The organism is Lentzea sp. NPDC051838, assembly GCF_040681245.1.
In the GTDB taxonomy this organism is placed as follows: domain Bacteria; phylum Actinomycetota; class Actinomycetes; order Mycobacteriales; family Pseudonocardiaceae; genus Lentzea.
Genome location: NZ_JBFAYI010000004.1, coordinates 461,374 through 518,857, shown reverse-complemented (window position 1 = coordinate 518,857; position 57,484 = coordinate 461,374). Strand labels below are relative to the sequence as shown.

Below are 57,484 nucleotides of genomic sequence, written 5' to 3'. Positions count from 1 at the left end.
AGGAACGTGGTCAGCGCTCCCGTCGACGCGCCCGTGCCGACTCCGCCGACGACGGAGAGCCGTGAACAGTCCACATGGGACCGGACCAGGTCGGCGATCGGGCGGTAGCCGCGGTAGTGGACGTCGTCGTGGTACTGGCGCATCCAGTGGTGCCGCGGGTGGTCGCGCAGGATCTCTCGCACCCGCGCGACGCGGCGGCTCTGGTCGAGCTTCAGGCTGGCGGACGGCGGCATCGGCTCGACGGTGGCGCCGAGGATCTCCAGCTGTGTGCGCAGGGTTCGATCCACGGTCGTCGAGGCGATGATGTGGCAGTGCAGGCCGTGGCGGTGGCACGCGAGCGCCAACGCGTGGGCGTAGATGCCGCTGGAACTGTCGACCAGCGTGTCGCCGTGAGCGATCGTGCCGCGTTCGAGGAGGTGGCGGACGGCTTCGAGGGCCGAGGCGACCTTCATGGTCTCGAAGCGCAGGCAGAGGGTGCGGGAGTCGAGGCGCACCAGGGCGGGGCGGCTGAGGGCGTCGGTGATGTGCCCATCGAGGTGACTGTCCACGTCTTCTCTCATGTCCGGTAGCAGAACAGGGCTGTGTCGTCGGCGCTGAACTGCGAGAACGGGAACGGCTCCGCGGACAGCGCGGTGACTCCGGCGCCGAGGAAGTGGCGGGCGACGGCGCTCGCGGTCTGCGCGTAGACGATCAGCGGGATGTCACGTTCGCGGCAGGTGCGCAGGATCTCGTCGAACGTGCCGTTGCCGATCGTCATGCCGGTGGCCACGACCGCGTCGGCGACTCCGAGCACGTCCCGCATGTCCGGCGTGACCGGGTCGCCCCACTGGGTGGTGCGCAGGGACAGATCGCACGGCAGGCACTCGGCGCCCCGGTCGCGGATGGCTTTGACGAGCGGGTTCACCACGCCGATCAACGCGACCTTGGCGCCGGGTTCGACGTCGAGCAACCCCGCCACCGCCGCATCACGTGCCGCGGCGCGCTCTTCTGGCGTTCCCGCCGGGAGCACCACGCGTTCCGCGGTCTCATGTGGACGGACGTTGCCCAGGTACGCGTCGAGCGCGGCAACCCGCACCGGCGCCGGTGCCTCGGTGAGCAGGCGTGCGACGGGAGCTCCGGAGTAGTTCGCGCACACCGCCGGATCGGCTTCACCTTCCGCGAACGCGCACGCACCGAAAGCCTTGCCGACGCGGGCCAGCACGTACTGGTTGCGGTAGGTGGTGTCACTTCCGGCCAGCCGCGTGCCGTGATGCACCCAGAACACACTCGTGGCAAGGACTTCCGCCGGATCCGGTCCGTGTTTCCCGGCCAGCACCTCGGTTATCAGGTCGTCCAGCACTGATCTCCCCCTTCTTCAGCGATAGCCGACGGCCAGGTGGCCCAGGCTGTCGCGCCCGATCTCGGCGTCCACTTCGAACACCTCGCGCAGCAGCGGCGCGGTCAACACTTCTTCTGCGGCACCATCGGCGACGACGGTTCCGCCATGCATCAGGACGAGCCGGTCGCAGTAGCGGGCGGCCAGCGCGAGGTCGTGCAACGCCACCACGACGGTCTGCGGCGTGCGGCTCGCCAGGTCCATCAGGTCGAGCTGGTGGCGCACGTCCAGGTGGTTGGTGGGCTCGTCCAGCAGCAGCCCCGACGTCTGTTGCGCCAACGCACGGGCCAGGTGGGCACGTTGCCGTTCGCCACCGGACAGCTGCTTCCACGGCCGGTCCGCCAACTGCACGAGATCGAGCCTCGCGAGTGCTTCCGCGACGATCGCGTGGTCGGCGGTGTCCGGGCCGCGCCAGCGCGACCGGTGCGCGGTCCGGCCGAGCATCACCACGTCGGCGACGCGCAGATCGCTGTCCGTGTCCGCGGTCTGCTCGACGAACGCCAGCTTGCGTGCGCGGTCTTCAGCAGACCAGGACGCGATGTCCACGCCGTCGTAACGAACGGCTCCCGCGGTGAGCGTGCGCAGGCCCGCGATGCACCTGAGCAGCGACGACTTGCCGGAACCGTTCGGCCCGATGAGCCCGACCGTCTCGCCCGCGTCGACCTTGAGCGACACGTCCCTGACGATCGTCTTGCCCGGCACGCCCCAGCTCAGATGTTCGACAGCGATCCTCACAGCTCTCCCCTCCTGCGCAGCACCAGCAGGAAGAGCGGCACGCCGAGCAGCGCGGTGAACACGCCGACCGGCACCTCCAGCGGAGCGAACACGACGCGGGTCAGCGCGTCTGTCCAGACCAGGAACACCGCGCCGACCACCGCCGAGAGCGGCAACAGCCTGCGGTGCAACGGTCCGACGAGGAACCGGACGCCGTGCGGCACGATCAGCCCGACGAACCCGACGGCACCCACCGCGGCCACCGCGACGGCGGTCAGCACCGACGTGGTCACCAGGAGGACAGCCCTCGTGGCGCGGACGTCGATGCCGAGCGACGACGCGGTGTCGGACCCGAACGCGAACCCGTCGAGTGCGGACGAGCACAACCACACCACGAGCAGGCCGACGGCCAGGACGACCGAGCACACCACCACGGACGCCCAACGGGCCGAGGCGAGCGAGCCCAGCAGCCAGTTGGTGATGGCACGGATGCTGTCGGCGTCACCGGACGACAGCAGGATCAACGACGTGAGCGCCGCGAACAGCTGACCCACGACCACACCGGTCAGCACGATCCGGGACGAGTCGAGCCCGGTGCGCCTGAGCAGCCACATCAACAACCCGAACGACACCAGGGCACCGATCAGCGCGCCACCGGTCACCCCGAGCTGCGACCCCGCGAACCCGAGCACCACGACGACGACCGCGCCTGTCGACGCTCCCGAAGACACTCCGAGCAGGTAGGGGTCGGCGAGCGAGTTCCGCGTGATGCTCTGCAACGCTGCCCCGCACACCGCGAGCGCCGCGCCGACCAGTGCCGCGAGCAGCACCCGCGGCAGGCGCAGGTCCCAGATCAGCGAGTCGAGCAGGCGTGGCAGCGGGGCGACCGGCAACCCGAGGCGGACGCCCAGAGAGCGGCCAATTTCTGGCCAACTCGCGGCCACTCCTGTTCGGACGGCGAGCACGAGCGAGACCATCAGAACCGCGAGACTCAGCAGAGTCAGGAGCACGCCCTTGTCGCGTCGAGCGGGAGCAGCGGGGACGACATCGAGTACGGCCGCCTCAGCCACGGCCGGCGATCTCGTCCAGCCCGGCGCCGAACGCCCGCAGCGCGTCCACAGTGCGCACCGACGGGTCCATCTCGATGCCGGGCAGCTCGATCACCTTGTTGTCCCGCAAGGCCTTCAGCTGCGAGACCGCCGGGTGCTCGCGCATCATCGCGAGCTTCTCGCTCGCCTTGTCGCCGGCAATGCCGCGTTCGGACAGATCACCGATCACGATGACGTCGGGGTCGCGGCGGGCGATCTCCTCCCACGACGTCTCCGGCCACTCCCGACCGAGGTCGTCGAAGACGTTCGTGGCACCGGCGATCCTGCTCACCTCGCTGGGCATGCCGTCGCGGCCCGCCACGTACACGACCCCCTTGAAGACCGAGTAGACCCAGACGACCTTCACCGGATCCCGTTTCACCGCCTGGACTTCGGCCAGCACCTTGCGCTGGTCGTCCACGAGCTTGGCCGCCTTCTCGGTGGTGCCGAAGATCCTGCCGAGGTTCTCGTAGTCGCGGAACAGCCGCTCGAACGCGGGCGTCGTGCCGTCCGGGCAGTTCACCGCGCTCACGAACGTCGGCACACCAAGGGATTCCAGCTCGTCTCGCGTGCCGGCGCGGTCGGGCGTGAACAGCTCCCCGTACGCCGACACGACGACATCCGGGTTCGCGGCGCGGAGCGGTTCGGACGTGAGGAGCTTGGGCGAGAGCACCGGGATCTTCGCGTAGGCGTCGGCGAACTTGGGCGACACCTTGGTCTTCACGTTGGCGGTGCCGGCCATGCGGTCCTGAAGTCCCAGCGCCAGCAGCGTTTCCGTGGAGTTCTGGTCCAGCGCCACCGCCCGTCGCGGCGTTCCGGAGAAGCTGAGCTTCTTGCCGCAGCTGTCCACCACCACTTGCGCTTGTGGTACTTCGGCGCCTCCCGGGGTGGCGCAGCCCGCGGCGAGAACCGCGACCAGTGCCAGGCCGAGCCGGGCGGGGTGAGACATCGGGACCTCCGGTGAACGAGTCGAGCAGACTCGGTTACTGTAACGACAATCATTTTCAAATCAAGCCTCTCGAAAGGTCAAGTGCGTGGTTCACGACACAGCGCGCAGCAGCCCCTCGGTCCTGCGCAGCCCCCAGTTCCTCCGCCTCTGGGCGGCGACCACCGCGTCGGGCATCGCGACCTGGGCCCTGCCGTTCGTGCTGGGTCTGGCGGTGTTGTCGCGCTCGTTGACCGCGGTCGAGCTGGGCATCCTGCTCGCCGCGCGCACCACCGGTTTCCTCGCCGCGGTGCCGATCAGCGGCGTGCTGGCCGACCGGTACGCCCGCCGCCAGGTCGTGCTCTGGTCGGGCCTGACGTCGGCGGTGGCCGCGCCGGTACTCGCGGCCTTCGTGGGCAACTCGCTGGTGATCGCTGCCGTCGCGGCCGCGGTGATGGGTGCGGGTCAGGGCGCGTGCCGTCCGGCGTTCTCGGCGCTCACGGCCGAGGTCGTGGAGACTGATCAGCGGCAGGAGGCCAATGCGGCGATGACCATGTCGATCCGGGTGACGACGCTGGTCGCGCCGGGGCTGACCGCACTGCTCGCGCTTTTCGTGAACACGCAAGGGTTGCTGTTGGGGATCGGCGCGCTGTGGCTGGTGGCGGCGCTGGTGCCGCCGGCCGGTTCGGGAACGGTGTCGGCGGCCCCGAGCGGGACGGGATTCGTCACCGAGTTCCTCGACGGCGTGCGCGAGGCCCGCAGGCATCCGTGGTTCCTGGCGGGCCTGGGCGCCCTGTCCGCAGTCATCGCGACCGGCTACTCGGCGACCGGCGTGATCCTGCCCCTGGTCAGCCGCGACCGCTACGGCACGGAAGCCGTGCTCGCGGGCGCCCTGACCGCCTACACGCTCGGCGCACTGGCCGGAGCCGTCCTGATGGCCCGCTGGCGCCCGCGCGCCGCCGGCTGGACCGGACTCTTCGGCCTGGCGCTCTACGGGTTCGCCCCGCTGGCCTTGCTGCTGCCGGTCCACCCGTTCGTCGTGATCGCCGTCTACGCGGTGGCGGGCCTCGGCATCGACCTGTTCAACGTGCCGTGGTTCACCGCGACCCAGCGCGAGGTCGAACCGTCGAAGCTGGCCCGCGTGTCCTCTTTGGACTTCCTGCTGTCGTACGGCCTGGCGCCCGTAGGCCTGGCGCTCATCGCCCCCGCGATCACGGCGTTCGGCACCGCGCCGGTCCTGATCATCTGCGCACTGGTCTGCTTCGCCGCACCCGCACTCGCCGCACTGGTGCCGTCGTCGCGCAACTTCGGACGTTTTGAGTAGCAGTACTCATGACAGTCCGGGTGTGACCCAGGACTCTCAGGATCATGAGTTCTTCCACGCCCTCGCACACCCCGACCAGCCCTGCCTTCTACCTGCAGGCGGTGCTGTCGTTCGGGCTCTCGCTGACCGCCGTCGGCATCGGAGTCGTGTTCCTGCCCGTCGACGGCTGGGTGCGCGCGTTCCTGGGAATCGCGATGCTCTACTGCGTCACGTCGGCGTTCACGCTGGCCAAGGTGATCAGGGACCGGCAGGAGGACACCTACATCTCCAGCCGGGTCGACAGAGCCCGGCTGGACAAGCTGCTCACCGAGCACGACCCCTTCAAGCTCGACGCGCCCTGACCTACTTGGAGGCGGCCTTGCGCAGCTCGCGCTTGAGCTGCTGCTTGTCCATGGTCGAGGCGTTCGAGAGTCCGAGGTTGCGGGCCTGGGTCAGGAGCTCCTCGCGGGTGGCCTGACCGGGCAGCTCGCCGAGGTGCTCGGCCCGGCTGGCCGCGAACCGTTCGCCCAGCTGGTAGCGACGTTCGGCACTGAGACGCGTGCGCATGCCGGGCAGGACGGTCTTCTCCTCCTCCTCGACGTGGTGGGAGACGGCGTCGACGACCTTCTTCAGCGCCTCGTCGTACTTCGGGGAGTCCCAGTCGCAGTCCAGCAGCTTCGCGAGCAGCTGTTCGGCCTCGGCGTGCTCCTCCTGGCTGTGCTCGACCTCGTCGGTCTCACCGGCCTCCTCGATGGCGACCGGGTAGACCTCGGACTCCTCGGCGCGGCTGTGGGCGACGAGCAGCCCGCACAGGACTGGGGTGAGCAGCGGTCGTTTTTCGGGATGGCTCTTGAGTTCGTCCCACAGCCGCTCCACCTCGCGGTGGTCCTGCATGATCAGGTCGACGACGTCGTACTGCACGGAGTCCTCCTACGGGTTCCTGGGACGGCGAGTGAGTTGTGGGACAGGTCAGCGTCCGAGCGCGTTGGCCAGCTCCTTCTTCGTCATCGTGGAACGGCCCTTGATGTTCTTCTTCTTGGCCTCGTTGTAGAGCTGGTCGTACGTCGGGCCTTTCGCACCGCTGTGCGAGCGCTGCCCACCGCGCTTCTGCGGCGACATGTCCTCAATGGACGATTTGCTCGCCGTCCTGGACTCGCCTGCCTGGGCGCGGTTCTTGTTCACCGTCCGGGCGGCGATCTCCTCGGCCCGCTTGGACGAGGCGCCGCGGCTGCGCGCGGAGTCCTTGATGTGCTCGTACTGGCGTTCACGTTTCGCGTTCGATCCCGCTGGCATCACGACCTCCTGGTTCCTGTACCGCGAATACCCACGGGCAGAACGGTTCACACCTGGGTAGGACGGCCCGATTCCGGGCGATCCGGATTTCTGCTGCCCGATTGCGCAAGTGATTGCGTTGCGTCTAGAGAGAAAGACGCACACGGTGCATATGGTTTGAGGCTTGACCTGCAGGTTCACTTGAGTGGGTGACACCTTTTGGTCTTTTTGGGAAATGATCTCGAATAGAATTGGTGGCATGGAAGCAGTCGAGGCCATCGATGCTCTCACCTATCATCAGAAACAGATTGCCTATCATCAGGCGCAGTGTCTGCACGTCCTCGCCGACCATGCCATTGCGTGTGAGGGCGTTGAGTTCTTCGAGGCGGAGATCGCGGCTGCCATGCACTGGACCACGCGGTGGACGAGCGACCAGATCATCATGGCGCTGGAGATGGTGACGAGGCTGCCGCTGACGGTCGACGCCCTGGAGAAGGGTGAGATCGACTTCTACAAAGCCCGCGTCCTGCACGACAAGACCATGCCCCTGTCCGCAGATCACGCGGCCGAGGTGGAAGCGCGCGTGCTGGTGAAGGCGCCGAACCAGACAGGCGCCCAGATGCGGCAACTCACCAACCGCGTCGTGATGCGCGTCGACCCCGAGGGCCACAAGGACCGGGCGGAGCGCCGCAAGGCGGAGCGTTGCACGGGTATCGACAAGCTGGAAGACGACATGGCCCGCCTGTTCGCCTATCTCCCGGCGGACGTGGCCCACATGTGCTTCGAGCGGGTCGACACGATCGCCCGCGCGGTCCGAAACCCGAAGGACCCGCGCACGCTCGACCAGATCCGCGCGGACGTGGTGGTCGACCTGATCCTCGCGACCCGCGACGGCGCCAGCGCGGTGAAGACCGAGGTCTACGTGACCATCTCCGCCGCCACGCTGATGGGCCTGTCCGAACAGCCCGGCGAACTCGCCGGGTACGGCCCGATCAGCGCCGAGATGGCCCGCGAGCTGGCCGCCGACGCGACCTGGCGCCGCCTGCTCACCGACCCGAAGTCAGGCGAACCCTTGGAGTTCGGCACCAGCACCTACCGCCCACCCGCAGCGCTACGCAGGTTCATCTGGACCCGCGACCGGACCTGCCGCTTCCCGGGCTGCATGCGTCCCTCGCACGAATCGGATCTGGACCACACGATCCCGTTCCCGAAGGGCCCGACCTCCGAAGCGAATCTCGGTGCGTTCTGCCGCTACCACCACCGCGTGAAACACCGCTCAACCTGGGAAGTAGCCCAGAAGAAACCAGGACAGTTCACCTTCCGCAGCCCGGCCGGGAAGACCTACACCCGCGAACCGGAGCCAGTGCTGGGCGACCTGCCGCCGTTCTGAACATCCCCCAACGGAAATCTCGACATCGCAACCCGCCCCTGGCAACCACCTACGCAACCGGTGGACGTCGCACGCAACCGGCCCACGCCCCGCAACCACCCACGCAGGGCGACCACAGAAACTCGGTCCAGCACACGCCCGACGAAGGAGGGCATGTGCTGGTTCGGCGAAGCCGTGCCCTGAAACTCAGGAACCCAGCGACACCCGAAGAACCCCGCCCCGCTGCACAAAACCCTCCGGCAGCCAAGGCGAACCCTGCTCCCGCCCGTTCCACCGAACGCTGTCCACGTAAACGTTCGGCGCACCCGGAGCAAGCACCGTGATGCCGCGCTGAGCAATCCGCGCCCGAGGAAACATCGGACTCGACACATGCAGCTCAGCACTGCTCGGCGTCCGCGGGTACAACCCCAGCGCAGCGAACACGTACCAGGCAGACATCGTCCCGAGATCATCGTTACCGGGCAGACCACCAGGCCCGGTGCGGTAGACCAGCCGAGCCATCGCCCGCACGGTCTCCTGGGTCTGGCGAGGCTTCCCGAGCTCGTTGTAGATCCACGGCGTGTGGATGCCGGGCTCGTTGGTCGGGTCGTACCGGAGCGCGTCACCGCCAGTGGCCCACGATCCGTCCGCCCGGTGGAAGAACGCGTCGAGCCGCGCGGCCGCGATGTCCTTGCCGCCCATGGCTTCCGCGAGGCCTTGGACGTCGTGCGGTACCATCCACGTGTAGGTGGCGCTGCTCCCCTGCGCGAAACCCTGGTCGGACGCCGGGTTGAACGGGGTCACCCACGATCCGTCAGCCTTGCGCGCCTGCTGGTAGCCGGTCGACGGGTTGAACGTGTTGCGCCACCAGCCCGCGCGCTTCCGCAGCTCTTCCGACGGACGGCCCAACCTGCGAGCCAGATCGGCGAGTGCCTGGTCCGCGACGGCGTCTTCGAGGGTTTCGGCGGCGCCGCCCCAGCAGTGGCACGTGTCCTGCGGGGCGTAGTTGAGCCTGAGGTACTCGGCGAGGTTCGGACGCTGGCCCTCGCACTGGCCGGGGCAGCCCTTGTCGGACAGGCCGTCCGGGTGCGGGACGGTCGCCTGGCGCAGCAACGAGTCGTACGCGGCCTTGACGTTGAAGTTCCTGGCGCCCATGGCGTACATGCCCGCGATCGCCGGAGCGGACGGGTCGCCGGTCATCACGTGCGTCGGGCCGTTGACGTGCACCCAGCGGTCCCAGACGCCGCCGTTCTGCAACGCCAGGTTGAGCAACGACTGGGCGTAGTCGCCGGCGACCTGGGGTTCGAGGAAGGCCAGGAGTTGCGTGTGGGCGCGGTACTGGTCCCAGCCGGAGAAGTTGCCGTACTGCACCTTCTGGCCCGCCGCGAGCCTTCGCACCTTGCGGTCGCTGCCGAGGTAGGTGCCGTCGACGTCGCTGGCCACGTTCGGCTGCAGGAACGAGTGGTACAGCGCGGTGTAGAAGATCTTCCGCTCGTCGGCCGTCCCGCCGTCGATCTCGACCGCGCGCAGTTGCTTCGCCCAGGCCTTGCGGGCTTCGTGAGCGACGTCCGCGACGGAAGCACGCTGCGGGATCTCCGCCGCGAGGTTGCGCCGAGCCGCTTCCGCGCTGGTGTAGGAGATGCCGACGCGCGTGGTCACCTTGGTGTCCGCAAAGGACACATAACCGCCGGAACCCTTGCCCGCGCGGTTGTTCCCGGTCAGGTAGCCCTCGCCACCGGACGCGGTGGTCGTGCCCGGACGGAGGTCGCTGTTGACCCACGTCCCGAAAGACGTGATCGGCCGGTCGAAGCTCGCCGTGAAGTACAGGCGGTAGTAGGTCTTCTGGTTGTTCGTGCCACCGTTGGCGCGACGGCCGCAGAACGCGCCGGTCAGCACCGAGCCCGAGACGGTGTTCGTCGAAGGGTCGATCGTGATCTCGGCGTCCTCGCTGCCGTTGAGCGAGTTCGAGGCGCGGAACAGCAGCGAACCCTGTCCGGCCGGAAAGCCGAACTCGCCGATGCCCGCACGGGTGGTCACCGAAAGATCAGCTGTTGCACCGGACTTCAGGCCCACCCGGTAGCGGCCGGGCTCGGCGATCTCGTCCGCGTGCGAGAAGTCGCTGGCGTAGATCTGGTCCTTGGTGTCCGCGGTGGGCGACGACGTGATCGCGCCGACGTGCGGCATGATCGGCACGTCACCCGCCGCACCGGGGTGGCAGCCGGCGCCGTTGACGTGCGTGAGGCTGAAGCCTCGCACCCGCAAAGCGTCGTAGGCGTAGCCGTTGGCAGCGCCCGTGTTCGTCTGGTCGCCCCGCGTGGACGTCGGGCTCCAGGAGATCATCCCGAACGGCCGCACCGCCCCCGGATACGTGTTGCCACCGCCCGCCGAGCCGATCAGCGGGTCGACCGACGAGGTGTCGTCCCGCAGCGCCGCGCTCGCGGGAGTCGCCAGCGCGGCGGTGAGGACAGTGACCACTACGAACGGGAGCGCTCTCACGTCCCGGGACAGTAACCGGTTTCTAGTAAACGCAGGGTGGCCGGTATCCGTCGATCTTGAGTCCGCGGAACTCCAGGTCGTTCTTCGTCTTGCCGACGAACACCAGGCCACGGGCGTCGTCGAGCGCGTCCGCGAGCGGGTAGGACGGCTTGCCCAGCTCCGGCAAAGTTGTCCACTTGTCAGGGTTGAAGCTGAAGAACTTCGTCACCAGCCTGCCCCGAGTGGACGGGATCTTGGTGACCCATTTGTCGCCACCTGACCAGTGCGAGGCCGGCCGCAGCTGGACGTACAGGTCGTTGGTCGCGCTGTAGGTCATCCAGAAACCGTGCGAGCGCGACAGGTTCGCCTCGGCCTCGAACTTGTTGCCCAGCCACACGACCATGACCGCCCAGTCGTCGGCCAGGAACTTGATCTTCGCCGTGTAGTCGTGCCTGCCGCGAGGCGCGAGGATGCTGCCGGTCGCGGGCTCGGTGGCGCCCTCACCACTGGCGATCCACTGCTGCAACCGGTCGATGGACGGGGTCCTGCACTCCGCGCCGTGCGAGGCGTTCGCGGTGGTCGTCGAGCCGAGCGTGAACAGCGCGCACGCGATCACGGCGATGCGGCCGAGCGTCGAATTCAAGCGCATCTCGCGGACCGTACTCGCAATTGGTATGAACCATTTCGTTCACTGTTGACCGAACGGGGTAATCCCCTTGCTCTCCAGGCATCTTGTCGTGCCCGTCGTGCGGTGGTGGGCTGGAAGTCGTGTCCACCACGTTCTGGATGTTCCCCGAAGGTGTGGCGAAGCTGACCGCCCAGCTCGACCGGGCACGGGAAGACGCGGCCCAGGCGAAGGCGCACGTCACCCGGCACTGCGCCCTCTCGCTCGGGCAGGTGGGCCTGCTGCCGGACACGTTCGGGGCCACCGGGGTGCACAAGAAGGCCGTGGCACTGGTCGAGCGAACGCTGGGGAATCTGGCCGCGCGGATCGAGTACGTGGTGGAGGGAGTTCGGGCGAGCGTCGACGACTACCAGACCGCGGACGACGAGAGCAGCCGCGTGTTCGGCGCACTCGAAGCACTTCTGCCGCCCAGCGGGTCGTTGCCACCGAGCTACCTGCGCTACGGACTGACGTTTCCCGGTATCTCGTTCTCCGACCTGGCGGAGCCGACCGCGGTGCTGCGCGATCCCGGGACCGGGGAAAAGGAGCCGTGGAGCTTCGACCCGGTGTCGCTGGACTGGGTCAACCCGACGTCGTACGTGCGGACCTTCATCCAGGAGGTCACGGGCCGCGATCCGTTCCAGCAGGTGACACTCGCACTGTCCGGGGACTGGATGTTGTTCCAGCGCGTCGGGTTCGTCTGGGTGCAGATCGGCACGTTCTGCGAGCAGCTGGGGAAGAACCTGGCGCGCGCGGCGTACGACCTGCGCGACGTGTGGAAGGGGCGCGAGGCGGAGGCCGCCGAGCGATACATCCTCGCGCTGGCCAACGCGACCACGGACTTCGCCCAGTTGTGCCGGCAGCTGGTGGCTCGCTACAGCAACGCGGCGACCGCGGCCGAGGAGTTCAACGAGTTCGCCGCGGGCCTCCTGGCCGACGTCGTCGCCAACGCGCTGCTGGGCATCGCGACGAAGGTGGCCTCGGCGGCCACGCCACCGGCGATGCGCGTGGCGGCGAACACCGCGCTGGCCCTGCTCGCCGCGCGCATCGTGCTGCAGCTCAAGTGGTTGAACGACAAGTACGAGATCTACCAGAACGCGCTCGGCCTGGCCGCCACATGGGTCAACAACACCGAGTTCACCGGTCTCGACCCGCTCATCGCCGAGAGGTCACTGCGATGAGCGATCGGCTCGGCGTGGCGGTGCTGCGGTTCCTCGCGAAGCAACCACCGTCGGACGTGATGGGTGAGATGGCGCGCGAGGTGTTGTCGGGCCGGACGACCCTCCACGAGGTGATGCGCAGCTCCGCCTACTCGGAGGCGCTCACGGAAGCCGCCGCGGAGGCGGTGCGTGCCATCGACGCGATGACACCGGAGGAACGCCGTGCTGCGGAGGAGATGGGCGAACAGGCAGTGGCCGACGTCCTCGATCCCCCGCCACCGGCGCCAGAACCGAGGCGAGCTCCGGTGGACCACGACTGGGACGAGGCATTCACCTCGCCGTGGGATCAGAACGACCACTTCTAGACCTGGACAGCGGATTGTGAGCGTGCCTCGCGACGCTCACAGTGACGGCGTGCGCCCTGCCAGATGGCTTGGATTCATAGCTGCTACAACGATTTTCGCCGCCCAACTGACCACGCCCGCCGCCGCCTCCACCGACTGCCCCGCCACCGTCGACGACAAAGCGTTCCCGTCCGCCGCCAAGCTGCGCGACCTGAACGCCACCGTGGCCGGCTTCGGCGTCCGCGCCACCGGCAGCCCTGCCCACAACCGGCTGATCTCCTGGCTGGAACGCCGCGTCTCCCACCTGCCCGGCATGTCCGTGCGCTCCGAACGCATCCCGATCCAGCGCTGGCAACCAGGCCCCGGCCTGCTGCTCTCGGGCGGCGCCGTGCCGGTGGCCTCCGCGATCCCCTACTCCGCCCTGGGTCTGCGTTCCGGCGAACTGATCGCACTGCCCCTCGGCACCCCGATCACGGCCGCGAACTCACGGGGCAAGGTCGTCCTGCGCTCGTTTCCGCCCGTCGATCGCGGCTACCTCGCCGAGCCGGTGCTCGATCGCGACATGACCGACGCCGGAATCGCCGGTGCCGCGGGTGTCGTCGTGGCTCTTCCGTTCCCCCACGACCAGGTCCGCGGCTATTGGGATCCGCACACCGGCACCCACTACCGCGTGCCGGGTGTGTTCATCGGTTCCGACGCGGCCGCACGGTTGCAGGTCGGCACGCGCACGACCATCGGCGTCCTGGCGGCGCGTCTCCCGGCCGTGACCCGGTCGCTGATCGCCACCCTGCCCGGCCAGAGCTCCGAACGCATCGTCATCGACACCAACACCGACGGCGTGGGCTGGGTCCAGGAGAACGGAACCGTCGGACTCCTCGCTCTGGCCGAACACTTCGCCCGCCTTCCGCTGCGCTGCAGGCCTCGCACGGTGGAGTTCGTCTTCGCGACCGCTCATCTGCACCGCTCGTCGGAAGGCAGCGAGGTCCGCGCTCGCGCACTGGACGCCGACTACGACAAGGGCTCCGTCGCGTTCGCGTTCGTCCTGGAACACCTGGGCACCCGCGAGTTCCTGCCCGTCAACGGTTCTCTGCAGCCCACCGGCGCCGCCGAGCTGTCCGGCTGGTTCGCGGGCAGTCCCGCGCTCGCCCAGGCAGCCGCGGTGGCGCTGGCCGGACGCGCCGTCGACCGCACCTTCGTCTTACCCGGCAGCGACCTCCCGGTGCCGGGCCGCGTGCCACCGCAGTGCTCGTTCGGTGGCATCGGCACGCACTTCCACTCGCACCTGGTGCCGACGATGGCGATGATCTCCGGCCCGTGGACGCTCTGGGCGCCTTCGTTCGGCGCGGAAGCCGTCGACCACGAACGCATGCGCCGCCAGGTCCTGGCAGCGGGCGACGCGATCCTGGCACTCGCACCCGTGCCACGTGACCAGATCGCCGGTCCGTACCTGGACTTCCGCCGAGCCCGCGCGGCAGGCGCGCCCACCTGCTCGCACGACCTGCCGCCCGCGTGGGCTCCTAGAAAGTGATCGACGCCTGCACCGGCAGGTGGTCGGACGGGTACTGGCCATCTCGCCGGTACGTGTTGATCGCCGCGGCTTCCACGGTCGCGCCGCGCGTGAGGATCCAGTCGATCCGCGGACCGTTCGGCACGAGCGGTCCGTAACCGTGGAACGTCCCGAAAGCCGGGGTGGTCTGCCTTCCGCTCAGCCAGGTGTCGGTCATCCCGCCGATCAGGACGTCGTAGGTGGGTGACGCGGCGGCCGGGGCGTTGAAGTCACCTGTCAGCACCACCGGCAGGGACGTTCGGGCGAGCAGGGCCCGCACGAACTCCGCGCTGCGCAGGCGGGAGTTCTCCGACTCGTGGTCGAAGTGGGTGTTGACGGCCACGAACTGCTTGCCGGTGTTGCGATCCGCGAACCGGACCCACGTGACCATGCGGATCACGTTGTTGCCCCAGGACTTCGAGCCCACCACGTTCGGTGTCGCGGACAGCCAGTGGTGGTCGAACTCCAGCGGCTGCAGCCGGAGGGTGTCGAAGAAGATCGTCATGAACTCGTCGTGGCTGCCACCCGCGCGGCCGAGGCCGATCCAGTCGTAGTGGTCCGGCAGGTCGTGCGCGATGTCCAGCAGCTGCGGATAGAGGCCCTCCTGCGTGCCGAGGATCGCGGGCAGCTCGGCACGCAGGAGTTGGGCCATCACGGGACGTCTCGCGGCCCACGAGTTCGGCTCGGCGTCCGAGGCGTAGCGCAGGTTGAACGACATCACGCTCAAGGTCGACACCACTCCGAGCATGGCACAAGCCCGCCCCTCGAAAGGGACGGGCTTGTTCTTTACGCCGCCGCGTACCCGGTCGGCCGGGCGGTGAACGTGCCGCGGCCTTGCGTCCGGCTCCGCAAGCGAGTCACGTAGCCGAACATCTCCGCCAACGGCACCGAAGCCGTCACCACGGTCTCACCCGAACGCGCCTCCGAGCCGAGGATCCGGCCCCGCCGCGCGCCCAGGTCACCGAGCACGCCGCCGAGGTACTCGTCGGGCAAGGTGACCGTGACCTCGGCGATCGGTTCGAGCAACGTCATCGCGCCGGCGCGCAGGGCGTCGCGCAGGCCCATCCGGCCTGCCGTGCGGAACGCCATCTCCGACGAGTCCTTGACGTGCGTGGACCCGTCGGTCAGCGTCACGCGCAGACCCGTCACCGGGTGGCCGAGCGGTCCGTCGGCCAGCGCGTCACGGCAGCCCTGTTCGACCGCGCGGACGAACTCGGCCGGCACGCGCCCGCCGGTGACCGTCGAGCGGAACTCGAAGCCCTCCGCGAGCGGCTCGGTGTCGATCACGATGTGGGCGAACTGGCCCGCACCTCCGTCCTGCTTCACATGCCGGTACACGAATCCCTTCACGCCGGACGCGAGAGTCTCGCGGTAGGCCACCCGCGGGCGGCCCATCGTGATCTCGATGCGGTGGGTCGTACGTGCCTTCTCCACCGCCACCTCCAGGTGCAGCTCACCCAGGCCCGACAACACCGTCTGGCCGGTCTCGGGGTCCGTCGCCACTCGCAGCGACGGGTCCTCCTCGACCAGGTGTGCCAAGGCTTCTGCCAGCCGTCCGTTGTCGGCGGAGGTGCGAGCTTCCACCGACACCGAGACGACCGGATCAGCCGACACCGGTGGTTCCAGCAGCAGCGGAGCCGTTGGCGCGCACAGGGTCGTGCCGGTGCGCGCCGACTTCAGGCCGACGAGAGCGACGATGTCACCCGCGACCGCCGTGTCGACCGGCGTGTGCCGATCGGCCTGCACCCGCAGGATCCGGCCGATGCGCTCGGTCCGGCCGCCCACGAGCACGGACTCTCCCTTGTGGAGGGTGCCCGAGTACACGCGGACGTACGTCAGCCGGCCGGTGGCGGTGGCGTTCACCTTGAACACCAACGCCGCGAACGGCGCGTCCGGATCCGCGTGCCGCTCCTCACCGTCGACGCCCCGCACCGGCGGAACGTCCACAGGGGACGGAAGGTACGCGATCACCGCGTCCAGCAACGGTTCGATGCCGCGGTTCCGGTACGCCGAACCCGCCAGCACGACGGTTCCGGTGCCCTGGCCCGTGATCTCGCGCAGCGCCTTCCGCAACGTCTCCTCGGACAGACCTCTCTCGAAGAACTCCTCCAGCGCGTCGGAGTGCAGCTCCGCCACGGCCTCTTCCAGCAGTCGGCGACGCCGTTGCGCCTCCGCCAGCAGCGTTTCCGGCACAGGACCCTCCACAAGAGATGGATCCCAGGTCAGCGCACGCATGCTCACGAGGTCGACGACGCCGACGAAGCCGTCCTCGGCCCCGATCGGCAGCTGCACCACCAAAGGCACGGTGTGCAGCCGAGTGCGGATGGAGTCCACGGCCCGGTCGAGATCCGCGCCCGCCCGGTCGAGCTTGTTGACGAACGCGATCCGCGGCACACCATGGCGATCAGCGGCACGCCACACCGACTCGCTCTGCGGCTCGACGCCCGCGACGCCGTCGAACACCGCGACAGCCCCGTCCAGCACGCGCAGGGACCGTTCGACCTCGTCGGAGAAGTCGACGTGCCCCGGCGTGTCGATGAGGTTGACCCGATGCCCGTCCCACGTGCAGCTGACGGCAGCGGCGAAGATCGTGATGCCGCGGTCGCGCTCCTGCGGGTCGAAGTCGGTGACGGTCGTGCCGTCGTGCACCTCGCCGCGCTTGTAGGTGGTGCCCGTCGCGAACAGGACGCGTTCGGTCAGGGTCGTCTTGCCCGCATCGACGTGGGCGAGGATGCCGAGGTTGCGGACAGCGTTCAACGTGGTCGTGCGCATGGCTCAGGTGCCTTTTCCAGGTGAGAAAGGAACTACGAGGTCAGCGCGATGAGCCGACGAACCCGCTCAGGGGTACGTCAGACACTCCGGTGCCCGGCGCGCAGCGAGCAGCCGGGGTGCGGAGACACGAGGATCACGTCGAAGCGCGACGAGGGAACGACAACGGCGGTACGCACGGCCGGTCTCCCTTCGCCTCGATGATGTTGATCGTGGAGTGTAGACACCCCGGCGATCACACGACAGCGGTTTTCCGACTCAGGAGCACCTGAATCTTTCCCGCGACAGAGTCAACAACGGGCCACAGCGGATTGTTCCGCCAGTTCGCGACTCCGGCCGTCTCGATGGTGTCCAGGAGCTCGCGCAGGTCGAGGACGGCGTCCACCTCCACCTGATCGCGGAACACCTCGCCGAGCTCCAGCGAGAGCTTCGGGTTCATGACGCCCTGCACGGCCCACTCCTGGAAGACTCGCCCCGGCAGCAGATCCGCGAGGCGGTGGTAGAACTCCACGCGCTTCAGCGGCCGGCGCACCCCCGCGTGAACGGCCGCTTCGAGCGCCCACCACTCGACGACCTTCTCCGCTTCCTCCCGCGACTCCCACTGCCGGAGCTCCTTGCGCTTCATCGCCTTGGTGAGCTGGCGGTGCACAGCGGGCTGGTACACCCCGCGCACGCGGAAGTTCGTCAGGTGCACCCGCGGCACGACCATCTGGGACACCGGCCCCGGGCTGCCGCGGTGCCGGCCGACCACCACGACGTCCTGCCCGCCGTCGCCCCACTGCGGCGGCAGCACCCAGAGCTTCGTCCCCGGCGAGAAGTGCACCAGATCGGTGGCGGCGACGTTCGCGACCACGCACCACCCCAGCAGTTCGTCCACGGTCACAGTCTGACCAGCGACACCACGTCGGCGCTCGCCGATTTCCGCGCGATATTCCAGCCGGAACCGCAAGTAGGGTATTTGCCCCGTTCGGCGCCTGCCGCACCTGACCTCGACACCTAACGTGCTTCTGATGTACCGCAACGAGATCAGCGGCATGGTGACCGGCCTCTCCGTGCAGGTCGGACACATCACGATCTCGTCGTGCCCGCAGATCACGGACGATCCCAAGCCGTTGACCAGAGCACTCAACGACGTCACCGTCGTCTTCAAGTCGGCGACCGGGACCGGACGTGGCGTGCGCGTCGGCAGCAACCTGGTGCTCACGCTGTCGAGGTTCGTGCCGGAGCACAAACTGATACCGGGCCATCCCGAACTGGCCCTCGTCGAGTGCGCGGCGGATGACGGCACGTACGCGTGCATCGGCCCCGACCAGCCGATCGACGCCTTCACCACGGTCCTGGAGAGGGTCCCCGGCTCCCCCGTCCTGAACCAGCTCACCGGCGAGGTGTGCGCCCTCGTCACCGGGCCCGGCACCACGACGCCCGTCCCCTCGCTGCCCCTCGAACCGCACGAGCGCTGGCTCGACCTGCTCAGCGACGCACAGCTCCTCGAGAGCAAGCGCAGACACCTCAAACCGGTGCTGCGGAAGTACCTCACCGCGGTGCGATCACTCGGACAGCAGCACGAGTACGAGCGCGCCGAGAGCCTGGCGCCCGATCTGCAGACGATCTACCTCAAGCGGTGGGCCGAGAACGACTCCGACGACGAGGAAACCGCTCTCCCGCCTGTGATCGACGCCGACCAGCTCCTCACCACCTACCCCAACTCCCAGGTCGTCGCGGAGCCCGGTGTCGGCAAGTCGAGTCTGCTGCGGCACTTCGCCGCCCAGACCGCCGACGCCTGGCTGACCCGCCGCGGCAGCACCGTCGTCCCCGTACCGATCACAGCGGACGCCCTCACCCGCGACAACCGCCTGCCCGAGGCACTCGCCGACGGCGTCGAGGCCGATCTGAACCTGACCCGGCCGCAGCTCGTGGAGCTGTTCGCCGGGGCACCGCTGGCCGGGGTCCGCTGGCTCGTCCTGGTGGACGGCCTCGACGAGGTGATCGACCCCCAGGCGCGCACAAGACTCCTGCGCCGCATCGGCCAGCTGCGCGAGGACGCCCTCTACCAGGTCGTGGTGACCAGCAGGTACCTCAGCACGAAGGACATCACGAGGTTCGAGAAGAACGGCCATCCCACCTACGTCCTGACCCCGTTCAACGACGCGGACCTCGACCAGTTCGTCACGACCTGGCTCGCCGACGCAGGACGTCCCGAAGCGGAAGCCTCCCAACTGGTCGCACGGCTGCGCACCTCCAAGCTCGACACGCTGATCTACGTTCCGCTGATCGCCACGATGGTGTGCGCGCTGCACTGTGCGAGCCCGGAGGACGAGCCGCCCCGCAACCAGACCGAGTTGTACCGGCGCTACGTCGACTGGCAGCTGTCCAAGGTCTCGCAGAACGACCTCGGTGCGCGTCTCGAAGCCTGGCAGGCCAGATCAGGTCGGTCCGCGGAGAAGACCGCCGCGAAGGTGCGCGACGAGCTCGAGCCGTTGCTGAGCGAGATCGCGTACGGGTTGCTGACGGTCACGCCCGAGCCGACGGTGCGGGACTACGCGATGTCGCGCATCAAGAACGCTGACAGGGAAGTGGTCGACGAGGCACTGCCCATGAGCGGGCTGGTGGTGCGACGCGGCCAGGAGATGGTGTTCCGGCACCGCACGATCATGGAATATCTGGCTGCCCGGCACGTCTTCGCCACCCGGCCCAAGCCGCGCTGGCTCCTCGAACCAAGCTGGGGCAACCGGTGGGAGTGGCCAGACCTCGGCATGAAGGTCTTCCTCGCGGCGCTGCTGACCGAGGACGGCGCCGACATCCGGCCCCAGCTGCGGCGGCTCATGTGGCCGACGTTCCGCAAGCAGCACATCGGTTTCCTCGCCGCGCTCGTCCGGCACGGCGTCGAGGTCGACGAGAAGGTGCTCGCCAGAGCCGTGCGCCTGCTCACCAGAACCGTGCGGTCCGCGAAGACCGGCAAGGACTGGCAGCAGCACGTCCAATGGCTGCACGAGATCGACACCGACGCGACCACCGCCGTCCTGCGGGCCATGGTCGAACAGCCGGGCAAGATCACCTCCAACCGGCTCTTCGAGGCCATCCGCTACCTGATCGGCATGAGCACGTTCGACAACATGGAGTTCGTGGTCAGCTACCTCAAGAACCCCGCGGTGGAGAGGATCGCCCGCAACAGCGTCGACCTGCTGCTCAGCGCCGTCGACGTGAAACTGAGCGTGCAGGCCTTCACCGAGCTGGCCACCGACGCGCCGGAACCCCGGCTTCGCTTCCAGGGCGCCGAGTTCGTGCTGCGCCACGACGTCGACCGCGGCCTGCAGCTGCTCGCTCGCCTGGCCCGGCACACCTCGACCTCCGACGACGTGCGGATTCGCGCGATCAAGCTCGCCTCGGAACACGACAAGGCACTCGGCTTCGTCTTGTGGGGCGAGTTCATGACGACCGCGCGGCTGGAGGAGTCCAGAGCGGACGCGATGGAGCTGCTGTACCAGCACGATCCGGCGTCGACTGTCGCCCAGCTCGACCGCGCCAGGAAGAAGCTGAGCCTGCCCGTCGCGCGCCGGCACGAGTTCTCGCTCTTCCTCGTCCGCCGGGCGGGGCACGATCCCCAGATCCTGCTGATCACCGCGGCGAGTCACGAGGTGCCCCAGGACCAACGCGTCCAGGCGGCTCTGCTCAACGCCACCACGAACCGGGAACGCGCGGTCAAGATCCTCGAGGACGTGGTCGACCGAAGCAGCTCGGACGACCGGGAGTTGTTGAAGAACATCCGGCACCTGCGGTCGATGGACGAGGCCAAGGGTGTGCAGGCGCTGGTGAACCTGGCGAACGACCGGCACCAGAAGGACGAACGCCGGATGCAGGCGGCCGAGGAGCTGCCGCGGATCGAGGCGATCGAGGCCTACGACCAGCTCGCCGACGACCCGGCGCTCGAAGACGACAACAAGCTCGTGGCGGCTCGGCGCCTGCTCAAAATCAGTCATGCCAGAGGGGTCGAAGCACTGGTCCGGATCGCGCAGAACCACCTCGTCGCCACTCCTGTGCGGATGAAGGCCGCGCACGACGCGAAGTTCGAACGACTCGAAGCCGGCTACCGCGCCTATTCCAGCATCGCGGAGGACGGGACGGTCATGGACACGCTGCGGGTCAAGGCCGCTCTCGAAGCCAAGAGGTCCAATCGCAGCAAAGGGAACAAACTGTTGAAGAGCCTGGTCAAGGTTCAGCTCAGCGGCGAGGCCCAGCTCGCCCTGGCCGCGGCGCTGGACAGGTCGGACGGAGTGCTGCTGCTTCAGCGCATGGCGGGCTCCACCCTGCCCGCGAGTCACCGGCTCCTGGCCGCCGAACGCCTCATCACCCTCGGTGGCGCCAAAGTTGCCGCCGACGCCTATCAGAAGATCGCGGACTCGACGAAGGGCGTGTCGCACCTCCAGCGGCAGGAAGCGCAACGCGAGGCGACCCGGCTGCGCAAGCGCTGATGGAACACGCCCAGGTCAACCGCCTTTGAACACTGCATGCGTCTGCGTTTGCTCGGTGACTCCATCGCCGCGGGCGTCGGCAGCACACGTCGCGAGGACACCCTCGGCCCGTTGCTCGCCGCCCGCCTGCGCAAGGCCGGCCACGAGGTCGATCTGAGGGTGCTGGCCGTGCCCGGTGCCCGTTCGGCGGATCTCAACGCGCAGGTGAAGGCCGCGATCGCGAGCGGTGTGGACCTCGCCGTGGTGGTGATCGGCGCGAACGACCTGACGAGGTTCGTACCTGCGCATGTCGGCGCACAGCAGCTGTACGACGCCGTCAAAGAACTCCGTGACGTGGGCGCTCACGTCGTCGTCAGCACCGCGCCTGATCTGAGCGTGGTCGCGCACGTTCCTCCCGCGTTGCGCAACGTCGTGTCCGCGGTGAGCCGGGACTACGCCGAGGCACAACTGCGGGCCGTCATCCGTGCGGGCGGAGTGGTGGCCCACGTCGAACGCGCGGTCTCTCCGCGGTTCGCCGCGGATCCGACGCTCTTCGCCGCCGACCGCTTCCACCCGTCCGGTGCCGGTTACCGGGTGATCGCCGAGGCGCTCGCGCCCGCGGTCGAAGCGGTTCTGCACGCCTGAGCGATTGCGATCACGGGCCTGGCGTCGTACTGTCCGCACTAAGTTCAAGCATTGAACGAATGAGGTGGATGATGAGCACGCCCACTCCGGCGGACAAGTTCTCCTTCGGTCTGTGGACCGTGGGCTGGCAGGGTCGCGACCCGTTCGGCGAGGCCACGCGGCCCGAGCTGGACGTCGTCGAGGCGGTGCACCGGCTGGCCGAGCTGGGTGCGTACGGGCTGTCGTTCCACGACGACGACCTGTTCGGGTTCGCGGCGACCGAGCGCGAGAGGCAGATCGGCAGGCTGCAGGGCGCTCTGCAGGAGACCGGGCTCGTCATCCCGATGGTCACGACGAACCTGTTCAGCCACCCCGTGTTCAAGGACGGCGGCTTCACCAGCAACGACCGCGGCGTGCGGCGGTTCGCGCTGCGCAAGGTGCTGCGCAACATCGAGCTGGCGGCCGAGCTGGGCGCGCAGACGTACGTGCTGTGGGGCGGGCGCGAGGGCTCGGAGTACGACACGGCGAAGGACGTGCGGGCCGCGCTCGACCGGTACCGCGAGGCCATGAACCTGCTGACCCAGTTCGTCACCGACCGCGGTTACGACCTGAAGTTCGCGATCGAGCCGAAGCCGAACGAGCCGCGCGGCGACATCCTGCTGCCGACCGTCGGGCACGCGCTGGCGTTCATCACGACCCTGGACAAGCCCGAGCTGGTCGGCCTCAACCCCGAGGTCGGGCACGAGCAGATGGCCGGTCTCAACTTCGTGCACGGCATCGCGCAGGCGTTGTGGCACGGCAAGCTCTTCCACATCGACCTCAACGGTCAGCGCAGCATCAAGTACGACCAGGACCTGGTGTTCGGGCACGGCGACCTGATGAACGCGTTCGCTCTGGTCGACCTGTTGGAGGGCGCCGGTTACGACGGGCCGCGACACTTCGACTACAAGCCGTCGCGCACCGAGGACATCACCGGCGTGTGGGACTCCGCTCGCGCGAACATGCGGACGTACCTGCTGCTGAAGGAGCGCGCTGCCGCGTTCCGCGCCGACCCCGAGGTGCAGGAGGCTCTGGCCACGGCCGGCGTCGCCGAGCTCGGTCAGTCCACTTTGAACGCCGGCGAGTCCTATGAGGACCTGCTGAAGGACGACGGCTTCGACCCCGACGCCGCCGGTGAGCGCGGCTACGGGTTCGTGCGGCTCAACCAGCTCGCGCTCGAGCACCTCGCCGGGGCGCGCTGACATGACGCTCGTCGCGGGCGTCGACTCCTCGACGCAGTCGTGCAAGGTCGTGGTGCGCGAGGCGGAGTCCGGCAGGCTCGTCCGGGAGGGCCGCGCCGGCCACCCGGACGGCACGGAGGTCTCGCCGTCGCACTGGTGGACGGCGCTCCAGGCCGCGATCTCGGACGCCGGCGGGCTCGACGACGTCGCGGCGGTGAGCGTCGCCGGTCAGCAGCACGGCATGGTGTGCCTCGACGAGGACGGCGACGTCGTGCGAGACGCGTTGCTGTGGAACGACACCAGGTCCGCCGGTGCCGCTGCCGCGCTGACCGAGGAGCTGGGCGCGGCGGAGTGGGCGACGCGGATCGGCCTGGTGCCGGTCGCGTCGTTCACGATCACCAAGCTGCGCTGGCTCGCCGAGCACGAACCGGACAACGCCAAGCGCACCGCCGCCGTCTGCCTCCCGCACGACTGGCTGACGTGGCGGCTGCGCGGGTCCCGCGACCTGTCCGATCTGGTCACCGATCGCTCGGACGCGTCGGGCACCGGCTACTTCGACTCCGTCACCAACTCCTACGTCCCCGACCTGCTCTCGCTCGCTCTGGGACGTGCGGATGTCGTGCTGCCGCGCGTGCTCGGCCCGTCCGAGTCGGTCGACGGGTTCGGGCCGGGCGCGGGCGACAACGCGGCGGCGATCCTCGGCGTCGGCGCCGGCTCCGAAGTGCTGGTGTCGCTGGGAACGTCCGGCGTGGTCACGGCGGTCAGCGACGTGCGGGCCGAGGACCCGTCCGGCATCGTCGCGGGGTTCGCCGACGCCACCGGCCGCTACCTGCCGCTGGCGTGCACGCTCAACGCCGCCCGCGTGCTGGACGCGACCGCCCGCATGCTGGGAGTCGACCTCGCAACGTTGAGTTCGCTCGCGTTGAGTGCCAAGCCCGGGGCTGAGGGCATCGTGATGGTGCCGTACCTGGAAGGCGAGCGAACGCCGAACCTCCCGGACGCCACTGGCGCGTTGCACGGTCTGACGCTGGTCAACGCCACGCCCGCCAACATCGCGCGTGCGGCCGTGGAAGGCATGCTGTGCGGACTCGCCGTGGGCCTCGACGCACTCGCCTCGCAAGGTGCGGACGTGGGCGGCGTGCGGCTCGTTGGCGGTGCGGCGGTCTCTCCTGCCGTGCGGGAGATCGCGCCGACGGTGTTCGGTGTGCCCGTGACGGTTCCCGCACCTGGTGAGTACGTGGCCGACGGTGCCGCTCGTCAGGCCGCATGGACACTCACGGGCGGGACGACGCCGCCCTCGTGGACAGGATCGGAGAGTCTCAGGTACGAAGCGGCCGCGGTGCCGTCGATCCGGGCGCGGTACACCGAAGCGGCGCAGCGATACTTGACGCGATGACCACCGTCGACCACCTGCGTCAGGTTCGCCTCGGCAACCTGCGCACGGTGCTGCTCGCCCTCGTCGACCGCCCCGGCTCGCGAGCGGACCTGGCGACCCGCACCGGCCTGACCAAGGCGACGCTCTCGAACCTCACGGAACCGTTGCTGGCCAACGGAATCCTCATCGAGGACGCCGCCACGCTGGCCGGCATGGGCAGGCCGTCGAAGCCGTTGCGCTTCCACCCGGACGGCCCGGTCGCGGTGGGCGCGGAGATCAACGTGAGCCACCTCGCCGTCGAGACCCTGGGCCTCGACGGCGAGACCCTCCGCCGCCATCTCGTGCCCACCGACATCCGCACCCGCTCGGCCGACGACGTTCTCGACCAGGTAGCCGACCTGGTCCGCTCAGTCACCCCGTCCCGCCCGCTGCTCGGAGTCGGCCTGGCGGTGCCGGGCGTGGTGCAGGAGGGGATGCTCGTCCGGGCCCCCAACCTGCCTTCGCTCGTCGGTGTACCACTCGCCCGTGACCTCGGCCGTCGCCTCGGCCTCGACGTCGTGCTCGACAACGAGGCCAACCTCGCCGCCCTCGCCCACCTCTGGCCCCGCCACCTCGCGGGCGAGGACTTCGTGCACGTCAGCGCCGACGTCGGCATCGGCGCGGGCGTGGTCCTGGGCGGCGAGGTCTACCGCGGCGCCAGCGGTTTCGCGGGCGAGCTCGGCCACGTCGTGATCGAACGCAACGGCGTCCGCTGCACGTGCGGCAGCCGAGGATGCGTCGAGCGCTACGCGGGCCTCGACGTCATCCTCAAGGAAGCCGGCCGCCGCCACCTCGACTCCCTCGCTCGAGCGCTCGACGCAGGCGACCCCAAGGCTTTGAGTGCTGTCGCGGCCGCCGGAGAAGCGCTCGGCGTCGGCCTGGCCACGCTCATGAACCTCTTCGACGTCCCGACCGTCGTGCTCGGCGGCAGCTACGCCGTGCTGCACGAACACCTCAGCGCGGCCGTGCAGTCCGAAATGGACACCAGGGTGCTCGCGGGCGGCGAACGGCACACCAGGCTGGTCGCCTCGCCGCTGGGCGAGTTCGCGGTCGTCCGTGGCGCCGCCGGCCTCATCACGCGACGCGCGGTGCAGCAACCCGAGCGGCTCGTCGCCTGACACGCCTCAGGCGTAGTGGTCGAACTCGCTTTCCAGCACCCCTTCCCCGCGGGTCAGCGACGGCAGTCGTCGTTGCAGTTCGTGCACCCGTGCCGCCGGGATCTGTCCTTCCAGGACGGTCGAGGTCGTCGTGAGCGGAACCGCCCCCACCTTGCCCAGCGCGACGAGCACCGCGCTGAGGGCCTCCTCGGGAATCTCCAGCCAGAAGCGGTGCACCGGTTCGCACGTCACGGTTCCCGCCCGGCGCACCGCTTCGCGCAGCACGATCGGTGCCAGGCCTCGGAAGTCGCCCGCCGCACTCACCGGCGAGTAGTACCCGGAGTGCGTCATCGTGACCGTGCAGTCGTGGATCCGGTCGGTGCTCAACGTGTCGCGCACGCTCTCCTCGACGGCCTTGAAGAAGGCGAGCGGCAACGAGCCCAGTTCCACCTCCAGCCGGAACTCCTCGGGCCCCGGTTCGACCCGGAGCCCGATGGTGGCCGGGTACGGGTTCGCGCCGATGAAGCGCACCGCCTCACCCACGCCGCGGAGGCGCCGCACGCGGATCGTCCTCGTCTCGCGGAACGTCACGGCGAGGCCGTGCTCCAGAGCCAGCGTCGCCTCGATGACCTCCCGCTGCACCTCGCCGTACAACGAGACGACGAGGTCGTCACCGTCGAGCCGCAGGTTGATCAACGGATCCTGCTCGGCGAGCTGCTGGAGAGCGGCGTGCAGAGCTGCTCGATCGCGTGATTCCACAACAGTTTCCAGCGTCGGCCGCGCGAAGTGGTGGACCCGGTTCGGACGGGCGGCGCCGATCGTGTCGCCGATGCGGACGTCGAGGCCCCAGAGCTTCGCGATCTGCCCTGCCGTGGCGACGCGGCGGCGCGGTGCGGAGCCGCCCTCGAACACCGCGACCGCGGTGACTTTGCCTTCGCCGTCGCCGATTCTCACCCGATCACGGGTGCGCACGGTCCCGGAGAACAGCCGCACGAGCGCGATCTTCTCCCCCGCCGTGCCGCGTTCTACCTTGAACACCGTGCCGGACAGCGGTCCGTCCGCCGACACGGTCACCGCCAGGGACCTCACGATGGCGGTGACCAGATCGTCGACCCCGTCGCCGGTGATCGCGGAGCCGAAGAAGATCGGTGCGTCGGTCTCCAGCTTCTCGGCCACGTCGCGCGCCACCCGTGGCCCGTCGGCGCCACGGCGGTCCATCTTGTTCACGAACACGACAGTCGGAATCCCCAGACGCCGCAACGTGCGCATGAGCACGCGGGTCTGCGCCTGGACGCCCTCCACCGCGGACACGACGAGCACAGCGCCGTCGAGCACGTCGAGCACCCGTTCCACCTCGGCGATGAAGTCGGGGTGGCCCGGCGTGTCGATCAGGTTGACCGTGACGTCGTCGACGGTGAACGACGCCACGGCGGACTTGATCGTGATGCCGCGCTGCCTCTCGAGCGCGAGCGAGTCGGTCTGCGTGTTCCCGGCGTCCACGCTGCCGAGGGCGTCGATGACGCCCGCGGTGTGCAGCAGCCGCTCGGTGAGGCTGGTCTTACCGGCGTCGACGTGGGCCAGAACGCCGAGGTTCAAGGTGCGAGACAAGCGTCATGTCCTCTAGATAGGCGACGAAAACCTTCTGGGTGAACATGAACGCCTCGCGCATGTGCCTCTCCTCGTCCGGACGACTGGCCGTGCGCAGTGGAGCAGCTTTACGACGTGCGACGCAACCGGGTTTGTCCCTCGTGCGGTGCGGCAGCCCGAGCTCGTCGCACGGCCAGCCCGCCCAGCACCGCGGCTGCCACGCCCATCACCAGCGAGACGTAGCCACCGACGATGCCGTAGCCGGTGCCGGGGCCGCCCTTGGCCATCACGACCACCAGCACGCCGATCACCGCCCCGGCCACCCCGCAGGCCAACGCCACCACGCCCCGGCGCCGGGCGAACACGCCGAACCCGACTCCGGCCAGCCCCACCGCGGCACCCGCCAGAGACCAGGCTCGTCCCGCGGTCAACCCGTACACGACATCTGCGGCCATCACTGAAATAGACATGGCAGCAGGATGTGCGAGCGACCTGGGCCGGGTCGTCGTGCGAGCGCAGACATCGGGTACCGCAGGCGCGGTAGGCGGAACTGGTCCGGGTGACGAAGCAAAGGCAGACCTGGGGTACCGCAGGCGCCGCAGCGCTGACCGCACCAAGCGGCTGTGCGAGCGCACGCACCGACTACCGCACTCGCGGCAGGCAGGATGTGCACTGGGCCGTCGTGCGAGCGCAGGCACCGGCCACCGCGATCCACACCGCGTCACCGCTACCCCACCCACTCGCGCTCTACTGCGGGCGCAGTACTCCCGATCTCCTCCCCGCGCACGATCTACCAGGGCGAACACAGGCCTAAGCTGCACCCGTGAACAAACGCTGGCTGGACTGGGCGATCGCCGCCGGAGTGGCGGCGAGCCTCGTCGTGGCCGGGCACGGAGCACCCCCGCTGGGCTACGTCCTCCTGACGGCGAGCGGTCTGGCGCTGGTGGCCCGCCGACGAGCCCCGATCGCCGTCCTCGCCGCCACCGGCCTCACCGCGCTGGGCTACCAGGCGCTGGGCGTGGACGTGCCGGTGATCGCCTTCCTGTTCGCCGTCTACTCGACGATGAGGGCCGGCCACCGCGTCGTCACGGTCGTCGGCTCCGTGCTGATGCTCGCCGCGCTCCCCCTCGCGGCCCTCATCTCGCCGCGCGACCTGACCACGCCCGAAGCGTTCGCCCAGTCCCGCGACGTCCTCCAGATCGCCTGGCTCATCGCCGCGGCGGCTGCGGGCGAGGCGCTCAGACAGGCCGAACGCCGGGCCGACGAAGCCGAGCGCACTCGCGAGGAGACCGCCAGGAGGCGCGCCAACGAGGAACGCCTCCACATCGCGCGCGAGCTGCACGACTCGCTCACCCACCAGATCTCGGTGATCAAGCTGCAGGCCGAGGTCGCGGTCCACCTGGCCCAGAAGCGCGGCGAAGAGGTCGCGGAGCCGCTCCTAGCCATCCGCGACGCGGGTAGAGAAGCCGCCAGGGAGCTCCGGGCGACACTGGAAGCACTCAGGGACGACGACAAGAACCCGCCGCACGGCATCGACGACGTCCCCGACCTCGTCCAGAAAGCCCGGAGCACCGGCCTCGACGCCCAGCTGACCATCGAGGGCGAGCGCAACACCGTGCCGGCCGCTGTCGAACGGACCGCGTACCGGATCGTGCAGGAGTCGCTCACCAACATCGCCCGTCACGCCGCTGCGGCATCGGCGAAGATCAGCATTGACTACCAGCCCAACGCCCTCGTCATCCGGATCGACGACGACGGCAAGGCGAACCCGGACACGAAAGCGAACCCAGGCGTCGGGTTGCTCGGCATGCGCGAACGCGTCACGGCCCTCGGCGGCACGCTCGACGCCGCGCCACGAAGAGAAGGCGGCTTCACCGTGCAGGCCGAACTTCCGGTGGCGCGGCCGTGATCCGCGTCCTGCTGGTCGACGACCAGCCGCTCATCCGCAGCGGTTTCAGGGCGCTGCTGGAAGCCGAGGACGACATCGAGGTCGTCGCCGAGGCAGCGGACGGCCTGCAAGGGCTCACCGAAGCGCGAACACACCGGCCGGACATCGCGCTGATGGACATCCAGATGCCCGTCCTGGACGGCATCGAGGCGACCCGCCAGATAGCCGTGGACGAGAACCTCGCCGACACCCACGTCGTGATCCTGACCAACTACGGCCTCGACGAGTACGTGTTCCACGCGCTCAAAGCGGGTGCGGCGGGGTTCCTGGTCAAGGACATCCAGCCGGAGGACTTCCTGCACGCGGTCAGGGTCGCCGCGAGAGGTGACGCGCTGCTAGCCCCGTCCATCACCCGCAAGCTCATCGACCGGTACGTCAGCCGCCCACCGCACCCCAACGGCGACCTCCCGCAGCTCACCAACCGCGAGCGCGAGGCGGTGACCCTGGTCGCGCAGGGCCTGTCGAACGACGAGATCGCCACCACGATGGTGATCAGCCCGCTGACCGCCAAGACCCACGTCAACCGCGCGATGATGAAGCTGCACGCCCGCGACCGCGCCCAGCTCGTCGTGATCGCCTACGAGACCGGCTTGGTGGTCCCGCACAGCTCCTGATCATCGCCGGGCAGGTACGTGGCGCGTTCCTCGGGAGTCAGGTCGCGGCCGGTCTCCGCGCAGATCCGCCGCTCGGCGTCCACAGTGGACAGCGACCACCGGATGATCCGCGCGTCGTTCGCGCCGGACAGCAGCTCGTCGGAACCAAGAAAAGCGACCGCCTGCACCGGGCCGGTGTGCCCGCTCAGGGACGTGCCGGTGCGCGTCCCGAGGTCCCACACGACCACCGAGTCGTCCTCTCCCCCGGACGCCAGCCTGGTGCCGTCGGGGTTGAACGCCAGCGTCACCACCGGCGCCGAATGCCCGGTCAGGGCCATCAGCTCGGCACCCGACGCCACGTCCCAGACCTTGATCGTGCGGTTGGCTCCCGCGGTGGCGAAACGCGTCCCGTCCGCGCTGATCGCCACGTCGCGGACGTCGCCCTGGCCGGTGCTGACCCGGCGTTCCATCCTGTCGGCGGCCACGTCCCACAGCATCGCGCCACCCGCCGGATCGGTGGAGATCAGCAGCCTGCCGTCCGGCGTGAACTCGACGGCGCTCGCGATGTACGGGGCACCGGGGAACGCACTCTGCGCGAAGTCCGGCACGCTCCAGCGGAACCGGCCGAGCGACGCCGTGACGATCCCGCCGCCGTCGGGCTGGAAGGCGAGGTCGGTCGACGCGCCCAAACCGCTGTAGGAGAACTCCTTCAGCCGCTCCCTGCGAGCCACGTCCCAGACCGTGATGGTGTGGTTGCGGGTCACCGAGGCGAGCCGCGTGCCGTCGGGACTGAACCGCGCGGACTCCACCCGGTCCGGATGACCGTCCAAAGTGGCCACTGCAGTGCCGTCGGACCGCCACAGCCGCACCGTGCCGTCGTCACCTGCCGACGCGACCAGGTCCTGGTGCACGTCGAGGTCGTTGATGCCGTCGGCATGTCCGGTGAACGGCGGCACGGCGTTCTCGCGCACCGCCACCACCCGGCCGAACCCGCCGGACACCAGCAAAGTCCCGTCCCTGCCCAGCGCCAGTGCCCTGGACTCGGTCCGGCCGCGGTCGCGGTAGGTGGTGATCGGACGGCCGGCGCGGATGTCCCAGATCGTGATCAGGCCGTCCTCGTCCGACACCGCCATCCGGCCACCGACCGGCTTCGAGGCCTCCCACGCGTACGGGCCCTGCTTCGGCAGCTCGAACTTCAAGGCACCACTGACGTCCCAGAACTTCACGCCATCGCGCAAGGTGGCCGTGACGACGGTGGCGGGCCCGTCGAAGTAGACGTTGTTGACCTCCAGCGACGGAATCTCGCCGACCCGCGCACCCGACGCCACGTCCCAGACCAGCGGGCGGTCCTTGCCGTTCGCGGTGACGAGCAACGAGCCGTCCTCGTTGAACGCCAACGTGTTCACCTCGTGCCCGTGCCCGCGGAACGTGCGCTTGGTACGAGCGACGACGTCCCACACCTCGACATCACCACCGGCCACGCCGACCGCGAACGACTTGCCTGACGGATGAAACGCGAGCCCGTCCGCCAGCACGTCGAACCGTTGCGAGAAAACGGGTTTGCCGGTCGTCCGATCCCAGACCACGACGTCGCCAGGGCTGCCGGCCAGCGACGGCAGGCTGGCGCTGGAGGCGACGAACCTGTCGTCCGCGCTGAACTCGACGCGCCGGGCGTACCCGCCCTCGGTGAGCGCGTTGTGGTCGGACAGCACGAGCCTTCGTTCGCGGGTCTTGAGGTCCCACAACGTGACCAGCCCGTCCCGATCCGCGGTCGCGGCCACGTCGCCCTTGCCGGACACCGACAATCCCCACACCGACGGCCCGTCCGCGTTGAGCTCGACCCGGCGGCGAGGAGCGGACGCGGTGCTCAGCAAGGCTCCGGTGGTGTCGTCGTCGGCATGCAGCCGGAACGCGGCGATCGCGAGCAGTCCGGCCAGGTCCGGCGCGGTGTCGATGAGGTTGCGGGCGCTCAGGGCGAGCTGGTGCGCCTGGTCGGTTCGTTGCCGCAGCTGGGCTTCGGCCGTCTGCCACCACGCGACACCACCACCGCCCGCGGCCAGCAGGAGCAGCACACCCATGATCGACACCAGCCTGGTGAGCAGCCGGTTCCGCCGCTTCACGCTGACCTGTTCGGCTTCCTCACCGTTCAGACTCGCCTGCAGGAACTCGTCCTCGGCCGCGTTCAGCTCGCCCGGATGCTCCTGGGCCCACGCCGTCGCCGTGATCAGCTGCGCGCCCCGGTACAGCGCGCCACCATCGCGATCCAGCTCGCCCCACGTGTGCGCGGCCGCGGTGAGCCGCCGATGCACCAGCAACGTCGAGCGGTCGTCGGACAGCCAGCGCTGCAACCGAGGCCACGCGCGGATCAGAGCTTCGTGCGCGATCTCGACGGTGTCCTCGTCGAGCACCACCAGCCGATCCGCGACGAGCCTGGCGAGCACCCTGTCGATGACCTGCGGCGACGCGATGCCGTCGAGCTCGGAACGCTGGATCGGCCGGCGGGTGTCCTCGGTGCCGTCGCCGAACGCCGTGAGCCGCACCAGAATCCGTCGCATCGCGTGCTGTTCGACGTCCTTCAGCTCGTCGTAGGCACGTTCGGCGGTCTGGGCGATCGCACCCCGGACGCCACCACCGGCCCGGTACGCGGCGAGGGTCAGCTCGGCTTGTGAACGTTGCCAGGTCTCGACCAGAGCATGCGACAGCAAGGGAAGCGCGCCCGGTTCGGCCTCGACGTCGGCCAGCACCGTCGCCAGCAGGTCCGCGGCCACTGACACCCCGCTCATGGTCGCGGGCCGCAGCACGATGTCGCGGAGATCCGCGGCCGAGGGCGGGCCGACCAGCACGGTCGCCTCGTCCGCGAGCGCTTCGACCAGGTTCGGGTGCTGCGTCACGTGAGCCAGGAAGTCGGCCCGGATGCCGAGCACGACCCGCGTGCGGCGATGCGGACCCTGAGCCGCGTCCAGCAGCACCCGGATGAACTGAGAGCGTTCATTTTCATTGGCGCACAATGTGAACAGCTCTTCCAGCTGATCCACCACGAGCAGCACGCGGACGTCGTCCGGCCCGTTCGCCAGCTGGTTGCGCACCTCGATGTCGAACGCCGACGGATCGGCGGCGAGGTCGAGCCGCGTGCCGAGGGCGACACCCAAAGCCTCCAACGGGCGCGCGGTCGGCGTGATCACGATCGGCCGCCACGTCTCGTCGAGCCCGCCGACCACACCGGCCCGCAACAACGACGACTTGCCGCTGCCCGACGCGCCGAACACACCGACGACCGGGTAGCGGTCGATCCGGCGCGTCACCAGCTCGACCAGGTGGTCACGGCCGAAGAACCACGGGTGGTGCTCCGGCTGGTACGCCATCAGGCCGCGGTACGGGCAGTCGGTGCGGGTGACCTTGACCGGCGCGGGAAAGTCGAGCGGCTGACCTCGCAGCATCGTCTCGTGCAGCCCGCGCAGCTCGGCACCCGGTTCGATGCCGAGGTCGTCGATCAGCCGTTCCCGCGTCCGCCGGAACGCCTCCAGCGCCTCGGCCTGCCGACCAGCGCCGTACAACGCGGTCATCAGCTTGGCGTGCAACGGTTCGCGGTACGGGTTCTGCTGAGCAAGCTCGTGCAGCTCACCGATCACCTCGGCGTGCCGGCCCAACGCCAGCTCGGCCGAGAAACGCGCCTCCGCGGCCCGCAGCCGAGCCTCGTCGAGCCGCGCGGCGAACTGGTCGGGCAGGTCGGCGTAGGCAGGCCCGCGCCACTTGCCCAGCGCCTCGCCGAGCAGGTCCACGGCCTTCGCGGGGTCGCCGTCCGCGAACGCCTGTTCGCCGTCCTCCAGCAGCTGGTCGAACCGGTCGGCGTCCAGCTCGCCCGGAGAGACCGCGACCGAGTACCCGGCCGGCTTGCGCTCGATCCGCCCGCCGAGCGCCCGCCGCAGTTGGTAGACGTACAGCCGCACGTTCTCCTGCGCCGAGGCCGGCGGCTCCTCCCACAACGCCTCGATCAGCCGCTGCGGGGACACCGGCGTGTTCGCGTGCCGGAGCAACATCGCGAGCAGGATCCGCTGCTTCGCGGACCGCAGCGAGACCTCGCCGTCGTCGCCCAGCACGACCAGCGGCCCGAGCACCCGGAACTCCACGCACACCCCCCACGAGTACCGCGAACGGTAACAACGACCAGGCGTTATACGCAGCCGATACGGAGAAATACGGCTCCACGCCAACCGTTCCGGCATGTGCGGACAATCCATGTCGCGCTGTCTCTGCGCAGCGCCCTGCTGGCCGATCAGCTCTCCTCCCGCCTCGCCGCCACCCCGTGGGCTGAGCCAGGCACTCCCGCCGACGTGACGGTCGTCGACGCGGAGAACGCGCGCGGGCCACGCACCATCGCGGTCCTCGCGTCGGCGAGCGTCGTGGAAGGCCTCGTGCAGGCCGGCGTCACCGGGCTCGTGCTCGCCGACGACCCGTTGGACGACATCGTGCGGGCGATCCACGACGTCCACGTGTTCGGTGGCTGGGTCTCACCGCGGCTGGTGTCATCGCTGCTGCCACCACCCCCGCCGGCGTCGCTGACCCTGCGCGAGCGCGAGACTTTGAAACTCGTGGCGGAGGGCTGGGAGAACGCCGAGATCGCCGCCGCCATGTTCATCACGGTGAGCGCGGTGAAGTTCCACGTGTCGAACCTGCTGCGCAAGTTCGGCTGCCGCGACCGCACACAACTGGTCTCGCGACTAGGGCGCCCGCTACCCATCCCTTCCTAGCGTGCGTCGCATGAGAATCCTCGTCGCGGGCCTGATCGCGTTCGGCGTCCTGATAGGACTGGTCAGCCCTGCCCAAGCGGCCCTGCCCTCCTGGCCGAACGTCAAGATCGGCCAGACCGGCGACAACGTCCTGACCGCCCAGCACCTGCTGCGCCACCGCGGCTACAACATCGCGGCCGACGGCGACTTCGGCTCCGGCACCCAGGCGGCGGTGAAGCAGTTCCAGACCGCCAACGGCCTGTCGTCGGACGGCGAGATCGGCCCGAACACCTGGCCGAAGCTGATCGTGAGCGTGCAGCGCGGCAACAACAGCGAGGCCGTCCGCGCGGCCCAGGTCCAGCTCAACCGCTACGGCTACGGCCTGTCCGTCGACGGCGACTTCGGCGGCGGCACCCACAACGCGGCGGTCGCGTTCCAGAGCTCGAAGGGCCTGGAAGCGGACGGCATCGTCGGCCCGAACACCTGGCAGACCCTGGTCGGCGGCACCCCGTCGTCCGGCGGCGGCTCCTACAGCCTGCCGCTCGCCCGCAGCGCCCTGCCGCGCAGCGAGTACGACGACCCGCACCACGACTACCCGGCCATCGACCTGCCGGTGAACACCGTCCCGGCCTACGCCGCGGTCACCGGCACCGCCTACCGCATCAACGACAGCAGCTGCGGCTACGGCCTGCGGATCGTCAAGAACGGCGTCGACTACATCTACTGCCACTTCTCCGGCTGGTCGGTCGCGAACGGCGCGGCGGTCAGGGCGGGCGACAGGGTCGGCACCACGGGCAACACCGGCAACTCGACGGGCCCGCACCTGCACTTCGCCATCAAGATCAGCGGGACGTCCTACTGCCCGCAGAACTTCCTGCTCGCGATCTACGACGGCCGCACCCCGCCCACGCCGTCCTCGCTGCCGAGGACCGGCTGCTTCTACTGATGTCCACCTGGGTGCGCGTGCACTGGCTCGGCGGCACTTCCCGTCGCGAGCCAGGCACGCGTGCTCTCGTAAGCAGACGAGATGAGCATCTTCGACTGGCTGAAGTCACCGGGTGACACGCTCAGCGGGCACAACGCGGGCACGACCCGCACCTGCGAGCCGTAGCGCTCGACGTCCAGCGTGAGCCGGTGGTTCACCAGCAACGTCAACGCCTGCAGCGCCACCCCCAGCGCGCTGCGCGGCGGTGAGGTCAGGTCGCACGCGTACCCGGTCGGCAGCACCCACACCTCGTCCGCGCCGAGGTTGATCGCGTGCGAGACCGGCGTGTTGTTCACCGCTCCCCCGTCCACGAGATAGCGGCCGTCGAGCACCACCGGCGGGAACACCCCGGGAATCGCGGTGCTCGCGAGCACCGCGTCGACCGCACGCCCGCCGGAGAGCAGCACTTCCGCGCCGGACAGCACATCGGTCGCACCGACGTGAGCGGGAATGGCGGCCCGCGCCAGGTCCAGGTCGCCCAGCGACCTCTCCAGCAACCGGCGCAACGACGAGCTCGGCACCAGGTGATCGCGGAAGCCGACCAGCCCCAGCAGACCCTGCACCGGCCTCAACGGGAACACGTCGGTGCGCGACAACGACGTCCACAACGACGCCAGACCCTCCACATCGGACGGATTGGCGGCGAACCACACCGCGTTCGCCGCCCCGACCGAGGTGCCCACAACGAGATCCGGGCGAACGGCAGCCTCTGTCAAGGCCGCGAGCATGCCGACCTCGACCGCGCCCAGACTGCCGCCGCCCGCGAACACGAACGCGGTCGCCATCCCGTCATCCTCGCCTCCCGAACCTAGCCCCGGCGAGTGGCCAATTCATCCGCAACGGGTGACCCGCCGCGCCTGACCTCCGGACGAGCCTGGGGAAACAGCCGGAGACGAGAGGTGGCGACGTGGAGAAGCAGAGGCTCGCGGAACCGGGTCCGTGGCGGAAGTGGGGGCCGTATCTGAGCGAACGGCAGTGGGGCACGGTCAGAGAGGCGTTCGGCGACGGTGGCGCGTGGGAGTCGTTCACCCACGACCAGGCCCGATATCGCGCCTACCGGTGGGGCGAGGACGGGCTGGCGGGGTTCAGCGACGACCGGCAGCGGATGTGTCTCGCGCTGACGTTGTGGAACGGCAAGGACCCGATCCTCAAGGAGCGGTTGTTCGGTCTCACCAACTCCGAGGGCAACCACGGCGAGGACGTCAAGGAGTGCTACTTCTACCTCGATGCCACCCCGACGGCGTCCTACCTGCGGATGCTCTACAAGTACCCGCAGCAGCCGTTTCCGTACGAGGACCTCAGGTACACCAACGCCGCGCGCAACCGCAACGAGGCGGAGTACGAGCTGCTCGACACCGGGGTGTTCGACGACAACCGCTACTTCGACGTCGTCGTCGAGTACGCCAAAGCAGGGCCGGACGACATCCTCATGCGGGTCACCGCGCACAACCGCGGGCCGGAGGACGCCACGCTGCACCTGTTGCCCACCTTGTGGTTTCGCCACACCTGGTCCTGGGCCGGCGACGACCGGGTCCCGAGCCTGCACACCTGCGCGCCGAACACGATCCGTGCCGAACACGCCGAGCTCGGCACGTGGTGGTGGTACGTGGAACAGCCGGTGCCCCTTCTGGTGACGGAGAACGAGACCGACAACGAGCGCGTGTTCGGCTCCCCCAACACCGCCCGGTTCGTCAAGGACGGCATCGAACGCGTCGTGATCCACAGCGAACCGGCGGTCTCCCCGGACGGTGTCGGCACGAAAGCCGCCGCGCACCACGAGTTCCGCATCCCCGCCGGAGAAAGCGCCACCGTCAGGATCCGGTTCACGAACAGGAGCACCGCAGACCCGTTCGCGAGCTTCGACGCCACCATCAGCGAACGCCGTACCGAAGCCGACGACTTCTACGACGAGGTGCTCCAAGGCGATCCGAAGAGCGACCAACGGCTGGTGTGCCGGCAGGCGCTCGCGGGTCTGCTGTGGTCGCAGCAGTACTACGCGTTCGACGTCGAGCGCTGGCTCACCGAACGCGGCGTCGACCCGCTGACGTCCGGCCAGGACTGGCGCCACCTCGTCGCCGAGGACGTCATCGTCATGCCGGACAAGTGGGAATACCCGTGGTTCGCCGCCTGGGACCTCGCGTTCCACGCCGTCCCACTGGCCACAGTGGACCCCGATCTCGCCAAACGGCAGATCGAACTGCTGCTCACGCGCCGCTATCTGCACCCGAACGGCCAGATCCCGGCCTACGAGTGGAACTTCAGCGACGTCAACCCGCCCGTGCACGCGTGGGCCGCCTGGTACGTGTACCAGCTGGACAACGACACCGAGTTCCTCAAGCGCGTGTTCCACCCGTTGCTGCGCACGTTCGACTGGTGGCTCAACCGCAAGGACGCCGACGGCCGCAACCTGTTCCAGGGCGGGTTCCTCGGCCTCGACAACATCGGGGTGTTCGACCGCAGCGCGCCACTGCCGACCGGCGGGCGGGTCGACCAGGCCGACGGCACCGCGTGGATGGCGCTGTACTGCCAGAACCTCGTGCAGATGGCGCTGGAGCTCGGCAAGGACGACCCCGCGTACCTGGAGCACGCCGCCACGTTGATGGAGAACCTCTCCTGGATCGCCGCTGCCACCGGCCACGTCGGCAGCGGACTCTGGGACGAGGACGAAGGTTTCTTCTTCGACGTGCTGCGGCACCCGGATGGTCGCGTCACACCGTTGAGAGTCCGGTCCGCCGTCGGCCTGCTGCCCCTGGCCGCGGCGACCGTGATCAGCGCTGAGGTGCGGCGCGACCATCCCGAGCTCGTCGAGGACATGCGCGGGTTCCTCGACCGGCACCCGGCGGTGCGCACGGCGCTGTGGGGGCACGGCGCCCAGGCCGACGCGCACGGTCCGGTGCTCTTCTCGTTGTTCGACGAGGAACGCCTGCGCCGGATCCTCACCAAGATGCTCGACGAACGGGAGTTCCTGAGCCCGCACGGGATCCGGTCGTTGTCGCGCTGGCACGAAGATCACCCGTACGTGCTCGTCGTCGACGGCGTGGAGCACCGCGTCGGGTATCTGCCCGCCGAGTCCGACAACGGGATGTTCGGCGGCAACTCGAACTGGCGCGGCCCGGTGTGGTTCCCGATCAACGCGCTGGTGATCCGCGCTCTGCTGCACCTGCACGAGTACTTCGGCGATCGCTTCACCGTCGAGTGCCCCACCGGTTCCGGACGGCAGCTCACCCTCCGCGAGGTGGCGGACGACATCAGCGAACGGCTGCTCGACACGTTCCTCGCCGGTGTCGACGGGATGCGACCTGTCCACGGTGGACAGAAGCGGTACGCGAACGACCCGCACTGGCAGGACCTGGTGCTGTTCTACGAGTACTTCCACGGCGACAACGGCGCCGGCCTCGGTGCGAGCCACCAGACCGGGTGGACCGCTCTCGTCGCCCTTCTCCCCCAGGTGGTGACGCGATGAGCTGGCCGGAAGAACCCGTGATCTACGAGGTCAACACCGCTGTCTGGCTGGGTGAGCTCTCGCAGGCCGCCGGACGCCGGATCACCCTCGCCGAGGTGCCCGTGGCGGCCTGGCACGCGATCACCCCGGCCGGGGTCGACGCGGTGTGGCTGATGGGCGTGTGGGAACGCAGCACGCTCGGGCTGGCGATGGCGAACGCGCACTCCGGCCTGCGGGCGTCGTTCGTCGAAGCACTACCCGATCTGCGACCAGAGGACGTCCTCGGGTCGCCCTACTGCGTGCGGCGATACGTCGTGGCGGAGGAGTTCGGTGGCGACGAAGGCCTGGCCAGGGCACGGGCGGAACTGGCGGCGCGCGGGGTGCGGCTGGTCCTCGACTACGTGCCGAACCACGTGGCGCCCGATCACCCGTGGGTGACCGAGCACCCGGAGTTCTTCGTGCACGACGAGAACGGCGAGATCGCGCTCGGCCGCGACCCGTACTTCCCGCCCTGGCCCGACGTCTTCCAGCTCGACGCCTTCTCGCCCGCGCTCCGGACGGCCGCGACGATGACGCTCTCCAGCATCGCGGCCCGTTGTGACGGCATCCGGTGCGACATGGCGATGCTCGTGACGAACGAGGTCTTCTCCCGGACGTGGGGCCTGCCGCGCGTGCCGGAGCAGGACTTCTGGCCGGAGATCATCGGCGGGCTGCGAGCGCGGCACCCGGAGACCGTGCTGATCGCCGAGGCGTACTGGAACATGGAGTGGCCGTTGCAGCAGCAGGGTTTCAACTTCTGCTACGACAAACGGCTCTACGACCGGCTCGTCTCCGGCGATGTCGGCGGTGTGCGCGACCACCTGCGCGCCGATCCCGGCTACCAGTCGAGGCTGATGAGGTTCCTGGAGAACCAGGACGAGCCGCGCATCCTCAGCGAGCTCGAACCGGAAGCGGCCCAGGCGGCCGCGGTCGTGATCGCCACGCTGCCCGGCGCGACGCTGTGGCACGAGGGCCAGTTCGAGGGCAGGAGGGTGCGTCCGCCGGTGTTCCTCGCGCGCCGCCCGGACGAGCCGCTCGACCACGACCTCGCCGCCTGGTACCGGTGGCTGCTCGCGGTCGTGGCCGACCACCGGGTCCGCCGCGGCGACTGGCGCCTGCTGGAAGCCGAGGGCTGGCCGGACAACGAGTCGTGTCACCGGCTGCTCGCGTGGGAGTGGGCGGCGGCCGACGGCACCAGGCACGTCGTGGTGGTCAACTTCTCCGACCAGCCCGCTCAGGGGCTGCTGCCCGTGGGCTGGTCGGAGAAGTACACCGACCTCCTCGACGGTGGAGTTGTGTTCGAAGCCGTCAGTCGGCTGTACGTGGCTCTGGGGCCGTGGGGATGTCACCTGTTCGTGGCGGCCTGAGCAACGCCGCCGCCCAGCCCGCCGCCGGGTCCAGGTCGACCAGCAGCACCTTCACCAGCACGGTGAGCGGTACCGCCAGCAACGCGCCGAGCGGTCCGAGCACCCAGGCCCAGAACACCAGGGCCAGGAAGGTGAAGGTGGTCGACAACCCGGCGGCGTCGCCGGTGAACCGGGGCTGGATCAGCGACTGCACCACGAAGTTCAGCACGCCGTAGAACGCCAGCACGGCCAGCGCCTTGCGCGGGCCGTGCTGCAGCAGCGCGAGCACCGCCGGTGGCGCCACCCCGAGGATGAACCCGATGTTGGGGATGTAGTTGGTGACGAACGACAACACACCCCACAACAGGGCCAGCGGAATGCCCAGCAACGCCAGCGCGACCGTGTCCAGTGCCGCCACGACGAGCCCGAACACCGTCGTCACCAGGATGTATCTGCGCGTACGCCGGACGAACTCCGTCAGCGCCTCCCGCAGCTGTGGCCGGTCCATCGCGATCTCGGCCAGCCTGCCGTTCGCCGCGCCGACCTCGACACCGAGGAACAGCAGCAGCGCCAACAGGAACACCAGACTCGTGGTGAGACTCGTCAGATCGGTCAGCAGCCCGCCGATCACCCCGACCAACCGGCCGCGGTCGACGCCGTCGATCGCCCGCTCGGCCCGCAGCACCAGTTCCTGCTGCGCGAACTCCGGCACCATCGCGACCAGCCGTGCGCCGGACACCACGACGGTGACGGCCACGACCGCGAGCACGCTGTAGACGAGCAGCACCACGGCTGTCGTCGCCAGCCACGGCGGCGCGCCGCGGCCGCGCAGCCACCGGTGTGCGGGACTGACCGCGATCACGACCAGCAACGCCAGCATCGCCGGCGCCACCAGCCACGCGACCGCCCGCACACCGGCGACCACGACGACCGCGGCCGCGCCACCGAGCAGGATCGTGAGTGCGCGAGGCATCAACGGTGGTGTGTCTGCTCAAGCCGGGTGGACGTCACGTCTCAAGCCGGGTGGACGTCACGTCCGCCTCTGGGCCGTGGACGACCACGGCCCAGATCACCGTGACGCACAGAGCGATGACGATCGTGGACCACAGCGGGTGAACCGACACGAAAGCCAGTTGCGCCACCGCGTTCACGACCGCCAGCACCACGGCGACCACCCTGGCCCACGCGGCACCGGAGAGCAGCGCGCCGCCCGCGAGTGCCACCAGAATGCCGATCAGCAGGGTGATCCAGCCCCACGTGGTGATGTCGAAGACGAGCACCTGCGTCTCCGTCACGACGTAGTACTCACCGCGGAACAACGCCACCAGCCCCTCAATGGCGTTGAACGACCCCATGACGATCATCATGATGCCCGCGAACCAGATCCAGCCGAGCCAGCCTGTCTCCCGCATAGTGCCTCCGTTGTCGTGGGTTGTTCTTGCGTGGCAACGGTGCATCGGCGCGGTGCGCGGATCTTCACCCGTGACGGGTGAGGACTGCCGGGTGCGGTTCTCGCAGAGTTCTGGGCATGGCCACTTTGACCGTGTGGAAGTTCGACACCTCCGACGGGGCGCGCACCGCGCTCGACCTGTTGCGCAAGCTCCAGGAACAACAGCTGATCTCCATCCGCGACACCGCCTACGTGTACTGGGAGGTCGACGCGAAACGCCCGAAGACCAAGGAGCTCGGGAAGCTCACCGGAGCGGGCGCGCTCGGTGGCGCGTTCTGGGGCCTGCTCTTCGGGCTGATCTTCTTCATCCCCGTGCTCGGTGCCGCGATAGGGGCCGGTGTCGGTGCCTTGGCGGGATCGCTCTCGCGCGCGGGCATCGACGACGACTTCGTCCAGCAGGTCAGGGAGAACGTCACGCCCGGCACGTCCGCGCTGTTCGTCATGTCCGAGAACGCCGTCGTCGACAAGGTCGCCCACGAGTTCAAGCAGACCGGGGCCCAGCTGATCACCACGAACCTCTCCGTGGAGCAGGAGAAGCTGCTCAAGGAGACGTTCTCGGCTTGAGCCGCGCCATGATCGCGGCGGTGGTGCGGCCGGTGACGACAGTCGGGGTGCTGTTGCTGGTCTACTACCGCCTTCCGATGGACCAGCCGGAGAACGGTCACACCGTTCTCCGGCTGGTCTCCGGCATTTTGCTGGTTGTCGTGGTGCTGTGGTGGCAGGTGAGGATGATCGCGCGGTCCCGTCGTCCGCTCTGGCAGGGCGTGCAGGCGCTGGCGTTGGTGATCCCGTTGTTCCTGCTGCTGTTCGCCAACGCGTGCTTCCTGCTGGCCCGGCACCAACCCGGCAGTTTCAGCGTGGAGCTGAGTCGCACGGACGCGCTCTACTTCGTGGTCACGGTGTTCGCCACGGTCGGATTCGGGGACATCGTGCCGGTTTCGGAGCTGGCGCGCATCGTCGTCACCGTGCAGATGATCGGCGACCTGCTCGTCATCGGTGTGGCGCTGAAGGTCATTCTGCTTGCCGTGCGCCGTCGTTCCGGATGAACACCGCGAGCCCGAACCCCAGGACGCTGAAGAGGATGAGCAGCACGAGCGCGGCGCGGTGGTCGACGACGGAGCCGACCATCGCGACGCCCAGCGACGAGCCGAGGTTCGAGACAGCGCGCGACACCCCCGAGACGTCCGCCTGGTCGGTGTCGGGCCACCGGGACTGCACGACGTTCACCGACGCCGTCAGCATGATCCCGATGCCCGCGCCGATCAGGAACAACCCGTCCGGCACGAACAGCGTGCCGGCGATGGTGATCAGGAAACCCCAGCGGATCAACCGGTTCTGGGGATGTTTGCGGGCGAGCCTCCCCGCGAGCGCGGACGTGACGAGCAGGCCGATCGTGGCCGGCAGCAGCGCCAGGCCCGTCTCGATCGCGCTGAGCCCTTCGACCTGCTGCAGGTGCACGGACAGCACGAAGAACGTGCCCTGCAGCACCAGCCACTGCACGAGCTGGGTGCCCAGGCCGAGGTTGGACGTCCGGTCGCGGAACAGCTTCGGCTCGCACAACGGTTCCGGAGTCTTCCTGATGTGCCAGGCGAACAGCCCGATCACCACGGCACCCGCCACGACGATCGGCCAGGTGGTGCGCAGGACGCCGAGCACGACGAGCGCCATGCCCGCGCCGGACAGCACCGCGCCCAGCAGGTCGAACTTCTTGTGGTGGCGTTCGGGTGCCGGAAGTTTCCGCGCCAGCAGGATGATGACCGCCACGACCACGACCTGAAGCAGGAACGAGGCCCGCCAGCTGAACGCGCTCGTGACGAGCCCGCCCAGCAACGGGCCCGCCGCCGCGCCCAGCCCACCCGCGCCGCTGACCATCCCGAACCCGCGCGCCCGTTGCGCCTTGTCGGTCGTGAGCGCGGTGACGAGGATGTAGATCGGCGGGATCATCATCGCCGACCCGACACCCTCCAGCAGCGCGTAACCCACTGTCAGCAAACCGATGCCAGGGGCGAGAGCGGCGAGCAGCGCGCCCGTGCCGTAGATCCCGAGGCCGACGACGAAACAGCGGCGGCGGCCCCAGATGTCGGTGAGCTTGCTGCCCGGCACCATCAGCGCGGCCATCACGAGGGTGAACAACGTGATCGTCGTCTGGACACCGGAGATCGTGGTGCCGAGGTCGTCCGCGATCGTGCTGATCGCCACGTTCATGTTGGTGGCCGCGTAGCTCGCGATGAACTGGGCCAGCGCCAAGGGGAGGATCTTCACCCTCAGTCTCCCGCACGCAGGTGCTCGGCCGCCTTGCCCAGCAGCGCGTGGACCGTCCGCAGCACGTCCGCCACCCGGTCGCGGTGCTCCCGCAGCACCTCGATCCGCTCGCGCGCGGTCTCCTCCAGCACGTGGATGTCGCGCAGGGCTTCCTTGCGCCGCAACGCCAGCGCGAGCTCGAAGTCCTCCTGGACCGTGGCCCGGCGCCGGGCCGCCGCGTCGTCGAGCGCTCGCCTGCGGGCGTCGCTGTCGCGGTCGAGCCTGCTCATCCGCGCGCGGGTCGAGCTGAGGAGCTCTCGGTGTTCGACGTGCACCGCGCCCGCCTGCTCGGCGATCGAGGCCGCCTGCTTGAGCGCGGCGTCCACCGCGTGCCGAAGCTGTTCACCGACCGCGTCCGGGGACAACGGCCTGCGGCACACCCGGTCGAGCCGGTCGCGCAGCTCGCGGTTCTCCTCGCGCGCCGCCTCCAGGTTCTGGGCCAGCGACAGCGCCCTGGCCTCGGCGGCGTCGCGGTCGGCGCACACCAGCGCGATGTCTCGTTCCGCGGTGTCGACGAAGTACCGGACCTGGTCGCGCCGGTAGCCGATCCAGGCGACGTCGAAGCCGGTGCGCAGCGGCACCAGTTCGGCCGTCATGACCGCACCAGCGCGAGCGGCACCCGGCACAGACCGCCGATGTCCTCCAGAGGCGCGGACGACGTACCCGAGGTGATCACGTGCACGCGGGTGTCGCTCAACAAGGCCGCTCGCACGGCCACGTCGGCGAGCAGACCGCAGCGGCGGGCCGGTGACCAGTCGCGCGCCACGTCCGTCGGCGCAGGGCCGTACCAGGCGGTCGCCGTGACGTCCTCCGGATAGCCGACGAGCAGGTCCTCCAGCCTCCCGTCCGCGATCGCGTCGATGGTGTCGTCCACGCCCTCCACGGACAGCTGCCGGGCACGTCCGCGCGCGTTGAAGTCGTCGAGCACCCCGTCGGTCCACGAACGGGCCGCGGCGAGGGTTTCGGCGGCGATGCGGCTCGGCGTCAGATCCGTGCCGGTCCAGCGCACCGCGACGGTGCGGCGGACGGGGGCGGGCAGCGCCTCCCACAACGCGCCCACCACCTCGTCCTCCCCCGCGACCACCAGCAACCTCGCGTCGTGGCGGTCGAGCATCTCGGCGCACGCGGCCGCGGCGGACCGGACGCCCTGCCGCCACGACGGTGCCGGATAGCTGAGCACCACCCGGCGCGAGTCACCCGCCACCAGTTCGGTGCTGTCGCGTCCCGCGGCCATCGCCACGCGCGCCGGACGTTCCTGCAACCAGGCGAGCAACGGCAGCACGTGCGCCGGGGAGCTGAACCACGCCAGGTCCAAGTGGCGCAGGCCGGGTGCGTGGAAGACGCGCGCCGGCAGTTCCTCGCCCGCGAACGCGACGAGCGTGTCGGCGGACGGATAGGCGGCACGGGCACGGCTCAGCACCTCGCCGACCGTGTCGACCAGTTCCGGTCCCGCGCCGTCGCAACGCAGCTGGTCGGCCAGACGCACCCAGCGCGCCCGCCAGCCCAGCAACGGGCTCGACCCCAGGTAGACGGACGCGACAGGACGGGCGGGGCGCACCACGTCCAGCAGATCTCGCAACGCAAGTCGGCAGCTCATGAGCCACAGGTTCGGCGGGCGGCACTCACCGCTGCTTCACCCGCCTCAGGTGATCCACCTCCAGTCCGGCACACCCGTACCGCCCGCTCCGGGGGAGGCCGCACGCGTGTGGGCAGGACGAGCCTCGGAACGCGGAGGAGGTGACCGAATCTTGAGCCGTCAACCCAACCGCTCCCGGTCCCGGCGCATCGTGCTGGCCGTGGCCGTGTGCCTCGCACTGGCCGTCACCAGCGACGACGACTGCACACCGCCCACCGGCACGTTCGCCGCACTCAGTCTGCTGCCGCGGCTGATGGGCGCGTTCGCCCGTGGGCTCGTGCTGATTTCCCTGTCCGACAAGGACATCGAGGCGGAATGTCCGCCACCGGGGTGATGCGGTTCGATCACGCGATCATGCCTCGACAACTCCATCGGGAGACAAACCGCAATGTCCGACAGTTCGGAGTGTGACCCGTCCGGCCGCGAGACCAGCCAAGCCAAACTGCGCGTACCCGCGTCCGCGACACCCCTGGTGCCGCGCGGCGAACTGCTATCCACAGTGGACGAACACGTGTCGTCCGCGCCGGTCACCGTGGTCACCGGCCCCGCCGGGTGCGGCAAGACCACGCTGCTCGCCGAGTGGGCGCGGCGCCGCGAGGACCGGATCGCGTGGCTCACGCTCGACGAGCACGACAACAGACCAGCGCGTCTTCGCGCCGCGGTCCGTGACGCCCTGGCTTTGAACGACTCCATCCCCTTGTGCGAGCCGGGCTTCTCGTCCGCGGTGATCGCCGCGTTCGACGACGCCCCGTCGTCCATGTGCCTGGTGCTGGACAACGTGCACGAGATCCGCGACCCGGATGCGTTGGCGAGCCTGGATCTCTTGTTGCGGCAACCGCCAGACCGCCTACGACTCGTGCTGCTAGGCCGATTCCCCCCGCAGCTGCACCTCGCCCGCCTCCATTTGGAGGGACGCCTGCGGGAGATTCCGCCGCAGCTGTTCGCGTTCACCCGCTCGGAAACCGAAGCGCTGCTGGCCGCGCACGATCTTCAGCTCTCGGAGGAGGACGTCGACTTGTTGTTGCGGCGCACGGAGGGCTGGATCGGCGGGCTGCGGTTCGCGGTCATGAACCTGAGCACGAGCGGCGCGCGGCCGGACGAGCTCCTGATGTTCGAGGGCTTGGACCAGGTGGTGAGCCGCTATCTGGGCGACGAGGTGCTCGGCCGTCATCCGCAACGCGTCCGCGACCTGCTCGTGGCGACCAGCGTGTGCGACGCCGTGAGCGCCGACCTCGCCGGCGAGCTCGCCCGCCACCCCAGCCCCGGTCTGGTGCTGGACGCCTTGGAGCGCACCAACTCGTTCGTCAGCAGGCTCGACACCGCGCCGGAGTGGTATCGCTGCCACCCGGTGCTGCGCGCGCACCTCACCGCCGAGCTGCGCAGGTCGCGTCCCGCCGACGAAACCTCGCTGCACCAGACGGCGGCGCACTGGTACCACCGGCACGACCAGCCCGCGGTGGCGCTGGAACACGCGTTGCGGGCGGGCGACGACCAGCTGACCGCCGAAGTGGTCGAGCACGCCGTGCTGCCGGAGGTGCTGCGGTCGGGCAGTGCGCGGCTGCGGGCGGTGTTCGACGCGGTGCCGGGCCATGTTCTGGCCCGGCCTCAAGTCGGGGTGGTGGCCGCGTTGGTGGCGATGGACGCGGGTGACCTCGCGGCGGCGGACCGGGTGCTCGCGGGGCTCGGGGGTGAGCTGCTCGTGCTGCGGCAGGATCGGGTGCGCGTGCTGCACGCGGCGGCGTTGCTGCGTCGCGGCAGGTTCGACGCACATCTTTCGGAGGCGTTGCGGGTGATGGCGCGCACCGCCTCCGGACACGGCGGCGCGGACGCCGAGGTGGCGGCACTGCTCAACCGCGGGGTGGCGGCGTTGTTGAGCGGTGACCGGGTGAGCGCGGAGGACGACCTGGTGCGGGCGTCCGTGATCGCCCGCGCGGAGCGGTTCGACCACGCGGTGCTCGACTGCCAGGTCCATCTGGCGGCGCTGGCGAGTGCGTCGGGTGACCTCCAGTCGGCGGCACGGCAGGCGGGTGAGGCCGTGTCGTTCGCGGAGGAGAGGGGGTGGGAGTCGCATTTCGTGTGCGCGCTCGCCTACGCGTTGCTCGGCGTGGAGGCCTATCTGCGCCTGGACGACGACCGAGCTGTCGAGCTCGCGGGTGCGGCGGTGCGTGCTCTGGGCGACCGGCCCGATCCCGCCACGGGCCTAGCCGTGTCCACTTTGGACGCTGCCGTGTCGTTCCCGACGGCGGGCGACCCCCGTGCCGTGGTCGGACGCATCCGCGCGCAGTGGCAGGACGTCGCGGAACGCCAGGTGATCCCGCCGGTCATCGCTCACATCGCGCCCGCCGTGCAGCGCATCGCGTTGCGCTCGGGCGACGAGCAGTGGGCCACCGCGATGCCCGACCAGGTCGAGGCGATGTTCGGCCCGTGCGGCGAGATGGCCGTGCTGCGCGCCGTCGTGCACACCCACCACTCCCGAGTGAGCCAGGCCCGCAAGATCGTCGAACCACTGCTGTCCGGCGACCTTCCCGCCGTGGCCGCACCGACAGTCGTGGACGGCTGGCTGCTGGAGGCGGCACTGGTCGACCGCACCGGCGACCAACGCCGAGCCCACGAGGCAGTCAGCCGCGCACTGGCCGCCGCGGAACCCGTTGGGGCACTACGACCTTTCCTCAACGCGGGCAAGCCGATCCGCGACCTGCTGGCCCGCGGCGCCGGCCGGTTCGGCAAGCTCGAGACCTTCGCCACGACAACGATGACCGCTCTACCCGCGGCCTCGACCGCCCAGGCGGACGTGCTGACGAGCCGCGAACGCGACCTGCTCCTCGAACTCCCGTCCATGCGCACCACCGAGGAGATAGCCGACTCGCTGTTCGTCTCCGTCAACACGGTGAAGACGCATCTGCGCGGCATCTACCGCAAACTCGGCGTGAACCAACGCCGTGACGCCGTGCTGGCGGCTCGGCGACTAGGCCTGATCTAGGTTTGGCCCCTTGGGCTCCAGGTCCCCAGGGCGCCACACTTGATCCACGCGGGCCCGCCGACACCCCTCGCCCGGCCCGATTCACTCGCGAGAAACCTTTCCGTGTGAACGGCACCCCCGGTCATGCGCTGTCTTCGTGCTGCGCACGACCGGGTGGGGTGCCGCCACCAGTCCACAGAGGACGGTCACGCCACAGGCCAGGTAGGCGGCTGCTTCCAACGAGGCCACCTGCGCGATCGCGGGACCGGCGATCGCTCCGAGACAGGTCGCGACGGCCTCGCCCGTGAACTGCACAGCGCTGACCCTGCCCAGCACGTCGTTCGGTGTCCTGCGCTGCACCGCGGTTTGTGCGGTGACCAGTGCCGCCGAGCCGAAGACTCCGATCAGCACCGCGGCGGGCAACGCGCCCGTCAGCGACCGGGAAACGAAGAGCAGCACGAACGCCACTCCGGTCGCCACCAGCGCGCCGCCGAGCAGGTTCTCGGACCGCATCCGGTCCAGCCGCCGGGCAAGTGGAGCACCGATCAGGAATCCGACGCCCAGCGCCGACATCACCAGGCCGATCTGCAGGCTCCCTCCCAGCACTCGCACGCCGAACGGCACCAGCAGCGCGGACAGCGACGCGTTGGCGGCCAGGAACACCGTCATCACCACGAGCAGCCGCGCGGTATCTCGTTCGGTGTGGAGGAATGCGGCTCCTTCACGAAGCTGGGCGAAGAAGCGGCCGGGACGTCCCTCGCTCTTGGTCGCGGCGCTCGCGGTCATCGTGATCGCGAGTGTGGACAGCAGGTAGGTCGCGATGTCGATCCACACCAGGGCGCTGAACCCCGCGACCGCGAACAGCGCGCCACCCAGTGGGGCACCTACCAGGCGAACGGTGCCGTCCGTGATGGCGTTGAGCGAGTTGGCGCTGATGAGCTTCGGCCCGGTACCGACCACCGCCGGAGTGTGCGCCTGCGCGGCGGGGCGGAAGAGCACCGTGCCCACGCTCTCCGCCACCAGCGCCAGGTAGACCAGCCAGACGTCACCGGGATCCCGCGCGAGCAGCAACAGGGCGACAGCGACCGCGCGCAGCACGTCCGTCGCGATCATCAGCTTGCGCCGGTCCCAGCGGTCGGCGAGCACGCCCGCGACCGGCCCGAGCAGAACGGGCGGCAGGAACTCCGCGGCCAGCGTCAGTCCTGTCGCCGCGAGCGAACCGGTCAGCTGCAGGACGTGGGCCGGGATGGCCACCACGAGCAGCCACGACCCGAACAGGCTGACCAGCCGCGCGAACCAGAGCAGCCGGAAGTCGCGAATCCTCAGCGCCTCGAACACGGAGCTATTCTGGCAGAATAGCTCTTCGCGTTAGGTGTTCTGTCAAGATAGGCGGCTACTGATGGGCAACCAGGAGCTCGGGCAGCAGTTGCGTGCGCTGCGCACGGCAGGCGACCGCACGCTGCTCTCCGTGGCGACGGAAGCCGGTCTGTCGGTGCCGTACGTCGCCAACCTGGAGAACGGTCGCGGCAACCCGACCGTGGACGTGCTCAGCAGGCTGGCGGACGCTCTGGGTGCAACGTTCGTGGTGCGTGTGGAACCTGCTCACGGCGCAAGTCCTCCGGCACCCGCGCTGCCGCCGTCACTGGTGCGGCTCAGTCGCGGCGCCCGCTTCCGCAGGGACGTGCGGACGATCGCGGACGCGACCGGTGAGCAGCCGGCGGAACTCTCGGGACGGCTGCTCACCGCGCTTGCCGCACTCGCCGGCCGCGATCTGGCCGAGGCGGACTGGTTCCGGCTGCTGGACGCGGTTCTGCTCGTGCACCTGCATCCGCACGCCGGAAAGGCTTAGATCTTGGCGACCTCCGACGAGGCCAGCAGGAACGCGCCCACGCCGAAGTTCGCGGTGTCGTTGCGACTGAGGGGCTGGTGGTCGGACGGCTGCGAGCCCATGCCCTGGACGTACCCGAGCCTTCCGCTGCTCTGCAGGGCAGTGCGCAGCATTCCGTCCCAGGCCTTCATCGCCACGGGTCGGTACGTCGTCGGGCTGAGGTGGCCGGCCCTGATGCCCCACGCCAGGCCGTAGGTGAAGAACGCTGTGCCGCTCGTCTCCGGCCCTGGATAGTTGTTGGGGTCGCCGAGGTTGACGTTCCAGAACCCGTCACTGCGCTGCACTTTGCTGATCGCCGCGGCCATGGCTTTGAAGTCGGCCAGGTAGCCCGCGCGGTACGGCGAGTTCTGGGGCAGGACCTCGATCGTCTTGGCCAGTGCCGCGATGGCCCAGCCGTTGCCCCGGCTCCAATAGATGTTCTTGTTGACGAACTTGCTGTCCCGCCACCAAAGCCCGTTGTTCCACAACCGCTGCCGCGTGTACCTGTACAGCCGGTCTCCGTAGTCGCTCTTGCCGAGCCGCGCGAAGATCGGCAACGCCATGTGCAGCGCGTCGACCCACCACCAGTAGTCCGTTCGGCCGGTGGCGATGGTCGCGTCGATCTCCCTGACGATGGCCGCCCGGCGCCGCGGCTCCGGGTTGTCCTCGTACAGGTCGAGATACGCCTGCCCCGCGGCCTGGTGGTCGGCGAAGTGCGGGTTGCTGCTCGAGCTCTTGAGGCTGAAGTTGTGCCGGTTGGCCCAGCTCAGCGTGTAGTCGCGGTACTTGGTGTCCTGCGTCGCCTTGTAGAGGGCCATGACGCCGCTGTGCAGAGTCGCGTCCTGCCAGTCGTTGCCGCCCAGAGCCTGCGTGCGAATCCAGTAGTCCGCCGCCGCGCGTCCGGCGTCTAGGGGGCCGGCCAGTGCCAGGGCCGTGCCTGTTCCTGTTCCGAGGAGCGGAAGGGCTGTGGCACCGAGAAGGAACGAACGCCGCCTCACCATCAGGTTCTCCAACCTGTGACATGGGCGGCGTCTGCTCCATTAGAACCGGCGTTCCCCCTGCGAGACCAGAGTTTCCGGAGATCCCGGTACATCCGTTCGGTGGTGAGCGACCACACAGATCACCAGGGAAACACTTGAGCACCCAACCCCGTTATACGTAGCGGTTGGTGCGGTTCAGGTCCCCCGGGCCTCACCCAAATCGCCTTCGCGGAAGACCGTTCGGCTGGTACCGCGTCGTGCCCCTCGCCGAGAGGCGACCGCCGCACCAACCATCACAGCCCGCCTTCAAGCCGTCACGGCCTCCCCCGCTGACGGCTTGGGGGCCTCCCGCACCACAACGCTCAACCGCGCCAGCCCCTTGGCGCGCTCCTGGCTTGCTCTCGGTCCGTCGCGTCCTCCCCCAGCGACGGCCTGAGAGCTTCCGCGCTTGTCCCCAGACCGCCACGTTCTCCCCCGATGGCGGCCTGGGGGCATCCCAACTCCATGCCCGCAGCGGGTGAGGCACCACACAGATCCTCTTGGCAACAAACGGGATCCCGGTGCCTGTCCGCACAACGCTTCGCTCTCGGTCCGCCGTGTCCCCCGGCGGTGGACCAGGAGCCTGCCGCGGTTGCCCCGGTCCGTCGCGTTCCCCCGGCGGCGGACCGCGGGCTTCTCGCACTTGCCCCAGGTCTCTCGCGCTCCCCCGACGCGAACCACAGGCCCCCGCACTAGCCCCAGGTCCCTCGCGCTCTCCCCGCAACGCGGACCACAGGCCTGCCGCGCTTGCCCCAGGCCCCTCGCGCTATCCCCCGACGTCGACCACAGACCTCCCGCACTTACCCCAGGCCCCTCACGCCCCCCGACGCGGACCACAGGCCTCCCGCACTTACCCCAGGCCCCTCACGCTCCCCCGACGCGGACCACAGGCCTCCCGCACTTGCCCCCGGACCGTCGCGCTCTCCCCCGACGACGACTCGGGGGCATCCCACGCCACCACCCCGCAACGGTGAGCGAGCCCACAGAGTCCTTGGAAACAAACAGGATCCGGCCGCCGTTGAACAGGACGGTTGGTGCGGTTCAGGTCCCCCGGGCCTCAACTACATCGCCTTCGCGGAAGACCGTTCGGCTGGTACCGCGTCGTGCCCACCGCCGAGAGGCGACCGCCGCACCGACCACCACAGCCCGCTCTCCACCCGTCCCCCAGCGGCTGGAGAGCCTCGCCCTCAGGTCGTCACCTATCCCCCCGACGGCGGCCTGAGGGCTTTCCTCTTTCTCAGGCGATGCCCGCTTCGATCAGCACCTTCCAGATCTCGGACTGGTCGACTACCTCGACGCCCAGCTTCTCGGCCTTCGCGGTTTTGGCCGCGCCCACGTTCGCGCCTGTGATGAGCAGGTCCGTGGTCGCGGAGACCGAGGAGGCTGCGGTGGCGCCGGCTCGTTCGCACATCTTCTGGAACGTTGGGCGGGCTACCTTCTCGCCTGAGCGCGGGTCGTTCAGGGAGCCTGTGATGACGACCGACTTGCCCGCCAGCGGGGCGCCCGCCACCACCTTGGGCGGCAGGTCTTCCTCGCGGACGTCCAGGGAGACACCGCGGGAGCGCAGGCGCTCGATCTCCGGGCGCAGGCGGGCCAGGTGGGCGGTCAGGGATTCGGCCACCTTGGCGCCGATGTCCTCCACGGCCACCAGTTTTTCGACGCCCGCGTCGGCAACCTCTTCCAGGGAACCGAATCCTGCTCGGCACAACCTTGCCGCGGTGCCTTCGGAGGCCATCGGGATCGAGAGGCCGATCAGGGCTCGGCGCAGGCCCACTGAGCGGCTGCGGTCGATGGACTCGATCATGCGGGTCGCGGAGATCTCGCCCACGCGGTCGAACTCCAGCAGGCGTTCCTTCGTCAACGTGTAGAAGTCGGACGGGTTCACCAGGTCGCCGGTTTCGGCCAGGCGTTCGATCCACACCTGGCCGATGGCGTCGATGTCCGCGCCGGCGCGGGAGGACCAGTGGATCAGGCGGCGGACGGTCTGGGCCGGGCAGACGTCGTTGGTGCAGAAGAGTTCGCGGCTGTTGCCCTGTTCCGAGAGAGGTTCCTCGCACGACGGGCACGTGGACGGCGGGATGATCTCGCGTTCCTCGCCGGTGCGCTTCGAGGCGTCCAGAACGCCTGCCACGAAAGGGATCACGTCGCCCGCTCGGCGGACCAGGACCGTGTCGCCGATCTTGATGCCGCGGGAGCGGATGACTTCCTGGTTGGCCAGGGTCGCGCGCGTCACCGTGGTGCCGCCTACGAAGACCGGTTCGAGCCAGGCGACCGGGGCGATCTTGCCGGTTTTGCCCACGTCCCAGACGACGTCGAGCAGCACCGTCGTCTTCTCCTCCGCCGCGAACTTGTAGGCGATCGCGCCGCGCGGGGACGACGACCTGGTGCCGGCCGCGGCGAAGGCGTCGCGGTTCGCCAGGCGCAGGACGGCGCCGTCGAGGTCGTAGTCCAGCGTGTTGCGGGCGGTCTCGATGCCCTCGATGACTTCCTGGGCCTCAGCAGGACTCGAACAATGCCGCATCTCCGCGACGCTGAAGCCGAGCTTGCGCAGACCCGCGTCGAGGTCGGAGTCCGCGCTTTCCGGCTCCGTCGTCAGGTCGAACGCGAAGAACTGCATGCGCCGGCCCTCGACTGCCTTCGGGTCCTTGGCGCGCAACGTGCCCGCCGCCGCGTTGCGCGGGTTGATCAACGGCTTGTCCGGGTGGGCCGCGTTGTAGGTGTCGAACGTCGAGCGCAACATCACGCACTCGCCGCGCACCTCGACCCGGCCCGGCGCGTCGACCTGGGACGGCACGCCGTCACAAAGCGCGCGCGTCAGGAACGTCACGTCGTCGCCCGTCGTGCCGTCGCCGCGGGTCACGGCGCGCGCCAGCCGGCCGTTCTCGTAGACGAGAGCCAGCGACAAGCCGTCGAGCTTCGGCATGACCACCACGGGCTGGCCGGGGAACCGGGCGAAGAACGCCTCGACCTGCTCCGGCTTGTTCGCCTTCTCCAGCGACAGCATCGGCCGCGAGTGCCGCACCGGCGCGTGCAGGACCGACGGCGCGCCCACGTGGTCCAGCGGGTTGTCCGCCGGTGCCAGCGACGGGTGCTCCGCGATCAACGCGCGCAGCTCGTCCTCCACCGCGTCGTACTCCGCGTCGGCCACCAACGGCTCGCCCTGGTAGTACGCGTCGCGCAGCTCCACGATCCGCGCGGACAGCTCCTGAATCCGGTCCCCAGCACTCATGAGGGGGACGGTACCGGGCAGCACCGACAATTCCGTGCAGTCGCGCTCAAGCCCTGTTCAGGCGCTCGTAGAGCCACCCGAACCGGTCAATCCGCCACAGCTGCGCGACCACGACGAGTACCGCTCCGGACACCGTCGGCCACACCTCGAGAGCGATCATGCCCCACAAGATCAACGCGAAGCCCACCGAGCCCAGCGACACCAGCAGCCGCAGCACCGAACGATGGTCCGGCGGCACCAGCGACCGGTTCTCCAGCCACAGCCGCTCGCCGTAGATCCCGCGCTCGGTCCAGCTCCGCGGTTCGGAGACCGGCGCGAACGCCCGCGGGTTCACCACCAGCCAAACACACACCAGCACCACCGGAACCAGGCACCACCAGCCGATCCACACCCGGCTCCAGATCGCGAGCAGCATCGCCGGAATCGCCGCGAACCGCGTCCACACGCTCCACGGGTTCGCGTGCCGCCGCCACGCCTCGTCGTCCATCCGGAAGAACCGCGCCACACCCTCAACGTCCATTGAGGACCTCCGAGTAGGCCTGCAAAAATCGCTCATCAACGAACAGCCCGTGCGTCAGCATCTCCAGCCCGGCCACCGCACTCCGCACCGCGATCGGCGTAGAAGCCGGATCCCCGCCCAGCAACCGGCCGACCTGCTGTCCCAGCACCAAAGGCGCCAACAGCCAAGACACATAGGTGATGGCCCGAGCGCGCGCGTCAGAGCAGGGCCGCACCCATCCCTCGGCCTCTCCCCCGGCCAACCAGGCCTCGGTGCGCGCGACGATCGAGTCGAACAACGCGGAAGCACTGGCCGTGCCGTCCAAGAGCGAGCGAGCCAGATAACGACGAACCGGCGTGGCAGCCGACAGGACCTCCCCGAGATCACCCTCGGAAGACAGCCCGTCGAGCACGAACGCGTCGCACGCCTCCCGCAGCCCGTCCTTCGACCCGAAGTGGTGCAGGACCAACGCCGCCGAAACCCCCGCATCAGCCGCCACGGCCCGCACGGACGTCCCCGCCACCCCGTCAGCGCCGAAACGCACGAGAGCAGCGTCCCGGATACGGGCACGCGCAGTCAGATCTGAACGCATGTTCAGAGTATTGAACAAATGTTCAGCGAAAGCTAGTCCCGAGGACCTCGCAACGTCAGGACCACGCGCAACACGTACTCGACCGCCGCCGGGAACACCGCTCCCCGCAGCTCGTCGCGGTGCGCGAGGGTCTGCCCGGCGAACTCGAGCATGCGCTCCGGCCCCACCCGGCGGACCACCAGCGCGGCGACCTCCTCCAGGTCGAGTCCGGGGTTGTCGAGACGGGTCAGGGCGAACTCGACGATCAGCTCCTCCTCGGTCACCGGCACCTCCTCCAGGACGACTCGTCGGATTTTCTCACCGATACAGATCGAAAACATGCGCTGGACCGACGATCGGCGCCACCGCACGCTGGTGTTCATGAAGTTCTCGCACCCGGACGCCCACGCCTGGAGGTGCCCGCCCGCGCCCACCGACGTGCGGGACTTCCACGCGAGCCTGCCTGACTACGCGCCCACACCGCTGACCGAAGTGCCCGGGCTCGCGAAGGAGCTCGGAGTCGGCCGGTTGTTCGTCAAGGACGAATCCTCCCGGCTCGGCCTGCCCGCTTTCAAGGCTCTCGGCGCGTCCTGGGCCGTTCACCGGGTCCTGAAAGACCACATCGGACAGGTCACCCTCACCGCGGCCACCGACGGCAACCACGGCAGAGCGGTCGCCAGAGCAGCGCGAACGGCCGGCCAGAAGGCCCACATCTTCGTGCCGCACAACGTTCCCGACCAAGCCGTCGACGCGATCAGGGCCGAGCAAGCCGAGGTCACCGTCGTCAACGGCACCTACGACGACGCAGTGGAGATGGCCCGAAAGGCCGACGGAATCCTCGTCCAGGACATGGGTCTTCCCGGCTACGAGGAGATCCCGGCCTGGATCGTCGACGGCTACGGCACGCTGTGCGCGGAGATCGACGAGCAGCTCGGCGACCACCCCGATCTCGTCGTCATCCCGGTCGGCGTGGGTTCGTTCGCCCAGGCCGTGATCACCCACTACCGCGGTCACGACACGAAAACCAGGCTCGTGGCGGTCGAACCCGACACGGCGGCCTGCGTCCTCGAAAGCCTCCGAGCGGGCGAACGAAAGACCATCCCCACCGGCGACACGATCATGACCGGACTCAACTGCGGCACCCCGTCCACCACCGCCTGGCCCTTTCTCCGCAACGGCCTGAGCGCAGCCGTAGCCATCTCCGACGCCGAATGCGCCAAAGCGGTCGAGGACCTGCGCGCCAACAACGTCCACTCAGGACCGTGCGGTGCCGCACCGCTCGCCGGACTCCGCGTCCTCCGCGACGACCTCGGCCCGCTCGGCACGGTCGTCCTCATCAGCACCGAAGGACCTCGATGACCCCTCGTGACCTCCTCGCCGACCTCATCGCCATCGACTCGGTCAACCCGGACCTCGTCCCCGGCGGCAACGGTGAGACGCAGATCGCCGACTTCTGCACCGAATGGTTCAAGCGCAACG

Annotated in this window: 51 protein-coding genes (2 of these 51 running past the window's edge); 24 read left to right on the top strand and 27 right to left on the bottom strand. The window is 69.3% G+C overall.

Annotation, left to right across the window (positions count from 1 at the left end; genetic code table 11):
* The 5 genes in view from AB0M24_RS13560 to AB0M24_RS13540 are tightly spaced (at most 15 nt apart) and all read right to left on the bottom strand, a layout consistent with a single transcriptional unit that may run on beyond the window.
* Positions 1-560, bottom strand: the 5' portion of a protein-coding gene (locus AB0M24_RS13560; RefSeq protein ID WP_363765648.1) for a pyridoxal-phosphate dependent enzyme. It extends 496 nt beyond the left edge of the window; the window shows 560 of its 1,056 coding nt (coding positions 1-560); it begins with the start codon at positions 558-560; its stop codon lies beyond the left edge, outside the window.
* Complete coding sequence (locus AB0M24_RS13555) at positions 557-1,339, bottom strand: DUF364 domain-containing protein (protein ID WP_363765646.1); 783 nt, start codon at positions 1,337-1,339, stop codon at positions 557-559. Before AB0M24_RS13555 ends, AB0M24_RS13560 begins: the two co-directional genes overlap by 4 nt.
* A gap of 15 nt (positions 1,340-1,354) precedes the next feature.
* Positions 1,355-2,110, bottom strand: a complete 756-nt coding sequence (locus AB0M24_RS13550) for an ABC transporter ATP-binding protein (RefSeq protein ID WP_363765644.1) — start codon at positions 2,108-2,110, stop codon at positions 1,355-1,357.
* Positions 2,107-3,159, bottom strand: a complete 1,053-nt coding sequence (locus tag AB0M24_RS13545; RefSeq protein WP_363765642.1) for an iron chelate uptake ABC transporter family permease subunit — start codon at positions 3,157-3,159, stop codon at positions 2,107-2,109. The genes AB0M24_RS13550 and AB0M24_RS13545 overlap by 4 nt, the downstream gene beginning before the upstream one ends.
* Positions 3,152-4,126 (bottom strand): ABC transporter substrate-binding protein, encoded by a 975-nt coding sequence (locus AB0M24_RS13540; RefSeq protein WP_363765639.1) that lies wholly within the window; start codon positions 4,124-4,126, stop codon positions 3,152-3,154. Before AB0M24_RS13540 ends, AB0M24_RS13545 begins: the two co-directional genes overlap by 8 nt.
* Before the next feature lie 85 nt (positions 4,127-4,211).
* On the opposite strand from AB0M24_RS13540, the gene AB0M24_RS13535 reads away from it, so the two are divergent.
* Together AB0M24_RS13535 and AB0M24_RS13530 are read left to right on the top strand one after the other, a co-directional pair.
* Positions 4,212-5,426 (top strand): MFS transporter, encoded by a 1,215-nt coding sequence (locus AB0M24_RS13535; protein ID WP_363765636.1) that lies wholly within the window; start codon positions 4,212-4,214, stop codon positions 5,424-5,426.
* A gap of 44 nt (positions 5,427-5,470) precedes the next feature.
* Complete coding sequence (locus tag AB0M24_RS13530; RefSeq protein WP_363765633.1) at positions 5,471-5,767, top strand: YiaA/YiaB family inner membrane protein; 297 nt, start codon at positions 5,471-5,473, stop codon at positions 5,765-5,767.
* A 1-nt stretch (position 5,768) separates the two neighbouring features.
* On the opposite strand, the gene AB0M24_RS13525 is transcribed toward AB0M24_RS13530, so the two are convergent.
* The gene (locus AB0M24_RS13525; protein ID WP_363765630.1) at positions 5,769-6,326 is read right to left on the bottom strand and encodes a hemerythrin domain-containing protein; all 558 of its coding nucleotides are present in this window, start codon (positions 6,324-6,326) and stop codon (positions 5,769-5,771) included.
* A 48-nt stretch (positions 6,327-6,374) separates the two neighbouring features.
* A complete protein-coding gene (locus tag AB0M24_RS13520) occupies positions 6,375-6,698 on the bottom strand; it encodes a plasmid stabilization protein (RefSeq protein ID WP_363765627.1) in 324 nt (107 codons plus the stop codon).
* A gap of 184 nt (positions 6,699-6,882) precedes the next feature.
* Here AB0M24_RS13520 and AB0M24_RS13515 point away from each other — a divergent pair, with 184 nt between their 5' ends.
* Complete coding sequence (locus AB0M24_RS13515) at positions 6,883-8,067, top strand: DUF222 domain-containing protein (RefSeq protein ID WP_363765624.1); 1,185 nt, start codon at positions 6,883-6,885, stop codon at positions 8,065-8,067.
* Positions 8,068-8,253: 186 nt separating this feature from the next.
* Here AB0M24_RS13515 and AB0M24_RS13510 read toward each other — a convergent pair whose 3' ends face one another.
* Positions 8,254-10,542: a GH92 family glycosyl hydrolase gene (locus AB0M24_RS13510; protein ID WP_363765621.1), complete on the bottom strand. Its 2,289-nt coding sequence runs from the start codon at positions 10,540-10,542 to the stop codon at positions 8,254-8,256.
* 22 nt (positions 10,543-10,564) lie between these two features.
* The gene (locus tag AB0M24_RS13505) at positions 10,565-11,170 is read right to left on the bottom strand and encodes a hypothetical protein (protein WP_363765618.1); all 606 of its coding nucleotides are present in this window, start codon (positions 11,168-11,170) and stop codon (positions 10,565-10,567) included.
* Between the two features lie 119 nt (positions 11,171-11,289).
* Here AB0M24_RS13505 and AB0M24_RS13500 point away from each other — a divergent pair, with 119 nt between their 5' ends.
* Genes AB0M24_RS13500 through AB0M24_RS13490 form a run of 3 tightly spaced genes read left to right on the top strand, consistent with a single transcriptional unit; the run spans position 11,290 to position 14,217 of the window.
* The gene (locus AB0M24_RS13500) at positions 11,290-12,366 is read left to right on the top strand and encodes a hypothetical protein (protein WP_363765615.1); all 1,077 of its coding nucleotides are present in this window, start codon (positions 11,290-11,292) and stop codon (positions 12,364-12,366) included.
* A complete protein-coding gene (locus AB0M24_RS13495; RefSeq protein ID WP_363765612.1) occupies positions 12,363-12,710 on the top strand; it encodes a hypothetical protein in 348 nt (115 codons plus the stop codon). The genes AB0M24_RS13500 and AB0M24_RS13495 overlap by 4 nt, the downstream gene beginning before the upstream one ends.
* Before the next feature lie 49 nt (positions 12,711-12,759).
* Positions 12,760-14,217, top strand: coding sequence for a hypothetical protein (locus tag AB0M24_RS13490; protein WP_363765609.1), 1,458 nt, complete (start codon positions 12,760-12,762; stop codon positions 14,215-14,217).
* Here AB0M24_RS13490 and AB0M24_RS13485 read toward each other — a convergent pair.
* From AB0M24_RS13485 to AB0M24_RS13475, 3 genes are all read right to left on the bottom strand, one after another.
* On the bottom strand, positions 14,207-14,971 hold the full coding sequence (locus AB0M24_RS13485) for an endonuclease/exonuclease/phosphatase family protein (RefSeq protein ID WP_363765606.1): 765 nt from the start codon (positions 14,969-14,971) through the stop codon (positions 14,207-14,209). The two genes, AB0M24_RS13490 and AB0M24_RS13485, sit on opposite strands and share 11 nt — an antisense overlap.
* 50 nt (positions 14,972-15,021) lie before the next feature.
* Positions 15,022-17,007, bottom strand: coding sequence for an elongation factor G (fusA, locus tag AB0M24_RS13480; protein WP_363765603.1), 1,986 nt, complete (start codon positions 17,005-17,007; stop codon positions 15,022-15,024).
* A gap of 232 nt (positions 17,008-17,239) precedes the next feature.
* The gene (locus AB0M24_RS13475; protein WP_363765600.1) at positions 17,240-17,881 is read right to left on the bottom strand and encodes a hypothetical protein; all 642 of its coding nucleotides are present in this window, start codon (positions 17,879-17,881) and stop codon (positions 17,240-17,242) included.
* Between the two features lie 133 nt (positions 17,882-18,014).
* On the opposite strand from AB0M24_RS13475, the gene AB0M24_RS13470 reads away from it, so the two are divergent.
* The 5 genes from AB0M24_RS13470 (at position 18,015) to AB0M24_RS13450 (ending at position 25,828) form a co-directional block, all read left to right on the top strand.
* The gene (locus AB0M24_RS13470; RefSeq protein WP_363765597.1) at positions 18,015-21,473 is read left to right on the top strand and encodes a hypothetical protein; all 3,459 of its coding nucleotides are present in this window, start codon (positions 18,015-18,017) and stop codon (positions 21,471-21,473) included.
* Positions 21,474-21,509: 36 nt separating this feature from the next.
* Positions 21,510-22,097, top strand: coding sequence for an SGNH/GDSL hydrolase family protein (locus AB0M24_RS13465; RefSeq protein ID WP_363765594.1), 588 nt, complete (start codon positions 21,510-21,512; stop codon positions 22,095-22,097).
* A gap of 68 nt (positions 22,098-22,165) precedes the next feature.
* Positions 22,166-23,317, top strand: coding sequence for a xylose isomerase (gene xylA / locus AB0M24_RS13460; protein WP_363765753.1), 1,152 nt, complete (start codon positions 22,166-22,168; stop codon positions 23,315-23,317).
* 1 nt (position 23,318) lies between these two features.
* Entirely contained in the window at positions 23,319-24,692 is a 1,374-nt protein-coding gene (locus AB0M24_RS13455) for an FGGY family carbohydrate kinase (protein ID WP_363765591.1), read from the top strand.
* Positions 24,689-25,828 carry an ROK family protein gene (locus AB0M24_RS13450; protein ID WP_363765588.1) on the top strand — a complete coding sequence of 380 codons (1,140 nt, stop codon included), beginning with the start codon at positions 24,689-24,691 and terminating at the stop codon, positions 25,826-25,828. Before AB0M24_RS13455 ends, AB0M24_RS13450 begins: the two co-directional genes overlap by 4 nt.
* A gap of 6 nt (positions 25,829-25,834) precedes the next feature.
* Here AB0M24_RS13450 and AB0M24_RS13445 read toward each other — a convergent pair whose 3' ends face one another.
* Both AB0M24_RS13445 and AB0M24_RS13440 read right to left on the bottom strand, forming a co-directional pair.
* A complete protein-coding gene (locus AB0M24_RS13445; RefSeq protein ID WP_363765585.1) occupies positions 25,835-27,415 on the bottom strand; it encodes a translation factor GTPase family protein in 1,581 nt (526 codons plus the stop codon).
* 107 nt (positions 27,416-27,522) lie between these two features.
* Positions 27,523-27,864, bottom strand: coding sequence for a DUF6223 family protein (locus tag AB0M24_RS13440; protein WP_363765583.1), 342 nt, complete (start codon positions 27,862-27,864; stop codon positions 27,523-27,525).
* Between the two features lie 353 nt (positions 27,865-28,217).
* Between AB0M24_RS13440 and AB0M24_RS13435 the strand changes: the two genes are divergently transcribed.
* A complete protein-coding gene (locus AB0M24_RS13435) occupies positions 28,218-29,303 on the top strand; it encodes a histidine kinase (RefSeq protein ID WP_363765580.1) in 1,086 nt (361 codons plus the stop codon).
* Complete coding sequence (locus tag AB0M24_RS13430) at positions 29,300-29,956, top strand: response regulator transcription factor (RefSeq protein ID WP_363765577.1); 657 nt, start codon at positions 29,300-29,302, stop codon at positions 29,954-29,956. The genes AB0M24_RS13435 and AB0M24_RS13430 overlap by 4 nt, the downstream gene beginning before the upstream one ends.
* On the opposite strand, the gene AB0M24_RS13425 is transcribed toward AB0M24_RS13430, so the two are convergent.
* Positions 29,920-34,062, bottom strand: coding sequence for a BTAD domain-containing putative transcriptional regulator (locus AB0M24_RS13425; protein WP_363765574.1), 4,143 nt, complete (start codon positions 34,060-34,062; stop codon positions 29,920-29,922). The genes AB0M24_RS13430 and AB0M24_RS13425 overlap by 37 nt on opposite strands.
* 96 nt (positions 34,063-34,158) lie before the next feature.
* On the opposite strand from AB0M24_RS13425, the gene AB0M24_RS13420 reads away from it, so the two are divergent.
* Together AB0M24_RS13420 and AB0M24_RS13415 are read left to right on the top strand one after the other, a co-directional pair.
* Entirely contained in the window at positions 34,159-34,683 is a 525-nt protein-coding gene (locus tag AB0M24_RS13420) for a response regulator transcription factor (protein WP_363765571.1), read from the top strand.
* A 10-nt stretch (positions 34,684-34,693) separates the two neighbouring features.
* Positions 34,694-35,608: a peptidoglycan-binding protein gene (locus tag AB0M24_RS13415; RefSeq protein ID WP_363765568.1), complete on the top strand. Its 915-nt coding sequence runs from the start codon at positions 34,694-34,696 to the stop codon at positions 35,606-35,608.
* On the opposite strand, the gene AB0M24_RS13410 is transcribed toward AB0M24_RS13415, so the two are convergent.
* A complete protein-coding gene (locus tag AB0M24_RS13410) occupies positions 35,602-36,432 on the bottom strand; it encodes a patatin-like phospholipase family protein (protein WP_363765566.1) in 831 nt (276 codons plus the stop codon). The genes AB0M24_RS13415 and AB0M24_RS13410 overlap by 7 nt on opposite strands.
* Positions 36,433-36,554: 122 nt before the next feature.
* Between AB0M24_RS13410 and AB0M24_RS13405 the strand changes: the two genes are divergently transcribed.
* Positions 36,555-39,110, top strand: a complete 2,556-nt coding sequence (locus AB0M24_RS13405) for a glucosidase (RefSeq protein WP_363765564.1) — start codon at positions 36,555-36,557, stop codon at positions 39,108-39,110.
* Positions 39,107-40,495: an alpha-amylase family glycosyl hydrolase gene (locus AB0M24_RS13400; RefSeq protein ID WP_363765561.1), complete on the top strand. Its 1,389-nt coding sequence runs from the start codon at positions 39,107-39,109 to the stop codon at positions 40,493-40,495. The genes AB0M24_RS13405 and AB0M24_RS13400 overlap by 4 nt, the downstream gene beginning before the upstream one ends.
* Here the strand turns inward: AB0M24_RS13400 and AB0M24_RS13395 are convergent.
* Both AB0M24_RS13395 and AB0M24_RS13390 read right to left on the bottom strand, forming a co-directional pair.
* Entirely contained in the window at positions 40,437-41,447 is a 1,011-nt protein-coding gene (locus tag AB0M24_RS13395; RefSeq protein ID WP_363765558.1) for an AI-2E family transporter, read from the bottom strand. The genes AB0M24_RS13400 and AB0M24_RS13395 overlap by 59 nt on opposite strands.
* Before the next feature lie 34 nt (positions 41,448-41,481).
* Positions 41,482-41,886, bottom strand: a complete 405-nt coding sequence (locus AB0M24_RS13390) for a hypothetical protein (RefSeq protein ID WP_363765555.1) — start codon at positions 41,884-41,886, stop codon at positions 41,482-41,484.
* A 116-nt stretch (positions 41,887-42,002) separates the two neighbouring features.
* Between AB0M24_RS13390 and AB0M24_RS13385 the strand changes: the two genes are divergently transcribed.
* Both AB0M24_RS13385 and AB0M24_RS13380 read left to right on the top strand, forming a co-directional pair.
* A complete protein-coding gene (locus AB0M24_RS13385) occupies positions 42,003-42,488 on the top strand; it encodes a DUF1269 domain-containing protein (RefSeq protein WP_363765552.1) in 486 nt (161 codons plus the stop codon).
* Positions 42,485-42,970 (top strand): potassium channel family protein, encoded by a 486-nt coding sequence (locus AB0M24_RS13380; protein ID WP_363765549.1) that lies wholly within the window; start codon positions 42,485-42,487, stop codon positions 42,968-42,970. Before AB0M24_RS13385 ends, AB0M24_RS13380 begins: the two co-directional genes overlap by 4 nt.
* Here the strand turns inward: AB0M24_RS13380 and AB0M24_RS13375 are convergent.
* Genes AB0M24_RS13375 through AB0M24_RS13365 form a run of 3 tightly spaced genes read right to left on the bottom strand, consistent with a single transcriptional unit; the run spans position 42,936 to position 45,822 of the window.
* On the bottom strand, positions 42,936-44,186 hold the full coding sequence (locus tag AB0M24_RS13375; protein ID WP_363765546.1) for an MFS transporter: 1,251 nt from the start codon (positions 44,184-44,186) through the stop codon (positions 42,936-42,938). The genes AB0M24_RS13380 and AB0M24_RS13375 overlap by 35 nt on opposite strands.
* A 2-nt stretch (positions 44,187-44,188) precedes the next feature.
* Positions 44,189-44,821 (bottom strand): hypothetical protein, encoded by a 633-nt coding sequence (locus tag AB0M24_RS13370; RefSeq protein WP_363765543.1) that lies wholly within the window; start codon positions 44,819-44,821, stop codon positions 44,189-44,191.
* Positions 44,818-45,822: a hypothetical protein gene (locus AB0M24_RS13365; protein WP_363765540.1), complete on the bottom strand. Its 1,005-nt coding sequence runs from the start codon at positions 45,820-45,822 to the stop codon at positions 44,818-44,820. The genes AB0M24_RS13370 and AB0M24_RS13365 overlap by 4 nt, the downstream gene beginning before the upstream one ends.
* Before the next feature lie 151 nt (positions 45,823-45,973).
* On the opposite strand from AB0M24_RS13365, the gene AB0M24_RS13360 reads away from it, so the two are divergent.
* Together AB0M24_RS13360 and AB0M24_RS13355 are read left to right on the top strand one after the other, a co-directional pair.
* Positions 45,974-46,195, top strand: coding sequence for a hypothetical protein (locus AB0M24_RS13360; protein ID WP_363765537.1), 222 nt, complete (start codon positions 45,974-45,976; stop codon positions 46,193-46,195).
* A 54-nt stretch (positions 46,196-46,249) separates the two neighbouring features.
* Positions 46,250-48,841 carry a LuxR C-terminal-related transcriptional regulator gene (locus AB0M24_RS13355; protein WP_363765534.1) on the top strand — a complete coding sequence of 864 codons (2,592 nt, stop codon included), beginning with the start codon at positions 46,250-46,252 and terminating at the stop codon, positions 48,839-48,841.
* An 81-nt stretch (positions 48,842-48,922) separates the two neighbouring features.
* Here the strand turns inward: AB0M24_RS13355 and AB0M24_RS13350 are convergent, their stop codons facing one another.
* Positions 48,923-50,158 (bottom strand): MFS transporter, encoded by a 1,236-nt coding sequence (locus tag AB0M24_RS13350; RefSeq protein WP_363765532.1) that lies wholly within the window; start codon positions 50,156-50,158, stop codon positions 48,923-48,925.
* Positions 50,159-50,219: 61 nt separating this feature from the next.
* Between AB0M24_RS13350 and AB0M24_RS13345 the strand changes: the two genes are divergently transcribed.
* Positions 50,220-50,669 carry a helix-turn-helix transcriptional regulator gene (locus AB0M24_RS13345; protein ID WP_363765529.1) on the top strand — a complete coding sequence of 150 codons (450 nt, stop codon included), beginning with the start codon at positions 50,220-50,222 and terminating at the stop codon, positions 50,667-50,669.
* Here AB0M24_RS13345 and AB0M24_RS13340 read toward each other — a convergent pair.
* From AB0M24_RS13340 to AB0M24_RS13320, 5 genes are all read right to left on the bottom strand, one after another.
* Positions 50,666-51,688 (bottom strand): glycoside hydrolase family 88 protein, encoded by a 1,023-nt coding sequence (locus AB0M24_RS13340; protein ID WP_363765526.1) that lies wholly within the window; start codon positions 51,686-51,688, stop codon positions 50,666-50,668. The genes AB0M24_RS13345 and AB0M24_RS13340 overlap by 4 nt on opposite strands.
* 1,255 nt (positions 51,689-52,943) lie before the next feature.
* Positions 52,944-54,935 (bottom strand): NAD-dependent DNA ligase LigA, encoded by a 1,992-nt coding sequence (ligA, locus tag AB0M24_RS13335; protein WP_363765523.1) that lies wholly within the window; start codon positions 54,933-54,935, stop codon positions 52,944-52,946.
* A gap of 46 nt (positions 54,936-54,981) precedes the next feature.
* Positions 54,982-55,455 carry a DUF6653 family protein gene (locus tag AB0M24_RS13330; RefSeq protein WP_363765520.1) on the bottom strand — a complete coding sequence of 158 codons (474 nt, stop codon included), beginning with the start codon at positions 55,453-55,455 and terminating at the stop codon, positions 54,982-54,984.
* Complete coding sequence (locus tag AB0M24_RS13325; RefSeq protein ID WP_363765517.1) at positions 55,445-56,026, bottom strand: TetR family transcriptional regulator; 582 nt, start codon at positions 56,024-56,026, stop codon at positions 55,445-55,447. The genes AB0M24_RS13330 and AB0M24_RS13325 overlap by 11 nt, the downstream gene beginning before the upstream one ends.
* A 32-nt stretch (positions 56,027-56,058) precedes the next feature.
* A complete protein-coding gene (locus tag AB0M24_RS13320) occupies positions 56,059-56,289 on the bottom strand; it encodes a hypothetical protein (protein ID WP_045316190.1) in 231 nt (76 codons plus the stop codon).
* Positions 56,290-56,344: 55 nt separating this feature from the next.
* Here AB0M24_RS13320 and AB0M24_RS13315 point away from each other — a divergent pair, with 55 nt between their 5' ends.
* Positions 56,345-57,364 (top strand): pyridoxal-phosphate dependent enzyme, encoded by a 1,020-nt coding sequence (locus tag AB0M24_RS13315; protein ID WP_363765514.1) that lies wholly within the window; start codon positions 56,345-56,347, stop codon positions 57,362-57,364.
* Positions 57,361-57,484, top strand: the 5' end (the start) of a protein-coding gene (locus AB0M24_RS13310; protein WP_363765511.1) for an ArgE/DapE family deacylase. Its footprint extends 986 nt past the window's final position; the window shows 124 of its 1,110 coding nt (coding positions 1-124); the start codon lies at positions 57,361-57,363; the stop codon falls past the right edge of the window. The genes AB0M24_RS13315 and AB0M24_RS13310 overlap by 4 nt, the downstream gene beginning before the upstream one ends.

What these genes read in the sequence shown, in the direction of transcription:
- AB0M24_RS13540 (WP_363765639.1), bottom strand. Translation starts at nt 4,126, where the DNA reads ATGTCTCACCCCGCCCGGCTCGGCCTGGCACTGGTCGCGGTTCTCGCC.
- AB0M24_RS13530 (WP_363765633.1), top strand. Translation starts at nt 5,471, where the DNA reads ATGAGTTCTTCCACGCCCTCGCACACCCCGACCAGCCCTGCCTTCTAC.
- AB0M24_RS13520 (WP_363765627.1), bottom strand. Translation starts at nt 6,698, where the DNA reads ATGCCAGCGGGATCGAACGCGAAACGTGAACGCCAGTACGAGCACATC.
- AB0M24_RS13505 (WP_363765618.1), bottom strand. Translation starts at nt 11,170, where the DNA reads ATGCGCTTGAATTCGACGCTCGGCCGCATCGCCGTGATCGCGTGCGCG.
- AB0M24_RS13495 (WP_363765612.1), top strand. Translation starts at nt 12,363, where the DNA reads ATGAGCGATCGGCTCGGCGTGGCGGTGCTGCGGTTCCTCGCGAAGCAA.
- fusA (WP_363765603.1), bottom strand. Translation starts at nt 17,007, where the DNA reads ATGCGCACGACCACGTTGAACGCTGTCCGCAACCTCGGCATCCTCGCC.
- AB0M24_RS13470 (WP_363765597.1), top strand. Translation starts at nt 18,015, where the DNA reads ATGTACCGCAACGAGATCAGCGGCATGGTGACCGGCCTCTCCGTGCAG.
- AB0M24_RS13465 (WP_363765594.1), top strand. Translation starts at nt 21,510, where the DNA reads ATGCGTCTGCGTTTGCTCGGTGACTCCATCGCCGCGGGCGTCGGCAGC.
- xylA (WP_363765753.1), top strand. Translation starts at nt 22,166, where the DNA reads ATGATGAGCACGCCCACTCCGGCGGACAAGTTCTCCTTCGGTCTGTGG.
- AB0M24_RS13455 (WP_363765591.1), top strand. Translation starts at nt 23,319, where the DNA reads ATGACGCTCGTCGCGGGCGTCGACTCCTCGACGCAGTCGTGCAAGGTC.
- AB0M24_RS13450 (WP_363765588.1), top strand. Translation starts at nt 24,689, where the DNA reads ATGACCACCGTCGACCACCTGCGTCAGGTTCGCCTCGGCAACCTGCGC.
- AB0M24_RS13440 (WP_363765583.1), bottom strand. Translation starts at nt 27,864, where the DNA reads ATGTCTATTTCAGTGATGGCCGCAGATGTCGTGTACGGGTTGACCGCG.
- AB0M24_RS13415 (WP_363765568.1), top strand. Translation starts at nt 34,694, where the DNA reads ATGAGAATCCTCGTCGCGGGCCTGATCGCGTTCGGCGTCCTGATAGGA.
- AB0M24_RS13410 (WP_363765566.1), bottom strand. Translation starts at nt 36,432, where the DNA reads ATGGCGACCGCGTTCGTGTTCGCGGGCGGCGGCAGTCTGGGCGCGGTC.
- AB0M24_RS13400 (WP_363765561.1), top strand. Translation starts at nt 39,107, where the DNA reads ATGAGCTGGCCGGAAGAACCCGTGATCTACGAGGTCAACACCGCTGTC.
- AB0M24_RS13395 (WP_363765558.1), bottom strand. Translation starts at nt 41,447, where the DNA reads ATGCCTCGCGCACTCACGATCCTGCTCGGTGGCGCGGCCGCGGTCGTC.
- AB0M24_RS13390 (WP_363765555.1), bottom strand. Translation starts at nt 41,886, where the DNA reads ATGCGGGAGACAGGCTGGCTCGGCTGGATCTGGTTCGCGGGCATCATG.
- AB0M24_RS13385 (WP_363765552.1), top strand. Translation starts at nt 42,003, where the DNA reads ATGGCCACTTTGACCGTGTGGAAGTTCGACACCTCCGACGGGGCGCGC.
- AB0M24_RS13370 (WP_363765543.1), bottom strand. Translation starts at nt 44,821, where the DNA reads ATGACGGCCGAACTGGTGCCGCTGCGCACCGGCTTCGACGTCGCCTGG.
- AB0M24_RS13365 (WP_363765540.1), bottom strand. Translation starts at nt 45,822, where the DNA reads ATGAGCTGCCGACTTGCGTTGCGAGATCTGCTGGACGTGGTGCGCCCC.
- AB0M24_RS13355 (WP_363765534.1), top strand. Translation starts at nt 46,250, where the DNA reads ATGTCCGACAGTTCGGAGTGTGACCCGTCCGGCCGCGAGACCAGCCAA.
- AB0M24_RS13345 (WP_363765529.1), top strand. Translation starts at nt 50,220, where the DNA reads ATGGGCAACCAGGAGCTCGGGCAGCAGTTGCGTGCGCTGCGCACGGCA.
- AB0M24_RS13340 (WP_363765526.1), bottom strand. Translation starts at nt 51,688, where the DNA reads ATGGTGAGGCGGCGTTCGTTCCTTCTCGGTGCCACAGCCCTTCCGCTC.
- ligA (WP_363765523.1), bottom strand. Translation starts at nt 54,935, where the DNA reads ATGAGTGCTGGGGACCGGATTCAGGAGCTGTCCGCGCGGATCGTGGAG.
- AB0M24_RS13330 (WP_363765520.1), bottom strand. Translation starts at nt 55,455, where the DNA reads ATGGACGTTGAGGGTGTGGCGCGGTTCTTCCGGATGGACGACGAGGCG.
- AB0M24_RS13325 (WP_363765517.1), bottom strand. Translation starts at nt 56,026, where the DNA reads ATGCGTTCAGATCTGACTGCGCGTGCCCGTATCCGGGACGCTGCTCTC.
- AB0M24_RS13315 (WP_363765514.1), top strand. Translation starts at nt 56,345, where the DNA reads ATGCGCTGGACCGACGATCGGCGCCACCGCACGCTGGTGTTCATGAAG.